Source organism: Janthinobacterium sp. UMAB-60 (assembly GCF_900095235.1).
Taxonomy (GTDB): Bacteria; Pseudomonadota; Gammaproteobacteria; order Burkholderiales; family Burkholderiaceae_D; genus Janthinobacterium.
In genome coordinates this window covers 162287-219370 of sequence record NZ_LT607494.1, presented here as the reverse complement: position 1 = coordinate 219370, position 57084 = coordinate 162287, and the positions used below count along the sequence as shown (strand labels likewise).

The following is a 57084-nucleotide window of genomic DNA, read 5'->3' as shown; positions in this document are numbered from 1 at the left end:
CGAACATGAAGCGCCCATTGCTGAAAATGGCGGCATAGCTGCGCACGATGGCGCGGCCATCCAGGCGCGGCTGTGTCGGCGCCGTGCGCGGCATGCTCTTGAACAGGCCCAGCAGGGACAGCAGCGCCAGCAGGCCGGAGAGAAAAAACACGTAGCGCCAGTCCAGCCGGCTGATGATGGCGCTGCCGAGGATGGGACCGGCCAGGGGCGCAAGGATGGTGGTGCTCGACAGAATACTGCTGAGCTTGACAGCCGCCATGTCGTCGAACAGTTCATGGATCATGGCATAGCCGACGAAGATGAAGCAGCAGCCCATGCCCTGGATGAAGCGCACGGCGAGAAATTGCTCGATGGAAGTCGCAAACGGCACGGCCAAGGTGGCCAGCAAGAACAAGGTATTACCAGTCAGCACCAGCTTGCGCTTGCCGATCGTGTCGGCCAGGGGCCCGAGGAAAATCTGCAGCGAACTGCCGCCCAGCAGATACAGGCTCAGGGACAGGGGGACGAATTTTGCCTCCGCCTTGAATTCGTCGACGATGCCCAGCATGGCCGGCATGATCATGTCGTTCGACAGATAGATATTCAACTCAAAAACGAGAAAAAATGCAAAAAACCACAACAACTGCCTGGACTGGATGGACATGGCGCGTTCCGTAACGTGGGTGGCTGCCGTCAGTGCGTATCTGCCGTCGGGGCATGGAACGGCGGATACGGATCACACTGAAACGTGTACCAATTGTATACCAGTTAGGGTTTTTATCGCTTGATTTTGTGATTTTTAAATACCGCAACAATACCAATTGCGCCAAATACACGGCGCTGCAGCAATGGCGCCGGGCTGAAAAGAGCGCCGCCATGCGGAAAAAAAGAAGAGCCATGCGTACCAGTGCCTGCCGCGCCGTTGCGGCGCGCGGCAGGCTGGCTTAGCGGCGGCGGTGGCTGGCGAAGAAATCGAGCAGCATCTTGCTGGCGTCGGGCTTGGCCTTGTCGTTGAACGGCAGGCTGGCGTCGCCGCCGCTCCACGCGTGTTCAAGGTGCTCGACCTGCGCCACGCGCAGCAGCACCTCCTGGCCCACCTGATAATCGTGCAGCGCATACGCATGGGCCGGATTGCGTCCGCCCGCCGCCCCGCCCGGCAGGCGCTGCGCCGTCACCAGCGTATCGGCTGGCATGCGGTTCACGCGCACGCTCTGGCGCACCAGCTGCGTCTGGTTGATGGGCCGCACCACCTTGTCGGCCAGCCCTTGCAGCAGGATGGTCGGCAGGCGGGGAAACGCGGGCTGGCGCGCCAGCACTTCATCGATGGCTGCGTCGGCACGGGCGGCAGCGCCATGCTGCATCACGCCCAGCGCGCCGATCAGGTTATGCCCGGCGCCAAACACGGGCCCCGAGTGCAGGCCCAGCGCGGCAAACAGATGGGGATGGTTCAGGGCCACGATATGCGCCATGCCGGCGCCGGCGGAAATGCCGCAGATATAGATGCGCGTGCGGTCGATCGCGTAGCGGGCCGCCACTTGCTCGATGGCGCCGACGATCAGGCGCACGTCGCCGCCGCCCTCCTGCGTCAGCTTGTCATACCACTTCCAGCAGCGGCGCGCATGCGAACGCAACGATTGCTGCGGATACAGCACGGCATAGCCCTTGCGTTCGGCCAGGCGGTTCATGCGCGTGCCTTCGGCAAACTGCGTGGCGCTCTGTTCGCAGCCGTGCAGCATCACCAGCAGCGGCCGGCCCCGGCTGCGCATGGCGGCGCTCGGCGCCTTCTCGGGCAGGTACAGGAAATACGGCAGGCGCCGGCCCGGTAACTGTCCCAGTTCCGGCAATGGCGCATAGTGGGCGGCCAGCCACTTGCCCGGCGGGGGCGCCGTTCGCTTGCGCACGCGCGGGGGCGACAGGGGCGTGGCAAACGGCGCCAGCGCGGGCACGGCATCGCTGGCGGGCCTGGCGCGCGGCTTGGGACTCGCCTTCGCGGTCTTGGCCACGGCCTTGCGGGCCCTGGGCTTGGCGGGCACGGGCCCGAACAGCACCTTGGCCAGCTTGGTCGCCGTGCGCTGCTGCGCCTTACCGGCGCGCAATAACCCGCGCAGCCACTTGGTGGCGGGCTTCACCATGGCGAGCGGCGCGCGTGTCGTGGTGGAGCGTACCGCAAGTTCATCCCTCTGCATCGTTGCATCGTCAGCATGTGCGGCCTCCTCCGTAGAACGCATAGAGTACCGCAATTGGCTGACAACACCGTGCGTTTGCGCACCGATAAAAGTGCCCCCGGCACCATTGAGGCAGATCAAGCGTGACCTTGGGCGTATGCTTACGCTAGGTGTTCGATCAGCATTTCACCAGAGGAGAAAACACCATGAGCTATCTGGACCGCGACATCCTGGGCATGTACCGCAACCACGACGGCCCGGGGCCGGCCCTGATGGGGGCCGACACCCTGCTCGGCGACGATGTCTACAATCACAACGACGAGGAACTGGGCGACATCAAGGAAATCATGCTCGACATGCGCACGGGGCAAATCGCCTATGCCGTGCTGTCCTTCGGCGGCATCCTGGGCATGGGCGACAAGCTATTTGCCGTGCCCTGGGAACGCCTGACCCTGGACCCCGTCAACAAGCGCTTCCTGCTGAATGTGGAAAAAAACCAGCTGAAAGACGCACCCGGCTTCGACAAGAACAACTGGCCCGACATGGGCAGCGACGCCTGGAACCAGCAGATGGAAGCGTTCTATGGCAGCGGCACGCGCTATGGCAGCATGGCGGGCAACCGCATGCCATCGGGCAGCGACCTGCGCGGCGGCGCCAGCCTGCAATCAGACAGCGAAGGCAGCATGTCCGGCACCTCCATGAGCGGCAGCCGCGCCGGCACGGGCAGCAACCAGGGCGGCTCGCGCTCATCGCTCAGCGATGATGAGTAGGTCGGATTAGCGGCGCAGCCGCGTAATCCGACACCACCAGCGACACCGCACCATCGGTCGCGCCAACGATGGCGTCGGATTACGCGTGGCTTCGCCCCGCTAATCCGACCTACCGCTGCATCGATTCCCATACCTTCTGCAAGCGCTTGGCAGAAACAGGCATCGGCGTGCGCAATTCCTGCGCAAACAACGACACGCGCAGCTCTTCCAGCATCCAGCGGAACTCGACCAGTTTCGGGTCCGTGTTCTTGCCGGCCTGGCGGTCCTTGGCTTGGCGCAGGTAGGGTGTAGCCGCCGATTGCCATTCGGCCATCAACTTGGTGTCGCGCGCGGGGTCGGCGCGCAGTTTTTCCAGGCGCACATTGATCGCCTTCAAATAACGGGGGAAGTGCGCCAGCTGCGTGTACTCGTTTTCCGTCAAGAAGCGTTTATGCACGAGACCCTGCAACTGCGACTGGATATCGGCCGCCGCCGCTGCGGGAATATTTTGTAGCCGCTTCGGCAAGCCGTGGAATTCCGTCAGTACTTGCGACAGCAGGCGGGCGATTTCATTGACCAGCAAGACCAGGCGCGACTTGCCTTCCGCCTGGCGCTTGGCGAACGAGGCGGCATCCAGCGGCAGCGGATCTTGCAGACAAGCGATGTCGAGCGCCTTGTTGATGATTTGCTCGCGCAGCTCTTCCTGCGAACCGAGGGCCATGAACTGCATACCCATCTGTTGCAGGCCAGGGATGCTTTTCTCGACGTACTTGATCTGCTCCTTCATTTGCAGCGCGAACAAGCGGCGCAAACCGACCTTGTGCGTGCGCGCGGCCACGGTCGGGTCGTCAAACACTTCCAGGTCGCAATGCGTGCCCTTGTCGACCAGCGCGGGGAAGCCGATCAGGGTCAGCTTGCCCTGCACGATTTCGAGCAATTCCGGCAATTCGCCAAAGGTCCAGGCCGTCAAGCCCATGTGCTGCGAGACGGTGGCATTGCTTGATGCCGGCGCGGCCGCAGTGGCAGTAGCTGCGCCCTTGCCTGCCGCGACTGTGGCGCTCTGTGCCTGCAGCCGCGACGCCACTTGCGCGCCCGCCACCTTCGCACCGGGCGTGCCCGTGCCCGACACGCCCGACACTTCGGCCAGCTTCTGGAAACTCTGGCGCGCCTGGCCGCCGAATTCCGCCTGCAGGGTGGCCAGGTTGCGGCCCATGTCCAGCTGGCGGCCGTGCTCGTCGATCACCTTGAAATTCATGAAGTGATGGGCAGGCAGGGTTTCCGGCTTGAAGTCCGTCGTCAGCACGTTGATCGTGATCTGCGTGCGGATATCGAGAATGATGGCGTCGATCAAATCACCGCGGCCGAACACGCCCGCTTCATGCACGCGCTCGCAGAATTTCGCCGCATAGTCGGGCAGCGGCACGCAATGGCGGCGCAGCTTTTGCGGCAAGGATTTTAATAGCAGATGCACTTTTTCCTTCAGCATGCCCGGCACCAGCCATTCGCAGCGCTCGCGCGGCAACTGGTTCAAGGCATACAGCGGCACGCTCAAGGTCACGCCATCGCGCACGCTGCCCGGCTCGAAGTGATACGTCAAGCCCATTTCCAGGCCCGTCACGGACATGGTTTTCGGGAACAAGTCGGTGGTCACGCCGGCCGCCTCGTGGCGCATCAGCTCTTCGCGGTTCAGATACAGCAGCTTCGGGTTCTCGCGCGTGGCTTCCTTGTGCCATTTTTCGAAACCGGCGCCATTGCACACGTCCGCCGGCAGCAGCTTGTCGTAGAAGGCGGCGATCAATTCATCGTCGACCAGCACGTCCAGGCGGCGCGACTTGTGTTCGAGGTTTTCAATGTCCTTGATCAGTTTGTGGTTGTGCGCAAAGAATGGCGCGCGCGTGTCGAAGTCGCCGCCGACGAGGGCATCGCGGATGAAAATCTCTCGCGCTTCCGGCAAGTTGAAATTGCCGTAATTGATGCGGCGCTGGCTGTACACCACCAGCCCATATAAAGTCGCCCGTTCGGAGGCCGTCACTTGCGCCGAACGTTTTTCCCAGCGCGGCTCGCCCCACGATTTCTTCAGCAGGTGCTCGCCGACTTTTTCCAGCCATTCAGGCTGGATCTGCGCCACGCAGCGCGCGTACAGCCGCGTGGTGTCGACCAGCTCGGCCGCCATGATCCACTTGCCCGGCTTTTTCAGCAGCGAGGAACCGGGCCAGATGTGGAACTTGATGCCACGCGCACCCAGGTAGCCCGCGCCCGGCTCGTCCTCGCCCTTGAAACCGATATTGCCCAGCAAGCCGGTCAGCAAGGCCATGTGCAGGTTGTCGTAGGTGGCCGGTGCCTCATTCAATCGCCAGCCCTGCTCCTTGACGATGGTCAGCAGCTGCGAGTGCACGTCGCGCCATTCGCGCAAGCGCATCTGCGACAGGAAATTCGTGCGGCAATTATCCTGCAACTGGCGGTTGGTTTTCTTGTGCTCGATGGCGGACTCGAACCAGCGCCAGATTTTTAAATAGCTGAGGAATTCCGACTTTTCATCGGCAAACTTCTTGTGCGCCTCGTCGGCCGCCTGCTGGTGCTCCATCGGGCGGTCGCGCGGGTCTTGCACGGACAGGGCCGCGGCGACGATCAGCACTTCCGTCAGACACGCGTTATCGAGCGCGGCGAGGATCATGCGGCCCACGCGGGGGTCCAGCGGCAGCTTGGCCAGCTTGTTGCCCAGCGGCGTGAGCTGGTTCACCTCATCGACGGCGCCCAGCTCCTGCAGCAGCTGGTAGCCATCGGCCACCGCGCGCGCCAGCGGCGGCTCGATGAAGGGGAAGGTTTCCACGTCCGTCAGGTGCAGCGACTTCATGCGCAGGATGACGGCGGCCAGCGAGGAGCGCAGGATTTCCGGCTCCGTGAACTTCGGCCGCAGCAGATAATCCTGCTCCTCGTACAAACGGATGCAGACGCCATCGGCCACGCGACCGCAACGGCCGGCGCGCTGGTTGGCGGCCGACTGGGCGATCGGCTCGACCTGCAGCTGCTCCACTTTATTGCGGTAGCTGTAGCGTTTCACGCGCGCCAGGCCCGCGTCGACCACGTAGCGGATGCCGGGCACCGTCAGCGAGGTTTCCGCCACGTTGGTGGCCAGCACGATGCGGCGCGCATTGCTGGTCTTGAAGACCCGCTCCTGCTCTTCGGCCGACAGGCGGGCGAACAGGGGCAAAATTTCCACGTGCGGCGGATGGTGCTTGCGCAGCGCTTCGGCGCAGTCGCGGATTTCGCGCTCACCGGGCAAGAACACCAGCACGTCGCCCGAGCCGATGCGGCACAACTCTTCCACGCCATCGACGACGGCATCCATCAAGTCGCGCTTTTCGCGCGCGGCGGCCGTGCGCTGGCCTGGTTTGTCAGCGTTCGCGGCACCCGGCATGGCCACCTGCTCCCGTTCCACGGGGCGGTAGCGCACTTCCACCTGGTACAGACGGCCCGACACTTCGATCACGGGCGCGGGTTTTCCTGCTGTGCCGAAATGGCGCGAAAAGCGCTCCGCATCGATGGTGGCCGAGGTGATGATGATTTTCAAATCGGGCCGGCGCGGCAGCAGCTGCTTTAAATAACCGAGCAGGAAGTCGATGTTCAGACTGCGTTCATGCGCTTCATCGATGATGATGGTGTCGTAATTTTTCAACAACGGGTCGGTCTGCGTCTCGGCCAGCAGAATACCGTCCGTCATCAGCTTGACGGAGGCGCCACGGCTCAGGGTGTCGGTAAAGCGCACCTTGAAACCCACGGTTTCGCCCAAGGGCGTGCCCAGCTCCTGCGCGATGCGCTTGGCCGTCGAGGAAGCGGCGATACGTCGCGGCTGCGTGTGGCCGATCATGCCCTTCTGGCCACGCCCCAGTTCCAGGCAAATCTTCGGCAACTGCGTCGTCTTGCCGGACCCCGTCTCGCCCGAGACGATGATCACCTGATTTTCCATCAGGGCCTTGGCGATTTCCGCGCGCCGGCCCGAGACGGGCAAGTCTTCCGGATAGGTAATCGGTGGCAGCGGATTGCGGAAGGCCTTTTCCGCCTCGCGCGCGGCGCGGGCGGCATCACGGCTTTCGCGGCTTTCCTGCCCCTCGCGCGGGGCGCGCTGCTGCTGTTGCTGCCGCTGTTGTACTTTCGGCTGCTCCGCGCCCGGCGGCTGCTGCCTTTGCTGGCTCACGGGCGGACGCTGGCGGCCCTGCGCAGGCGCGGCGGCAGGCGTGGCAATATCCGCGCTGGCGGGCACATTTGCAACGGTGGAAGGAGGGGAAGACTTATTGCTGGCTGAAGACATTGTTTTTTTACAGGTATTTTAAGCGCGCACATCGCGCAGCGAATTATAATGCGCTTAATGGAAAACCCTACCCAATTCGTCCAATGGCTGCGCTCAGTCGCACCCTACATCCACGCCTTTCGCGGCAAGACCTTCGTGGTCGCCTTCCCCGGTGAACTCGTCAGCGCCGGGGCGCTGCAGGTGCTGGCCCATGATTTGTCCCTGCTGCATGCGCTGGACATCAATGTCACCGTTGTCTACGGCTCGCGGCCGCAAGTGGCGGAACAACTGGCCTTGCGCAACGTCGAAGGCCGCTTCCACAACGGCGTGCGCATCACCGATATCGCCGCGCTGGAATGCGCCAAGGAAGCCGCCGGCGAGCTGCGCCTCGATATCGAGGCCGCGTTCAGCCAGGGCTTGCCGAACACGCCGATGTCGCATGCGGCCATCCGTATCATTTCAGGCAACTTCATCACGGCGCGCCCGCTGGGCGTGATCGATGGCGTGGACCTGGAATTGACGGGCATCACGCGCAAGGTCGACGCCGAAACCATCCATTCCATCCTCGGTTCGGACGGCCTGGTGCTGCTCTCGCCGCTGGGCTTCTCGCCCACGGGCGAAGCGTTCAACCTGACCATGGAAGACGTGGCTTGCAGCGCCGCCATCGCCCTGCACGCGGACAAACTGATCTTTATTACCGAAACGCCGATGATGGAAGACGCCACCGGCGTGGAAATCCGCGAACTGTCGTCGCACCAGGCCGAAGCCGTGCTGATGGCCGGTTTCTTGCCCGACGCCACGGCGTTCTACCTGAAACATTGCGTCAAGGCATGCCACAACGGCGTCGAGCGCTCGCACATCGTGCCGTTCTCGATGGACGGTTCCGCCTTGCTGGAATTGTTTACCCATGATGGCGTGGGCACCATGATCAGCCATGAAAACCTGGAAAGCCTGCGCCAGGCCACCATCGAAGACGTGGGCGGCATCATCAAACTGATCGAACCGCTGGAAGCGGACGGCACTTTGGTGAAGCGGGGCCGCGAGCTGATCGAACGCGAAATCGATTATTTCTCGGTCATCGAGCATGATGGCGTGATCTTCGGCTGCGCCGCCCTGTACCCGTTCCCCGCACAGAAGATGGCGGAAATGGCCTGCTTGACGGTCAACCCGGAAGTGCAAGCCCAGGGCGACGGCGAACGCATCCTGAAACACATGGAAAACCGCGCGCGTGCGGCCGGCCTGAACAAGCTGTTCGTGCTGACCACGCGCACCTCGCACTGGTTCAAGAAACGCGGTTTCGTGCCCGCCACCGTCGACGATTTGCCGAAGGACCGCCAGCATATGTATAACTGGCAGCGCAAATCCCAAGTATTAATTAAAACCCTGTAACACGTGAAAAAGCCCGGCATGCCGGGCTTTTTCTTTACTGAAATATCATTACCTGATATTCAGCGGGGCGAACGATTTCACCAGGTCGTCGAGCGCCTTCAATTGCGCCAGGAATGGTTCCAGCTGGTCCAGCGGCAAGGCGCTGGGGCCGTCGCAGCGGGCGTTGTCCGGGTCAGGATGGGCTTCCAGGAACAGGCCGGCGATGCCGACGGCCAGGCCGGCGCGGGCCAGGTCCGCCACTTGCTGGCGGCGCCCGCCCGAAGCGGCGCCGCCGGGGTCGCGTTGCTGCAGCGCGTGCGTGACGTCGAAGATGATGGGCAGATCGTCGCAGGTCTTTTTCATGACGCCAAAGCCCAGCATGTCGACCACCAGGTTATCGTAGCCCAGGCACGTGCCGCGGTCGCACAGGATCAACTGGTCGTTGCCCGCTTCCTTGAATTTTTCGACGATATTGGCCATCTGGCCAGGGCTCAAAAATTGCGGCTTCTTGATATTGATGACTTTACCCGTTTTCGCCAGGGCCACGACGAGGTCCGTCTGGCGCGCCAGGAAGGCGGGCAATTGCAGCACGTCGACCACTTCGGCCACCTGCTGCGCCTGCCATGGCTCATGCACGTCGGTAATCACGGGCACGCCGAACGCCGCCTTCACATCCTGGAAGATGCGCATGCCTTCTTCCAGGCCCGGGCCACGGTAGGAGTGGATCGATGAACGGTTGGCCTTGTCGAAACTGGCCTTGAACACATAGGGAATGCCCAGTTTTTGCGTCACGCGCACATATTCTTCGCAGGCGCGCATGGCAAGATCGCGCGATTCGAGTACGTTGATGCCGCCAAACAGCACGAAGCTGCCTGTATTGCTGACGTCGATGCCATGGACTTTCACTGAGGTCATAGGGATTCCATATTGGTTAATTGCTACTACTTGCTTGGACGAGGCGCAGCCAGCGGCTGGCGCGATAAGGCATCTTACTAGCTAGGGCGGCGCAGATCAAATTTGATCCAGCGCAAGGGCGCGGCAAACGGCGCGTGGCCAGGCCGCGACGGCCCCGCGAGGGCAGGCGCAAAGTACCTTATAATCACGCTTTATCTCTACACTGATTCAGGAGCACAGATGGCCCGCACGATCCACTGCATCAAACTCAACAAGGAAGCCGAAGGACTGGATTTCCCACCGTACCCGGGCGAACTGGGCAAGAAGATTTACGAATCGGTATCGAAAGAAGCGTGGGCCGCCTGGCTCAAGCACCAGACCATGCTGGTCAATGAAAACCGTTTGAACCTGGCCGACGCGCGCGCCCGCAAATACCTGGCCACGCAAATGGAAAAGCATTTCTTCGGCGATGGCGCCGATGCGGCCATGGGTTACGTGCCCCCTACCGAGTAAGTGTCAAGCATTCCCGCCCGTGGCCGCCGCGCCACGGGCAGTTTCACCTGCGTTTCACGCCCTGCCCCGCCGTTTCACGGCACCGCCTCCCCGTTTCGTCGCACTCCGCTCGCCGCCCATGCCGCCGGCTGGCACAGTACGTCCATCGACAACCTCACACCAAGGCGGACACCATGTTGCAGCACATCTTCAGCCACACTCCCCTCTACGTCTGGGCCATCCTGGGCTTCCTCGTCTACCGGGGCGTGCTGGCCAGCCGCGCGCGCGAAGTGACCTTGCGCAAGCTGTGCATCATCCCCCTGGTCATGCTGGCCCTGTCGCTGAGCGGCGTGTACGGCAGCTTCGGCCTGGCCGGCAGCGCGCCATTCGCCTGGGTGGCGGGCGCCGTGGCCGGCGCGGCGCTGGCCTGGACGCTGGTCGATGCGCGCAAGATCGTCGCCATACCCGAGCGGGCCAGCGTGCAGCGCCCCGGCAGCTGGGTGCCGTTGATCCTGATGATGAGCATTTTTTGCATGAAATATGCGGTCGCCGTGACCCTGGCCATCGTGCCGGCCTATGCCCATGCGACCGGCTTCAGCGTGCCCGTCTGCCTCGCCTACGGTGGCTTCAGCGGCATCTTCCTCGGGGGCTTGCTGCGCACCGTGAGCGTGTACCGCCAGGCGCATATGACAAGCGGCCCGCAAGGGGCCGCCGTGTAAGACAGGTGCCAACGCCGGCGAACGCCGGCTATCACCTTAGTAGGCCAGCGTACGCACGCCTTCCGGCATGCCCAGCAGGCAAACATTCGCGCCGCGCACGGCGAACAGGCCGACGGCGATGACGCCGACGATCTGGTTGATCTGCTGTTCCAGCGCCACGGGGTCGGCGATCTGCAAGCCCAGCACGTCGATGATTTCGCCGCCGTTGTCGGTGATGAATGCTTCGGTGCTGCCCGCTTTCAGGCGCAAGCGGGGCGTGCCGCCCAGCGCGGCCAGCTGGCGCGAGACGGCGGCGCGCGCCATCGGCACCACTTCCACCGGCAGCGGGAAGGCGCCCAGGGTCTCGACCAGCTTGGAGCCGTCCGCGATACAGACAAATTGTTTCGCTACGGAAGCAACAATCTTTTCACGCGTCAATGCCGCGCCGCCGCCCTTGATCATGGCGCCGCTGGCCGTGATTTCATCGGCGCCGTCGATGTAGACGGCGATCGACTCGACGTCGTTGAGGTCGAAGACGGCAATGCCATGGCCTGCCAGGCGCGCGGCCGTCGCTTCGGACGACGCGACCGTGCCCTTGATGCGGTGCTTGATCTTGGCCAGTTCATCGATGAAAAAGTTAGCTGTGGAGCCGGTACCGACACCGATGATTTCACCATCGACTACATAGTTAATGGCGGCGCGGGCTACGGCTTGCTTCAATTCGTCTTGGGTCATGACATTCAGGCTAAAGTGGGGAATGACGCTATTTTAACGGATTGCCAGCCCGGCCAGCCGGCCATGGTGACCGACCATGCCATGAGATACAACAGCTAAGCGGGAAAACCTTGCCATAGGGCAATTCCCCGTTCAATTACTCTCTATGGCCTTTAAAATATGCGAAAATGAAATGATCGACCGATATGACGTTTCAGGAATAGCACATGAATCACAGTAAACAGGTACTTGTTGTCGATGACAGCCGGGTTTCACGTTTGATGTCGCATCAGTTCATCCTCAGCAAACATGCCGACTGGCAAGTGATTGAGGCGGCGACGGGTGAAGAAGCCCTGGAAAAAGTCAAGACAGTCAACCCTGTCCTGATATTACTGGATGTCAACATGCCCGGCATGGGCGGCGTGGCGGCAGCGGAACAATTGCGCGTGCTGTGTCCGCAAACGCACATCATTCTCGTCACGGCGAATGTGCAAAACGCCATCCGCAACCGCGCCAGCGAGCTCGGCGTCGGCTTCATGGAAAAACCGATCACGGAAACGCGCATCCATCAGCTGATCGAATCACTGGGACTGTGAGCATGATCAATCTCTCCGAACTCGAAAACGATGCCCTGGTAGAGATATTCAACATCGGGGTGGGCCATGCCGCCGCCGCGATGAGCGAGATCGTCAATGAAGAAGTCACCATGTCGGTGCCGTCGATCACGTTCCTGAACCGTGCCGACGCGGCCGCCCTGCTGGGTAGCAAGAGGGATGGCGAACGCATCTGCGGCGTCAGCCAGCATTACGATGGCGCCTTCGCCACCGAAGCCATCCTGATGTTCCCGGAAGACAAGAGCCTGGAAATCGTGCGCCTGATGGTGGGCGATGCCATGCCGCTGCAGGAACTGACGGAGATGGAACAGGAGGCGATGAGCGAAATCGGCAACATCATCCTCAACTCCTGCGTGGGCACCCTGGCCAATCTGTTCGACAGCGAACTGCATGGTTCGCTGCCCCTGTACCACGTGGGCACCAGCGCGGAAATCCTGTCCTCGTTCGGCGGCCGCGATGACGAAGCCGTCGTGCTGATGCTGCATATCGACTTCGTGCTGTCCAAGCACCAGATCCACGGCTATGTCGCCTTCGTGCTCGACCTGTCCGCCTTGCACGACCTGAAACAGCAGGTCAGCCACTATCTGGCCAAGGTCTTGGGACAGGCGTGACGATCATGCCGGATGCCTTACACCGACTCGCCTTGCTCGAAAGCATACTCGGTGCCGTCAACCTGGGCGCCATCGTGCTCGACGAGCAGCACCGCATCGTGCTGTGGAACCACTGGATGGCGCGCCACTCGGCATGCCGGGCCGACGCCGTGCTGGGGCAGGACTTCTTCGCCGTCTATCCGGAACTGCGGCACAAGCGCATCGATTCAGCCATCACCCAGGCCCTGCGCGACAATTTCCAGTCGCTGTTGTCGCAAACCCTGCACAAGGCGCCATTTGCCCTGTACACACATGGCGTGGCCGCTGGCACGGCGGAAGGCCAGGAACGCATGCAGCAGGCGATCGCCGTCACGCCGATCAATCTACCCGGTTCGCCGCGCCACTGCCTGATCCAGATCAATGATGTCACCATCGCCGTGGGTCGCGAAAAGCTGCTGCGCGAACAGACCATGGTCTTGCGCTCGCAAACGTTTTCCGACGGCTTGACGGGCATTGCCAACCGCCGCCACTTCGACGTGGCGATCGAGAAGGAAATGCGGCGCGCCATGCGCACGGGCAGCCCCCTGTCGCTGCTGATGATCGATATTGACCATTTCAAGGATTACAACGACCATTACGGGCACCAGCAGGGCGACGACTGCCTGATCCGCGTAGCAGCCGAACTGGCCGCCATGCTGCAGCGCCCCACCGACCTGCTGGCACGCTATGGCGGCGAGGAATTTGCCGCCATCTTGCCCGACACGGACGCCGCGCAGGCGCTGCGCATGGCCGAGGCGCTGCGCGAACGGGCGGCCGGGCTGCGCATTGCGCATGCCAAGACGGGCAATGAGGTCAAGCACATCACGGTCAGCATCGGCATCGCCACGCAGCACCCGCAGCAGCAACTGGCCATCTCCGCCCTGATCGGCGCCGCCGACCGCGCCCTGTACCTGGCCAAGGGCGCCGGGCGCAACCGTGTGATGCTACAACCATTGTAGAAAATGCAACGCCGGTAAAGGATTCCAGTAGACATCTTTACGGCGTGTGCGTAGACTCGTAACTAATTGCAGCAACAACAAGAATTTATCTTTGGTATCTATCCATGCGCCTGGCCTGCCCATGCGGGATACGGCCAGGAGCGCTTGTGAATCTCGATCCTCCCTTCAAATCCGGCTTGCCGGGTGCTGGCATGGATACGACCATGGTGAATGGCATGCGCCTGCTGCTGTCGAGCGCTACCTTGCTGACCCTGTTCATCGACCCCGAAAGCGCCGGCAAGCTGAGCAAGATCACCTGGCTGATCTTTTCCGCGTATACCCTGCACAGCCTGCTGCTGTATGTGCTGGCCGTGCTGGGCCTGAGTTTGCCGGAAGATATACTGCTGTACTGGCTGGACGTGGCCTGGTATGCACTGATCGTATTCTCCAGCAGCAACCACAACAACCTGTTTTTCCTGTTTTTTTTCTTTGCCATCCTGACCTCGTCGTTCCAGCGGGGCTTCGAGGAAGGCGCGCGCATCACCCTGGCCTCGGCCGGCCTGTTCGCCGCCACCGCCCTGTTCGGCGAAACGGATGCGGAACTGTCGCGCCTGCTGCTGCGCGCCACCTTCCTGCTGGCGCTCGGCTACATGATCGCCTACTGGGGCGGCTCGGCCATCACGCAGCGCAGCCACCTGGCGCTGCTGCGCGATGTCAGCCAGCTGTCCAATCCGCGCTTCGGCGTCGACCAGACCATTAGCTCGGTGCTGGAAAAAACCCGCAGTTATTTTAACGGCAGCAGTTGCCTGCTGGTCATGCAGGACAAGGGCACACGCGTCTGGTCGCTGCGCAGCGTACTGCATACGGCAACGGGCGTCGTGCACACCAGCTCGCTCCTCAGCGACGACGCGGCCAGTCCCCTGCTCGCTTTCGCGCACGATAAAATCGCGCTGTACAACCAGCCCGTCAGCTCCTGGCTGCCGTGGACCGGCGGCGCGCGCATGCTCGATTCCCACAGCGGGCGCTGGCTGCGGCATGACGACGCGGCAGGCGCCCGCCTGGCCGAACTGCTCGAAGCGCACGCCTTCATCAGCGCGCCACTGCCCTTGCGCAATGGCAAGGGCCACATCTTGATCGTCTCCGCCACCAGCATGAGCAAGACCGACGCCCTTTTCCTCAGCCATATCGGCGCGCAGGCGTTTCCCGTCATTGAAAACATCGATCTGCTCGACCGCCTTGCATCGCAGGCGGCCTCGCGCGAGCGCGAAAAGATCGCGCGCGATCTGCATGACACGGCCGTGCAGCCGTATATCGGCTTGCGCCACGGCCTGGCCGCCCTGCGCAATGAAGCCACGCCGGGCAATCCGCTGCTGCCCGAACTGGAAAAACTGATCCTCATGTCGGGTCAGGTGATCGCCGACCTGCGCAGCTACGCGCGCACCTTCAAGAACGGCCAGGTGCAAAGCGAGCCGGAATTGCTGGTGGCGCTACGGCGTCAGGCGGCACAAATTCACGAATTCTATGGCATCGACATCACCCTGCATATCGAGGGCGACCTGCATATCAACGACCGCCTGGCGGCCGAGGTGTTCCAGATCGTCAATGAGGGCATGAGCAATATCCGCAAGCATACCTCGGCGCGCCACGGCGCCGTCAAGCTGACCTGCGTGCAGGGCGCGCTGCACATCAGCATCGACAATGAATGCGCCGCCGCGCACGTGCCCGATTTCCTGCCCGACTCGCTGGCCGAGCGCGCCGCCGCCCTCGGTGGCAGCGCCCGCGTCACCCACAGCCGCCTGGGCCATACTTCCGTGCAGATCGAGATCCCGATATGACCGACATGAATGAACGCCAGCACCTGCCCAACGTCCACACCCACACCAGCATCCGCGTCATGCTGGTCGACGACCACAAGACCATGCTGTGGGGCCTGGAGCGGCTGATCGGCGGCGAACACTCGGGCATGCGCGTGGTCGCCACGGCGTCCGACAGCGCAGCAGCGCTGGCACAGGCGCTGGCGCTGCAACCCGATGTCATCGTGCTGGACCTGGACCTGGGCGGCGTCAGCTCGCTGGCCATCCTGCCCGCGCTGGCGCAGTGCGTCAGCACGCGCGTGCTGGTGCTGACGGCCAGCCACGACCAGGCCACGCTGGACCAGGCCATCCTCAAAGGCGCGCGCGGGGTCATCAGCAAGGATGCGCCGGCCGAGATGGTGCTCAAGGCCATCGAAAAGGTCTACCACGGCGAACTGTGGCTGGAGCAAGCCATGCTGGGGCGCATGATGACCCAGCTGACGCAGCCGGGCGGCGCATCGGCGCACGCCATCGCCGTGGCCAGCCTGACCCTCAAGGAACGCAAGATTATCGCCGCGCTGGTGCACGGCAGCGGCACGCCAGCCAAGCTGCTGGCGGACCAGCTGTGCATCTCGGAACACACCTTGCGCAACCACCTGACGTCGATCTACCGCAAGCTGGGCGTGTACAACCGCCTGGAACTGTACGCCTACGCCAGCAAGCACCAGCTGGGCGAATTGCCGCCCGCCAGCTGATTCCCGTTTCCGCAGCCGCACCTCCTCACAGGGCGCCCGCTTTGCCGGCGTAGCGCCAGGCATGCGTTCGGCCTGCGCCTGCGCGTGCCAAGCCCAGCCATGACAATTGTCCCGAAAAAATCGAGCATATCCTCCCGGCCGGAAAGGGAGGTTCTTCTGATGTAGATCAAGCTGCCCACTTCTATATTGGTGTTACCGGGGTGCACATCACACGCCACGGTCCACCACGATACGGAGCACGGCATGCGCCTAGCCAAGTTTCTTCCTGCATCACTATCCGCCTACTTGCAGGGCAAGGAAAAGGCCGCCTTCTACCGCTATGCCCTGGTCGCCGCACTGCTGGCCGTGATCTGCATCATCGGGCTGCTGGCACTGGGAGTAAGCCCGTAAGGCAGCGTTTCGCGGAAATACCCCTGCAAGACAGCAATGCCGTTTCATCCACCGTAGTTCTTCAACCACCAGGAGTTGTCATGAACCTCATCAAAAACTTTATCCGCGAAGAAGATGGCGTGACCGCCATTGAATATGGCCTGATCGCCGCCTTGATCGCCGTCGTGATCATTGTTGCCGTCAAGCTCATCGGCACGAACCTGAACATCATCTTCAACAAGGTCGCTACTGCCCTGGTTCCCGCCGCGTAACAGACCACAAGCCGGGCTGGCCCTGTGCGGCCCGGTTATTGGCCATTATCCAGTTTCCGAGGTACGCCATGAAACGCCTGTTCTCCTGCCTGCATGAAGATTCAGCCGTCACCGCGATCGAATACGCGCTGCTGGCCAGTCTGCTGGCAGTGGCAGTGGTGGCCAGCATCAGCCTGGTCGGCGACCAGGTGCTGCTCATGTACGGCCATATCAAGGACCAGATCATCCTGGCGCTATCATGAACGCCCTGCACAGCCATCGCCCCCTGTACCTGATCGTGCTTGGCTATGCCGCCGCGGTCACATTACTCCTTGGCAGCCTCTCCACGCTGCGCGACAGCGTGCCGATACTTTCCGGCTTTCTCCTCATTTCGCTGCTGTGCGCCGTGTTTGCGCTATGTGGCTACAGCCTGTATGTGATGCTCGCGCTGCGCCCAGATCGCCTGTGCCATTATCTCTACCACGTGCTGCGCCGCTACCTGAGCAGGGAACGCCTGCTGCACACCCTGCCCGTGTTGCTGCTCATTCCCATCTTTGCCGCCAGTTTCACCGCCTTCAAAGCGGCCATTCCCCGCTTGCACCCCTACACCTGGGACAGCCGCCTGTCCGCCTGGGATATCGCCCTGCATGGCGGCACCGCGCCATGGGCATGGCTGCAACCGCTGCTGGGCTATCCATGGATAACGGGCCTGCTGAACGTCAGCTACCACCTGTGGTTCTTCCTGTTCTATGCCACGATCTACTGGCTGGCGCAAGACATGCGCCGCCCGCTGCTGCGCATGCAATTCCTGCTCAGTTTTGTGCTTTCCTGGATCATCCTGGGCAGCGTCGCGGCCTTGCTGTTTTCCTCCGTCGGCCCCTGCTACTACGGTCATTTGCACGGCAGCGACCCTTACGCCCCGTTGATGGCCTATCTGCACGAAGCCAACCAGCACTTCCCCATCTGGGCCTTGTCGGTGCAAGACATGCTGTGGCAAGACTACCAGAGCAGGGGTGCTTCCAGCGAACTGGGCATCTCGGCCATGCCCAGCATGCATGTCGCCACCGCCGTGCTGATGGCCCTGCTGGGCTGGCGTGTCAGTCGCGCCGCCGGCATCGCCCTCAGCGTTTTCGCCATGTTCATCATGCTCGGCTCCGTGCACCTGGGCTGGCACTATGCGCTCGACGGTTATGTCGGTGCGGCCGGCGCGGCGCTGGTCTGGCATGTGGTGGGCCGCATGCTGCGTGCCGGCGGCGTCTGCGTCAGCACGGTGGGCGCCGCGGCACCATGCATGAGCAAGGGAGGGCTGCTGTCATGAATGCCGCCCTGACCTCGCTGCTGTGCCTGGCCTTGCTGGCCGGCCTGCTGGGGGCTGCCCTGTGGCATGACCTGCGCACGCGGCGCATCCCGAATCGCCTGGTGCTGTGGGGCACGGTAGGCGGCGTGCTCCTGAACAGCATGCTGCCGGCCGGCGCCGGCCTGTTCCAGCAGCCGTTTGGCGGCCTGGGCCTGCCGCAGTCGCTGGCCGGCGCCGCTGCCGGACTGGCCCTGCTGCTGCCCATGTATCTGCTGCGCGCCCTGGGCGCCGGCGACGTCAAGCTGATGGCCATGTGCGGCGCCTTCCTGGGGCCGCTTGCCGTGCTCGAAGCGGTGCTGCTGACCTTGCTCGCTGGCGGCGTGCTGGCCATCGCCGCCGCCCTGCTGGGACGCCGTTTGCGCCAGGTGCTGAAAAACGCCTATCACATGCTGCTCGGCACGCTGCTGCAAAGCCTCGCGGGCGGCCCCGCTACCGTGGCCGAGCCGCCTGCCGTCACCGGCAAGCTAGCCTACGCGTTTGCCATCGCCAGCGGCACGGCCCTGCAAATTTTCCTGACGTACAACCACCTGTGGAGCTTGCGCTGAACAGCGCAACTCCATGACCGCAACCAGAACGGGACGCCATCATGAACGCCATCAGCACCCTGCGCCACTCGCGGCACGCCAGCCTGCTCGGCAACGCCTTCATGGCGGGCATCTGGGCCGTGTTTGCCTATGCCCACGTGCTCGCTTACATTCACATCGGTGACTGGAGCTATCTGCTGTTCTGCATGACGGAAACCGTCTCCGCGCTGTTTTTCCTGATCCGCACGGCACCGGACAATGTCTCGACCGACATGCGCGACTGGCTGCTGGCCATCGGCGCCACCTTCGCACCTTTCTTCTTCAGTCCTTCCGACATGGCGCTCTGGGCCGATGCACGCTACCTGCTGCTGCCGGGCAGCGCCTTGCTGCTCACGGGCCTGCTGTCACTGAACCGCAGCTTCGGCCTGGTGGCTGCCCAGCGCACCATCAAGACCCGCGGCGTCTACCGCGTGGTACGCCACCCGCTGTATGCCAGCTACCTGATTTCCACGACCGGCTACGTGCTGGCCAATACCTCGACAGCGAATCTTCTCATCTACGTCGCGACGATGTCGCTGCTACTGGCGCGCCTGCTGCGCGAAGAGCGCTTCCTGGCTGCCGACGTGCGCTACCGCGCCTATATGCGCCAGGTGAAATACCGCTTGCTGCCTTTCATTTTCTGATCGCCAGCCCAGATCGACCCGCAACAAGGAGCCATCATGCCCGACACCTATCCAGAAGACCCCGCCGACGGCAGCATCACGCCGGCGGCGATGCGCGCGCCGCGCAATGTGGCCGAGACCGGTCTGCCCTTTTTGTTCCTGGTGGAACTGCTGGTGAAAGTCATGTTCCTGCGCGGCCAGATCGGCTTGCCGGCCCTGTCGGCGCACGTGAAGCTGGGCGCCGGCGTGCTCGAACCGCTGCTGACCTTCATGCGCGCCGAAAAACTGTGCGAGGTGCAGCGCACCGGCTACAGCGGCACCGACGCCGACCAGCAGTATCACCTGGGCGACCAGGGACGCCTGCGCGCCGCCGACTATTTGCGGCGCAATGCCTACAGCGGCCCCGCACCGGTCACGCTGGCCGACTACAGCGCACAGGTGCTGGCGCAAAGCGTGGCCCGCATGCACGTCACGCGCGAAACCGTGCTGCAGCAGTTTCACACCGTGGTGGCCAGCACCGCCGTACTCGACCAACTGGGCGCAGCCATGAACTCGGGCCGGGCGCTGCTGCTGCACGGTCCCGCCGGCAGCGGCAAGACCTATCTGGCCGAGCGCCTGCATGGCTTGCTCAGCGGGACCATCGCCCTGCCGCATGCGGTCATGGTCGATGGTGAAGTGCTGCCCTTCCTCGACCCCATGCTGCACACACTGGCCAGCGACGCCGCGCCGCCGGCCGACCCGCGCTGGGTGCGTGCCCTGCGCCCCACCGTGCTGACCGGCGGCGAACTGACGCTCGACATGCTGGACCTGCAATTCGACCAGGGCGCCCGCCTGTACCAGGCGCCGCTGCACCTGAAAGCCAACAATGGCATCTTCATCATCGACGACCTGGGCCGCCAGCGCTGCTCGCCCGTGGAACTGATGAACCGCTGGATCGTGCCGATGTCGCGCCGCGTCGATTACCTGTCGCTGCACACGGGCTACAAGTTTCCCGTGCCCTTCGACGTCATCGTGGTGTTTTCCTCGAACCTGGCGCCGCAGCAGCTGGCCGACGACTCCTTCCTGCGCCGCATCGGCTACAAGATCCATATCGGCGAACTGAGCGGCTACCACTACGAAACCGTGTTCCGCCACACCTGCGAACAATTCGGCATGGTCTTCAACCACGCCAGCTACCACTACCTGCTGCAACTGCATGGCCAGCATGCGCGGCCGCTGCTGGCCTGCTATCCACGCGACATCCTGTCCCAGCTGTGCGACGTGGCGTGCTACGAAGGCCGTCCGGCACGCCTGGAAGCCGATGCGCTGCACTGGGCCTGGAACAACTATTTCGGCGCCGCCGACGGCTCCGCCGGCATACAGAACGGATCGGCTTCGGTCCTGCATAAAGGAGTATCAAAATGAGAAACGCACGCGCTCTGACGATGATGGCCTTCGCGGTCATCCTGGCGTTCGTGGCGGTCATCGTGGCCGCGCGCTGGATCAATGCCCAGGCTTCGGGCAATACCAACAAGGTGGCCGTTGCGCTACTCGACATCAGCCTGGGCGCGCGCATCTCGCCTGAAATGGTGCGCATGGTCGACTGGCCCGCCAACGCGCTGCCGCCGGGCGCCTTCAACGATCCGAAACTGCTCGACGCGCGCGTCACGCGCACCAGCATCCAGCACGGCGAACCGATCATGGAGAGCAAGCTGGCGCCCCCCGGCACCCAGGGTGGCCTGTCGGCCGTGGTCGGCGAAGGCAAGCGCGCCATGACCGTGCGCGTCAATGACGTGGTAGGCGTGGCCGGCTTTGCCCTGCCAGGGAATTATGTCGACATTCTCGTCAACACCCAGGACGAGATGACCAAGAATGCCAGCGGACGCGACCCCAGCATTTCGAAGATCGTCCTCGAACGCATCCTCGTGCTGGCGATCGCACAGGAATCGAACCGCGATGACACCAAGCCCAAGGTGGTCAATGCCGTGACCCTGGAACTGACGCCGGACCAGGCGGAAAAGCTCGACCTGGCGCGCAGCGTCGGCACGCTCTCGCTGGTGCTGCGCAACCAGATCGAAGACAAGCCCGTCAACACTGAAGGCGCCACCAAGACCAGCCTGCTCGACACCAAGGTCGCCGCCCAGGTACCGGCGCCAGCACCACGCCCTGTCGCGCGCCACCGCGTGGTGCAAGGGCCGGCCGGGCCGCAAGTCGATGTCATCAAGGGACTGGAACGCAGTTCCCAACAATTCTGAACAACGCGGATTCCTGCCCGATCCGCACCACGAGGAGCATGCCATGAGCACCATGAGCAAACTGAGCACAGCAAACGGGAGCCGCATCCTGCGCATGGCCCTCGCCATCGCCGCCATCGGCGCCCTGATTCCGGCCGCATATGGCGAAGTGGCCGCCCCGACGCCACCAGCGGCCTCGCCCGGCCTGTCGCCGACGCCGCCGGGCGCCAAACCGCCGATGGCTGGCGCCTCTGTGACGGCCTCTGCGACGGCCTCAGCGACAGCCACTGCGGCGGCCATGTCGCCGCCGCCGAAAGTGGTGCACCGCGCACCACGCGCCAGGGCCATCGCGCCGCAAGCCATGCCGGACACGGCCGGCGGCCACGCCGACGTCAGCCGGAACATGGCCCTGGCCGAAGGCAAGTCGACCCTGATGCACCTGCCGTTTCCCGTCGCCCGCGTTTCGGTGGGAGATCCGCGCATCGCCGATGTGATCCTGCTCAATACCACCGATGTCTATCTGCTGGGAAAATCCGTCGGCACCACCAACCTGATCATCTGGAACCGCAGCAACGAGGCCAGCATCATCGACCTGTCCGTCAGCATCGACAGCAGCCTGCTGCAGGCGCGCCTGAGCGCATTGCTGCCGAACGAGAAAGACCTGCATGTGACGGTCGCTGGCGATACGCTGATCCTGTCAGGCATGGTCAGCGATACCGTCAAGGCCGACCAGGCGATGTCGCTGGCGAATGCCTATGCCCAGCGCGGTTCGCGTCCTGCCACCGGCACGGCCGCGGCGGCGGGCGCCGGCGCAGCGCCAGCGCCCGCCGCTGGAGGCCCCGCCGACCCCTCGGGCGGACCAGCTCCCTCGCCGCGCGTGATCAACCTGATGTCCATCGCCGCGCCGCAGCAAGTGATGCTGGAAGTCAAAGTGGCGGAGGTATCGAAAACCCTGGTCGACCAGCTGGGCGCCAGCCTGGGCATCAACAAGACCATCGGCAGCTGGTCGTATTCGCTGCTGTCCAGCCTGCTCAGCAACAATCCCAGCGGCTTGAGCGGCGCCAGCAAGAACAACTTCTTCAATCTCGACGCACAGAAACGCGATGGCCTGATCAAGGTACTGGCCGAGCCGAACATCATGGCCATCAGCGGCCAGGAAGCCAGTTTCCTGGCCGGCGGCAAGATTTTCATTCCCGTCAGCCAGACCAATAACGGCGGCACGCCCACGATCACGCTGGAAGAAAAAGAGTTTGGCGTGGCCGTCAAATTTACCCCCACCGTGCTCGAAGGGGGGCGCATCAACCTGAAAGTGTCGCCGGAAGTATCCGACCTGAACAAGGAAGGCATCGGCATCACCGCCACGGGCATCTCGACGACCGCCATTCTGCCATCGTTTACCACGCGGCGCGCCACCACCACGGTGCAACTGTTCGACGGCCAGAGCTTCGCCATCGGCGGCTTGATCAAGAACAATGTCACCAGCAATATCAAGGCCTTGCCGGGCCTGGGCGAAGTGCCCGTGCTGGGCGCGCTGTTCCGCAGCACGGATTTCCAGACCGACCGCTCGGAATTGGTCTTCATCATCACGCCGCACCTGGTCAAGCCATTGCCGGCCGACTACAAACTGCCCACAGACGAGTACATACAGCCGACGCGCGGCGACGTCTTCCTGCAGGGAAAAATGGAAGGCCGGGCGCCAGCACCGCAGCCGCAGCCGATGCCAGTGCCAGCGCCGCTGCCAGCACCCGCTTCCATGCCGCCCCAGGCAGCCATGCCGACGCCGCCCAGCGACGACCTGCCGCAATCCCGCGCCGTGCCCAAGGCCGCTGCGGCCACGCCGTCGGCCAGCATCATCGATGATCTCAAATAGGAGCGCCTCCATGAAAACCTTTACCTTCACACGCACCCTGCCCCGCTGCCTGTTGTGCGCAGCGGCATCGCTGGCTGGCTGTGCCGCCACGACCACGCCCGTGCTCGACAGCCATTTCGGCGAGGCGGTGACCCTGCTCAAGCAACAGCAGATCCTGTATCCCGCTGCGGCCAGCAATACCAATCCCGTGCTGGGCCTCGATGGCAGGAGCGCCATCAGCGGCTACAAGCTGTATCAGAAGTCGTTCAGCGCGCCCGAACCGCTGCCCGACGTGCTGACGATCGGCGTCAGCAAACGCTGACACTGGCGCCCCGCCCTTTCATCCCATCCACAGCCGGAGCACGCCGTGAAAATCTTCATTATCTCCAGTAACGAACAACAACTGGCCGGGATGGCGGCGCTGCTGCGCGAGCGCCATGCCGGCGACGATATCGACAGCGCCGTCGGCAGCCTGGAGCGGCTTGCCGGCACGGCCGAAATGGCGGCGCCCGACGTGCTGCTGCTGGCACAACCCGTCATCGACGATGCCGACCTGGCGCGCATCGAGCGCCTGGCCAGCCGCCAGCAGGGCATGGCCATCATCCTGCAATGCCAGCACCAGGGCAGCGACTTCCTGCTGAAAGCCATGCGCGCCGGCGTGCGCGAAGTGCTGCCGCAAGCCGACAGCGGTGCGGCCCTGAATGCGGCGCTGCAGCGCCTCGAGGACAAGAGCGCGCGGCACGTGCAGCGCAATGGCAAAGTGATCGCCTTTGCCTCGTGCAAGGGCGGCAGCGGCGCCACTTTCATCGCCGCCAACCTGGCCTATGCCCTGTCGCGTGACAATCAGCGCGTGGCACTGTTCGACCTGAACCTGCAGTTCGGCGATGCGGCGCTGTTTGTCTCTGACCAGAGGCCGACAGCGACCCTGTCGCACGTGGCGCAGCAAATCCACCGCCTCGACGCGTCCTTCCTGGCCGCCAGCATGGTGCAGGTGACGCCGAATTTCAGCATCCTGGCCGCGCCCGAAAATCCGGCCCATTCCAGCGACGTGAAGCCGGAACACATCGACCAGCTGCTGCACCTGGCGCGCAGCGAGTACGATTTCATCGTGCTGGACCTGGGCCGCGGCCTCGATGCCATCAGCGTGCGCGCGCTGGACCATGCCGACATGATCTGTCCCGTCATGCAGGCAACGCTGCCCTATATCCGCGACGGCAAGCGCCTGCTGCAGGCGTTCCAGTCACTGGAGTATCCGGCAAGCAAGATTCACCTGATCCTGAACCGCTACGCAGGCGGCGATGAAATCCGCCTGCGCGACCTGGAGGCGGCGTATGGCCAGCGCATCTTCCATACCATCGCGAATCACTACGCGGCCGCGGCCGCTTCTGTCAACCAGGGCGTGCCGGTGTTGAAGCTGGCGCCGGGCAGCCCGCTGTCCAAGTCGCTGCAGGAGTGTGCCAGCAAGCTGTCGGGCGGGCGCGCGCCCGTCCCGGCGGGCCTGTTTTCGCGCCTGTTCCAGCGTAGCCGGCCCATTCACCTTCGAGGGGAAACAGCATGAGTACCGATATCCATGGCGGCCATCCCAGCCTGCGTGAACGCCTCGGCAGCGCCGCCGCGCCGAATGGCTACGCGCCGTTCGGCGCAGCCCGCGCTGGCAGCGCAGACAATCCCGCCTACCACGAACTCAAGCAGCATGTGCACCAGGCCCTGCTCGACAGGATCGACCTGGAGGGCATGCAGCGCCTGTCGCAGGAGCAGATACGCGAGGACCTGAAAACCCTCGTCGGACGCCTGCTCGATGAAGACAATGTCGTCATCAACGACATCGAGCGGCGCACGCTGGTGCGCGACATCCAGGATGAAGTGCTGGGCTTCGGCCCGCTCGAACCGCTGCTGGCCGATCCGGAAATTTCCGACATACTCGTCAATACCTACCGCCAGGTGTATGTCGAGCGGCATGGCCAGTTAGAACTTAGCAATATTCGCTTCACCGACGATGCCCACCTGCTGAAAATCATCGACAAGATCGTCTCGCGCGTGGGCCGCCGCATCGACGAATCGAGCCCCATGGTCGATGCGCGCCTGCCCGATGGCTCGCGCGTCAACGCCATCATCCCGCCGCTGGCCATCGATGGCCCGGTGATGTCGATACGGCGCTTCTCGGCCCAGCCGCTGCGCCTGGCCGACCTGGTGGAACGGCACAGCCTGACGACGGAAATGGCGCAGATACTGCAAGGCCTGGGCAAGGCCAAGGTCAATATTCTGATCTCGGGCGGCACGGGCAGCGGCAAGACCACCATGCTCAACGCGATTTCCGGCTTCATCAGCACGAGCGAGCGCATCGTCACCATCGAAGATGCGGCCGAACTGCAGATGCAGCAACCGCACGTGGTACGCCTGGAAACGCGGCCGGCCAATATCGAGGGCAAGGGCGAGGTGACGCAGCGCGCGCTGGTGCGCAACGCGCTGCGCATGCGGCCCGACCGCATCATCCTGGGCGAGGTGCGCGGCGCCGAAGCGCTCGACATGCTGCAGGCGATGAACACGGGCCACGAAGGATCGATGGCCACCATTCACGCCAATACCCCGCGCGACGCGCTGACGCGGCTGGAAAACATGATCAGCATGGCGGCCTCGATGTTGCCGGGCAAGGCCATGCGCCAGCAGATCAGCGCCGCCATCGGCGTGGTGGTGCAGGTGGCGCGCCTGACCGATGGCAAGCGCAAGGTGGTGGCGATCCAGGAGATCACCGGCATGGAAGGCGAGATCATCACCATGCAGGAAATTTTCACCTTTCGCCAGACCGGCATTGCCCAGGACGGCACCGTCAGCGGACACTTCCAGGCCAGCGGCGTGCGGCCGCAGTTCCTCGACCGCCTGCGCGCCTTCGGCGTCGTCGTGCCGGAAAGCCTGTTCGATCCCAGCCGCCAATACCACTAAGGAGAAGGGTCATGGACTATGGCTATTACGTCTTCGGCGCGCTGATCTTCCTCGCCGTGGTGCTGTTCATTACGGGCCTGTATCACAGCTGGAACAATGCGCGCGGCCCCGAATCGGAGCGGGTGGCGCATCGGCTGCGGGTACTGTCGGCCGGCGCCCACGCGGGCGAGCAAAACACCACCATGATCAAGCAGCGCCTGCTCAGTGAAACGCCGGCGCTGCAGAAATTGCTGCTGGAGGTGCCGCGCGTGCACGCGCTCGACCGCCTGCTGGAGCAGTCGGGCCTGAAATGGAGCGTGGCGCAGTGGGCCATGCTTGTGCTGCTGACCTTCCTCGTCGCCCTGGTGGCCATCAGCTTCATCAACCTGCCCTGGCTGCTGCGCCTGCTGGTGGCGGCCGCCTGCGCCCTGCTGCCCCTGTACTACATCGAACGGGCCAAGGCGCGCCGCTTGCTGCGCATCGGCATGCAGCTGCCCGACGCGCTCGACCTGATGAGCCGCGCACTGCGCGCCGGCCATGCCTTTCCCACGGCACTGAAAATGGTCGGCGATGAAATGAACGCGCCGCTGGCCGAGGAATTTCGCATCGCCTTCGACGAAGTCAATTTCGGCATCGCCATGCCGGATGCCCTGATGAACCTGGCCACCCGCGTGCCCAGCACCGACATGCGTTATTTTGTCATTGCCGTACTGATACAGCGCGAGACGGGCGGCAACCTGGCCGAACTGCTGGAGAGCATCAGCCACATTATCCGCGACCGCATGAAACTGCTGGGCCAGGTGCGCGTGCTGTCGGCCGAGGCGCGCCTGTCGGCCTGGATACTGTCGTTGCTGCCATTCGCCGCGGCGGCCGTGATCCACCTGAGCAATCCGACTTTCCTGGCCGTGCTGTACGACGATCCCGGTGGACAAAAAATGCTGGCCTGTGCTGCGATGCTGATGCTGATCGGCATCCTCATCATGCGCAAGATCATCCACATCCGGGTGTAGTGTCGAGGGAGAAAACATCATGACTACCGTGCAAATAGGATTTCTGGGCTTGCTCTTCATCGCCGTCTTCGGCGGCGCCATGTTCGTGCTGCTATTGGCCATGCCCGACCCGCTACGCCAGCGCCTCGACAGTGTGGGTACCAGCGAACCAGGCGGTGCGCGCCAATGGCTGGCGCACTTCCTCAAGTTCAGCGGACCGCTGGCCCGCCTGTCCTTGCCGGAAGACGGCTGGGAAACGTCCAGGATACGCCTGCGCTTCATGCATGCGGGCCTGCGCCATCCGTCGGCGCCCCTGCTGTACTTCGGCGCCAAGACGGGCCTGGCCATCGCCCTGCCCGTGCTGCTGTTCCTCGGGCTGAGCCTGGCCGGGGTACATAACGACGGCATCGATTTGCTGCTGTGGCTGCTGTTGGCGGCTGGCCTCGGCTACTACCTGCCCAATCTCTGGCTGAACCGGCGCATCCGCCTGCGCCAGCGCGAGATCTTTGAAACGTTTCCCGACGCACTCGACCTGATGACCGTCTGCGTGGAGGCGGGCCTGGCCATGGATGCGGCACTGGCGCGGGTAGCGGCCGAGATCAGCCTGAAATGCGTGGTGCTGGCCGAGGAACTGCATTTGCTGACACTGGAACTGCGCGCCGGCAACTCCAAGGAGCGCGCCTTGCGCAACCTGGGCCTGCGCACGGGCGTCGAGGATGTCGAAGCCCTGGTGTCCATGCTGATCCAGGCCGAACGCTTCGGCACCAGCATCGCCTCCTCGCTGCGCGTGCAGTCCGATCAGCTGCGCACCAAACGGCGCCAACTGGCCGAAGAGCAAGCCGCGAAAATCGCCCTGAAGCTGCTGTTTCCCCTGATCTTCTTCATTTTCCCCTCGCTGCTGGTGGTACTGATGGGGCCAGCGTTCCTGCAAATCTACCGCATCCTGCTGCCAGGCATGGCTGGCGGCAATTAAGACGAGCGTTCCCTACGACTCCCGGCAGCAGCCACTGCCGGGAGCAATGCCTTCCCCGCCAGCATCGCGTCCCTCCCTGCCCTTTCTCACAACCTGCCCCTGCCGCAGTACCGCATGCCTGGCCAGTGCCGCGCTGGCGAGCCCGAACAACCTGTCCGGCTTGGCAGTATGGCGCCAACTACGCGCGCTTGCGTCGCAGGCGCATGCTTGATGCGGTGAAGGCGCCTGCCTGCCCCGGCAATCACCAGCGCCATGCACCGGCACAAAAAAAAGGCCGGACTGCGTGTCCGGCCCTGTTGCCTGCCTGGCGAGCAACTACATGCTGATGCGCAAGATGGCCGAGGCGAGCTTCTCGAAGCACGGTTTGAGCTCGGTGGCATTGGCCGCGTGGCAATAGATGCCCACCGGCTGCGTCGGCGTGGCGCAACGCGATGGCGCATCGGTCGTGTTGGCCATGCACTTGAGGATACTCTCGCCCGTGTCGCCAGCGACGGGGCCATTGACGGTGGTCAACTGCGCTCCCAGGCCCAGAGTAAATACATACATGCCTTCCGAGCGTGCCTTGGCGGCCATGGCTTCGAGCAGGTTGCGCGAGGCATTGTTGACATTGACCCAGGTCTTGGCATTGGTACTGGTATCGTTGGTCACGGGCCGCAGCGTGGTGCCAGGATAAATGGCGAACTCCTGGTCGGCCAGATTGTGCGCGTTGTACCATTTTGGCAAGGCGGCAGCATTCAGGTTTTGGACGATATTGCTTCCCTGGTAGCACTTCCCCGCAGCCGTCGAACTCTGCATGTTGATCAGCCACAGGCCAGCCGGCGTGCCGGTGGCGGCATCATTCGTGATCAGCGAGCCGGGCGTGGTGCAATCAGCAGGGTTTTTGAAGGTAAAAACGGAAGAAAGGGTATTCGGCGTGCCGTCGGAAAAAAACACGATGACGCGCAGGCTGGAACGCTGTGCCAGGGGAATGCTGTTGAGCTGATTGCGCCCATTCCACATGCCTTCGGCGGAATTGGTCAAGCCGTCAAAAACGTAATTGCCGATGTGGGTATTCATGCCCTTGCCGTCCACCGAGCCAGTCGGCGCATCCGTATCGTTCAGGGCGAAGCCGCGTGAGCTGGTACGTATTGTATTGTCGAGTACCGCACCATACGAAAAATGAATCAGGGCCATTCGATCGAGGTCCTTGTTAAACTTGGTCAGGAACAATTTCGCACTGCTGATCACGGTCGGCCCCACGGACGCCATCGACCCCGAGGTATCCATCACAAACGCCAGGTCCAGGTCCTTGCGGATGGTTTGCGCCGCTGCGCTGACATTGAGAAAATTGAAGCCCAACACCCGCATCAGGGTCACCGGCACCGATGCCGTGGCCGACGCGTCGACTGTGACCTTGCCCGCGTCAAACGTGATGGTCGGATCGGGAAAGCTGGGCGTGGCACCCAGATAGCCAGTGGGGAAATTTGCGGCAAAGAATTTCCGCGCGGCAGCCTGCGCGCTGGCCCGTTGCGCGGCCTCGCCCACGCCCTGTGTGACGGAACGGGCAGCGGCGATGCTGGCCGCATCGACGGCAGAGTTGAGCTTGGAGCGGACAATGAAACCCAGGCCCGAATCGATGGCCAGACCCACGGTGCCTATCAGCACGACAAGCGACAATGCCACGACAATCAGAACCTGTCCCTTGGCCTGTTTTCCAGGCGTGTTACGTTTTTTCATGATGCCCTCCAGGTACCGGATGATGGCGTCCGGATGTCAGAAGATGGTTTTGGCGTACAGGTTGCCGCTCAGCTGCGGCGTTTTGGCGCCGAAGCCCAGGTTCATGCCTGCAAACAGAATGGTCGAGCGGTACAGCGTTTCCACGACATAAATCACTTCGCCATCAGCGAGCTGGTTGCTCATGGCGTCATTGATGGCCGAGCCGGCGCTGGGGATGTTGCTGCACTTGCCGCTGCCATCGGTGGCCCAGCTGTTGCAAGTCCATACCCGGCTCGGCTGCTGCGCCCCCTTCGTCCAGCGGTAGTGTTCCAGTATGACGTTCGACTTGCCAGGGCCATTGCCCATGATCTTGCTGATGTACATGCTGCCATTGGTGGCCATGTCCAGCGGCGGCGTCGTCATGGCCAGCGCCGTCATGATGGTCTGGGGGTCTTGCGAGGAGCGCGATGCCAGGTTGGCGCCTTCGCGGCTCAGATTGGTCAGGATCATGTCGCCTTGCACGATACGCGCCAGGTCGAACACGGGGACGGCCAGCATCAGCAAGAATGGCAGCACGAGAGCGAATTCCACGGCCGCCACACCCTTCTGGCGCCGGATTGACAGTTTGCGCGCTTTCATCAGAAGGCCTCGTTGCGCATGGTGGCAGCCACGCTGAAAGTGTATTGGCTGCGCGAGCCGGCACTGGTCTGGTGGCTGGGGTTGAGCAGCGCCATCAAGCGCCAGGCGGGCGTGATGACAGGCCAGGTGCAGTTCACCTGCAAGACGACGATGTCGCCGGCGGCGCCAAACATATTGTTGTTGTACGCCGATGGCGTTTGCGACACGCCATTGACGACGATGACGGGACTGAGCATGCCATACAGCCCCAGCGAACTATCCTTGATTCGTTGCAATACCGCTTCGTAACGCTGCTTGTTCGCCGTGGCGGGGTCGAGGTTGTTTTGTCCCGTGATGGAATAGCGCGCCCCTTCGCGCACCGCGTATTGCATTGTCAGGTTGACCCAGAACATGACCCCCAGTTCCATGATCATGGCGATGAGGAAAAAGAGGATGGGCGCGATCAAGGCAAATTCCACCAAGGCCGCGCCGCGCGGCATTTTTTTCAGACACAACTTTCCCCTACAGCTGTTTCTAGTCTGCATGATTTACTCGCTTGGACAGGTTGCTCTCGGTCTCGCGCCGAAGTTGCAATAAAATTAAATAAATTGTTCTTTGTATAATTTAATTTAGGTAATGCTGAGACGAAAGTCAAGGTCTGAATGCGGGCAAATCAGGTGCGCTCGAAAATGAGCAGGGAAATAAAATTAGCGCGGCAGCAGGCGGCGGTCGGCGGGGTCGAGCAGGAAGCCTTGCAGGATATCCTGCAGCTGCGGCAGCTTCGCCACGTAGGCGGGAATGCCCAGCTGGCGCGCGCCGAAATAGTGGGCGATGATGTCGCCCTGCTGCTCCATGTTGAAGTCGGACAGGACGCCGCCGGCCTGCGCGTCGTAGCGGTAGGCGCGCTGGCCGATGTAGCCGCCGCGCAGCGCCAGCAGCACGCCATGCAGCAGCACGCTGTAGCCGAGCTGGTACTGCCACACATGCACCATTTCGTGGATGAAGAACAGCTTGCCGCTATTGCCTTCGCGGGAAAAATCGTCGCGGTACTGGGCCGGCATGAAGTGCAGGCTGCCGCGCGGCGTCATCGCCGTGTTCTGGTCCTGCAAGCCGAATGGTAAAAAGGAGCCGCGCACGACGCGCACGCGCGCGTAGTCGATGGCGCCCTGGAAGACGCTGCGGGCCATGGCGGTTTCGCCAATGGTCAGAGGGCGGCGCAAGACTCGCATAAGAAGAAGAGAAGAAAGCGCGGCAGGCATAAAAGCCTGCCGAATACTATAACTGCAAGTACCTGACAGAAGCGTAGCGAGCGGCAGCGATTTGTGGCTAAGAAGCGCAACCGTGCTGAAGCACGGTGAGCATCGCAGGCCGCAAAGCGCGACGCGCAGTAGCTTATGTCAGGTACGACTAAACCGAACGCAAGCCGCTGGCTGCCTTGGCGATTTCCGTGATGCGGTCCCAGTTGCCGGCCGCGATCGCGTCTTTCGGCGTCAGCCACGAGCCGCCCACGCAGGCGACGTTCTTGCATGCCAGGAACTGCGACGCCGTCTCTTGCGAGATGCCGCCCGTCGGGCAGAACGTGATGTCCGGCAGTGGGCCGTAAATCGCGTTGAGCATGCCGATGCCGCCGGCCGGCACGGCCGGGAACAGTTTCAGCTGCTGGAAGCCGTTTTCACGCGCCGCCATCACTTCGCCTGGCGTCATCACGCCTGGCAGCAAGGGCAGGCCGCTGCTTTTCGCCGCCGCCACCAGGGCGGAAGTCAGACCTGGCGAGACGCCGAAGACGGCGCCCGCATCGCGCGCCAGGGCAAATTCCTCTGGGCGGGTGAGCGTGCCGACGCCGACGATGGCGCCTGGCACTTCCGACATGGCGCGGATCGCTTCGAGGCCGTGCTTGGTGCGCAGGGTCACTTCCAGCACGCGGATGCCGCCCGCCACCAGCGCACGCGCCAGCGGTACGGCGTGTTCAGGATCGTCGATCGCAATCACGGGGATCACGCTCGAAGTGCGCATAATTTCCAGTAGTGTCATGGTCATCTCTTATTTCCTAGCCAAAAAGTCTTCATCGGAACCCGGTACGGTATCGCCGACATTGTCGGCGTCGTGCAAGGCGACGGTGGTGGGAATCGGCGACGGCAGGCCGAAGGTGGTGGCACCCTCTTCCGCCGCGCTGACGGTGGAACGGAACATGGAAAACAGCTCGCGGCCCATGCCGACGTGGTTCGGCGACAGGTCGGCCGTGACCAGCGCACGCGCGTGCCAGACGTCGGCCGGCACCAGCGCTTCCAATACGCCGGTAAACGCGTCGAGGCGGATGATGTCGCCGTCGCGCACCAGGCCCAGCGGGCCGCCGGCGAGGATTTCAGGCGAGACGTGGATGGCGGCCGGCACCTTGCCCGACGCGCCCGACATGCGGCCATCGGTGACCAGCGCCACGTGGCGGCCCGCATCCTGCAGGTTGGCCAGCGCGGGCGTCAGCGCATGCAATTCCGGCATGCCGTTGGCGCGCGGGCCCTGGAAGCGCAGCACGGCGACGAAGTCGCGGTCCAGGATGCCCGCCTTGTAGGCGTTCATGAACTCTTCCTGCGAATTGAACACCAGCGCAGGCGCTTCGACCGTGCGGTGCTGCGGCTTGACGGCCGACACCTTCATCACGGCGCGGCCCAGGTTGCCCGCGACGAGGACCATGCCGCCGTCCGGCGCGAACGGGTTCGAGGCAGGGCGCAGCACGTTTTCGTCGGCGCTGGCGGCCGGTGCGTCTTTCCAGAACACCTTGCCGTCTTCACCGAGGAACGGCTCCATGCAGTGCGCGCGCAAGCCGTGGCCCAGGATGGTGTTGACGTCCTCGTGCAGCAAGCCCGCATCGAGCAATTCGCGGATCAGATAACCGGTGCCGCCGGCCGCGTGGAAATGGTTCACGTCGGCGTCGCCGTTCGGGTAGATGCGCGTGAGCATCGGCACGATGGCCGACAGTTCATTGAAATCGTTCCAGTCGATGACGATGCCGGCCGCCTTGGCGATCGCCACCAGGTGCAAGGTATGGTTGGTCGAACCGCCCGTGGCCAGCAAGCCCACGACGGCGTTGACGATACATTTCTCGTCAACGATATGGCCGACTGGCAAGTAATTGGCGCTTTGCGCCGTGATGCCGGCGGCGCGCTGGGCGGCGGCCTTGGTCAGCGCATCGCGCAGCGGCGTGTTCGGCGTGATGAAGGCGGCGCCCGGCAAGTGCAGGCCCATCACTTCCATCAGCATCTGGTTGCTGTTTGCCGTACCATAAAAAGTACAGGTGCCGGCGCCGTGGTAAGCCTTCGATTCGCCTTCGAGCAAGTCTTCGCGCGTGGCCTTGCCTTGCGCATACAGCTGGCGCACCTTGGCTTTTTCCTGATTCGACAGACCCGACGTCATCGGACCGGCCGGCACGAAGACGGCCGGCAAGTGGCCGAAGTGCAGCGCGCCGATCAACAGGCCCGGCACGATCTTGTCGCACACGCCCAGGTACAGGGCGGCGTCGAACATATTGTGCGACAGCGCCACGGCGGTCGACATGGCGATGGTGTCGCGCGAAAACAGCGACAATTCCATGCCTGGCTGGCCTTGCGTCACGCCATCGCACATGGCGGGCACGCCGCCGGCGAATTGGGCCACGGCGCCCACTTCGCGCACGGCTTGCTTGATGATCTGCGGGAAGCCTTCGAACGGCTGGTGCGCCGACAGCATGTCGTTGTACGAGGAAACGATGGCCACGGACGGCTTCTTGTATTCTTTCAGCGACAGCTTGTCGTTGACGGGAAAGGCGGCAAAGCCGTGCGCCAGGTTGGTGCACGACAAGGCGCCGCGCTGCACGCCCTGGATGCGGGCCGCATCCAGATGCGCCAGATAGGCGCCGCGCGATGGCCGGCTGCGCGCGATGATGCGCGCTGTTACGGATTCGACTACTGGATGCAGCGCCATATGGATTTCCTTAAAAATGAGTATTTCGTGAAATTTTACTACAAAACGGTGAAGAAGAAGCACTCTTGCATGGGCCAACAACAGAAATAAGCCACAAATTGCGGTGGCTCAAAGCCAAGCCAGGCAATATCGCGTATCCGCAGCCGCCAACATATCTCTTATATGCGACTGCCGCAATCGCTAAAAAAAGCACGACAAAATCGGCTTCACGTCATAAACTGTAGTGAAATTACGTTTTTGTGATGTATTATTCTCATACTAACGCCGGCACCCACGTTCGCCATGATGAACGCGCCGCGCTCCTTTCAACCGAGACAAGCACCCAAGCCGACCGCCATGCGCCAGCCAGCACCTACTCCTGCCATCACCGCCACCGCCAGTTTCCAGTCCCTGCAAGCGCACAGCGCCAGCCTGCGCGAAGTGCATCTGCGCCAGCTGTTCGCTCTTGACCCCGCGCGTTTCTCGACGATGACGGTCGATGCGGCCGGCCTGCTGCTCGATTACTCGAAGAACCGCGTCGACGCCACCGCCATGGCGCTGCTGATGGACCTGGCCCGCGAACGCGGCGTGGAAGCGCAGCGCGAAGCCATGTTCACTGGCGAGAAAATCAATCTTACCGAACATCGGGCCGTTCTGCATACCGCTTTGCGCGCGCCACGCGGCACCGCGCTGGTGGTCGATGGCCAGGATATCGATGCCGACGTGCAAGATGTGCTGCAGCGCGTCAAGGCATTTACGGACAAGGTCCGCAATGGCAGCTGGCTCGGCCACACGGGCAAGCCGATTTGCGACATCGTCAACATCGGCATCGGCGGCTCGGACCTGGGTCCGAAAATGGCTTGCCTGGCGCTGCGCTCGTATGCCAACCCGGGCCTGGAAATGCACTTTGTGTCCAACGTCGACGGGCACGACATGGAAGCGACCCTGTCGAAAGTCGATCCGGAAACGACCTTGTTCATCGTGGCCTCGAAAACCTTTGTGACCGCTGAAACCATGCTCAACGCCAATACGGCGCGCGCCTGGTTTTTACTGGAAGGCGAAGAGAAGGATCTGGCGCAACATTTTGTGGCCGTCTCGACCAACACGCAAGCCATCGTCGACTTCGGCATTTCGCCGGAAAACATGTTCCCGTTCTGGGACTGGGTCGGCGGTCGCTATTCCGTCTGGTCGTCGATCGGCCTGGCCGTGGCGCTGTCCGTGGGCTTTGAATACTTCAGCGATTTCCTCGCCGGCGCGCATGCGATGGACCAGCACTTCCGCCAGGCGCCGCTGGAGCAGAACATGCCCGTCGTGCTGGCCATGGTGGGCTTCTGGAACCGCCAGTTCCTCGATTGCGGCTCCGTCTCCATCGCGCCGTATCACCAGGACTTGAGCCGCTTCGCCGCCTATCTGCAACAGCTGGACATGGAAAGCAACGGCAAGCGCGTCACCAAGGATGGCGTGCCCGTCGACGTGCCCACCGGCCCCGTCATCTGGGGCGATTGCGGCACGAACGCGCAGCACGCGTATTTCCAGCTGCTGCACCAGGGCACCGATATCACCCCCATCGACTTCATCGCCGCCCTGCGCGCCACGCACGACTTGCCGGGCCACCACGACGCCCTGCTGGCGAACTGCTTCGCCCAGTCGGAAGCCTTCATGACGGGCAAGACGGGCGAGGAAGTGCGCATGGACCTGCAGGCGCAAGGCTTGCCGGAAAACGAGATCGAGGCGCTGGTGCCGCACAAGACCTTCCCCGGCAACCGCCCCAGCAACACCATTTTGATGGACCAGCTGACGCCGACCACCCTGGGCGCCCTGATCGCGCTGTACGAGCACAAGACCTTCGTGCAGGGCGTCTTGTGGAACGTCAACAGTTTCGACCAGTGGGGCGTGGAACTGGGCAAGGTGCTGGCCAAGAAAATCCAGGCCGAACTGACGGGCGAAGCCCGTCCCGACCACCACGACAGCTCGACCAATGGCTTGATTGCCCTGGCGAAAGCAGCAAAAGCCGCATATTAACAACACCGAACAAAACCGTAGCGAGCGGAAGGGAGTTGCGGTCGAGAAGCGCAACTGTACGAAGGTACAGTGAGCATCGCAGACCGTAAATCACGACGCGCAGTAGGTTTTGATCGGTGTACTAAAAAGAGATAGATGAATATTTACGAGATCAAGGTAGTCAGCGACAAGCCCATGCAAGTGGGCGAATGCCCGCTATGGCATGGCAAGGAAGCGGCCCTGTACTGGGTCGACATCGATGGCCGCGCCGTGCACCGCTTGCACCCGGCCAGCGGCAAGCATGAACAGTGGAGCATGCCGACGGAACCGTCGGCGCTGGCCATCAATGCGGGCGGCGGCCTGATCGTGGCCTTGCGCAGCGGCTTTGCCCACCTCGACACAAAGACGGGCAGCCTGGCGGAAATCGCCCCGGCACCATTCGACATGGCCACCACGCGCTTCAACGATGGCAAGGTCGACCCGGCGGGCCGCTTCTGGGTCGGCACGATTTTCGAGCCGCGCAGCGCCGATGCGGCTGAAATGTTCGTGCTGGAAAAGGGACAAGTACGCAAGGTCTGGTCGGGCGGCATGACCGTGTCGAACGGCCTGGGCTTCAGCCCGGACAAACGCACCATGTATCACGCCGATACCACCACGCACCGCATCGACCGCTTTGACTTCGACGCGGCCACGGGAGCCATTTCCGCGCCGCAACCATTCCAGCGCTTTTCCACGGACAAGAAAGCAGCTGACTACGGCGGGCGCCCCGATGGCGCGGCCGTCGACAGCGAAGGCAATTACTGGTCGGCCATGTTTGAAGGCGGCAAGATCTTGCGCTTCGCCCCCGATGGCCATTTGCTCGGTGAAATTACCGTGCCCGTGCGCTGCCCCACCATGCTGACGTTCGGCGGCCCCGACCTGCGCACGCTGTACATCACCAGCGCCAGCCACAACCGTTCCGACGCCGAACTCGCCGACTACCCGTTGACGGGCCACGTGCTGTCCGTGCGCGTGGACGTGGCGGGCCAGCCGGAACACCTGTATCAGGCGTAATCGTTTGCCAGCATGACAAAGCGCCGGACCCTCGCGGGTACCAGCGCTTTTTTTACGCTCACGCAGGTCGGATTAGCGGGGCAAGGCCCCGCGTAATCCGACAACAGTGTTGGCCATGGTGGTGTCGGATTACCGCGCCAGCACTTTGCGGATGGTTTCCGCCAATTCCGCCGCCACAAACTTGGCCACATAACCATCGGCGCCCACGCCCTTGACGTGGTCTTCGTTGGTCGAGCCCGTCAGCGACGAGTGGATCACCACGGGGATGTTGGAGAAGCGGCCATCGTTCTTGATGTTGCGCGTCAGGGTAAAACCATCCATTTCCGGCATTTCCAGGTCGGTCAGCACCAGCGCGACCTTGTCTTTCGCCGTCTTGCCTTCGGTGGCCGCCTGGGCCGAGATCGCCTGCAGGCGTTCCCACGCTTCCTTGCCCGTCTTGGTCATGATGAAGGGCACGCCCATCGCTTCGAGGCCCTTCTCGATCAGCGAGCGGGCCAGCGAGGAATCGTCGGCCGCGAGGATCACGGCGCCGGCCGGCAAGCGCACTTGCGGGCCGATGCTGTTTTCGTCCACGTCCGGGTCGCCCGACGGCAGCACGTTGCGCAGGATTTGCTCCACGTCCAGCACTTGCGCCAGGCGCGTCTTGTCCGTATCGCCATCGAGGCGGGCGATGCTGGTGACGAGGCCGCCACCGACGCTCGATTCGGCCGACAGCACCTGGTTCCATTCGAGGCGCACGATTTCATCGACCTCTTCCACGGCAAACGCCTGCGTCGAACGGGCGAATTCCGTCACCATCAGGATCTTCAAACCGCTGCTCTTGCAACCGACCGCCATCGGCAAGTCGATCACGGGCACGATCTGGCCACGGATATTGACCACGCCCAGCATGTGCGGGTGCGACCCGGCCACCGCCGTAATGGCCGGCATTTCCATGATTTCACGGACTTTGAACACATTGATGCCGAACAGTTCGCGGCTGGTCGAGTGATCACTGGTGCCCAGCTTGAACAGGAACAGTTCGAATTTGTTATTGCCTGTCAGGCTGGTGCGTTCATCGACATCTTGCTGCATTGAATTCATTGTGTCCCCTTAAGCCGTCTTGTAAAGTTAAGTCTGCCTACCCATGATGCTGCGGACAGTGCGGACTGCACGTCGCACAGACGTCGGATGGCGGGTTCGGGGCATGGCCGGCGCTAACAGTGCAGTGTAGTACAACCAATAGTTGCTATCGATTTCAGCTTGAATTATACGTTTTTTTACTTTCTTCAAAGCTACTTTACGCTGCTAACAGCGATCCTGACAGCATTTCTTGATTTGCTTGTTGCTACAGCGCAAATGATGACGGAGGGAACCGAAAATTTCCCTGGCAACCATGGTTGCTTTGAAAAGCCCTGCGCCATCCATGACGACGTACCTGCGCCAGCGAACGGCATATAATGGCCCTGCCAGCGCCGCCTGCAAGCATACGGGGCAAAATGGCGACGCCAGTGCATGGAATGTAGTAAAATTTCTTGCAATTGCCGGTTCTACGTAGTAAATTTACACCACAGAATGATAGTAGCGACAGACTGGCACTTCCGGTCGGCCTCCTCCCCGCTCCGGCTCTTTTACTTTTGCGACGACACTCACTTATGGCACTTACCGATTTTGACCTGGTCCTGTTTGGCGGCAGCGGCGATTTAGCAATGCGCAAGTTGCTGCCTGCAATGTATGCGCGCGACGTCGCGAACGATTTGCCGCCGACGGCGCGCATCATCTGTGTGGGCCGCCAGGACAGCGGCCAGGATGCCTTCCTGAAGATGGTAGAGACCAATTCGCGTCCCCACATCAAGGCCAGCACCCTGAATGCCGCCACCTGGAGCAAATTCTGCGCGCGCATCGTGTATGTGTCGCTCAACGCCAGCGATGCGACAACGTACGCGCCGCTGGTCGAAGCGCTGCGCGGCGATGCCGAGCTGACGCGCGTGTACTACCTGGCCACGCCGCCGCACTTGTTTGCCTTGATCTGCGACAACCTGCAAGACAACGGTCTGGTCACGCCGAATTCGCGCGTGGTGCTGGAAAAGCCGCTGGGCCGCGACCTGGCCAGCGCCAAGCAGATCAACGCCGAAGTGGGCAAGGTCTTCCAGGAATCGCAGATCTACCGTATCGACCATTACCTGGGCAAGGAAACCGTGCAGAACTTGCTGGCCCTGCGCTTCGGCAATATCCTGTTCGAGCCGCTGTGGCGCCGCGAATGGATTTCCGACGTGCAGATCACCATCGCCGAGAAACTGGGCGTGGGCAACCGCATGGGTTACTACGACACCTCGGGCGCGCTGCGCGACATGCTGCAGAACCACTTGCTGCAACTGCTGTGCATCGTCGCCATGGAACCGCCGACCTCGATCGCGCCGGACGCCGTGCGCGATGAAAAGCTGCAAGTGTTGCGCTCGCTGAAAAAATTCACGCCCACCACCCTGGCGCAAAACATCGTGCGCGGCCAGTATCGCGCCGGCCACGTCGATGGCGCCACCGTGCCGAGCTACCGCGACGAGCCGGACGCGCCGGAACATTCGCGCACCGAGACCTTCGTCGCGCTGAAGGCGGAAATCGACACCTGGCGCTGGGCCGGCGTGCCGTTCTACCTGCGCACGGGCAAGCGCATGGCCGACAGCCTGGCCGAAATCGTCGTGCGCTTCAAGCAGATTCCGCACTCGATCTTCAACCAGCCCACGTCGAGCTTCCAGCCGAACTGCCTGGTGATCCGTTTGCAGCCGGACGAAGGCTTGCGCATGAACCTGATGGCAAAAACCCCGGGCGACGGCATGCGATTGAAACCGGCGGAACTGGAACTCGATTTCCGCGAATCGTTCAAGACCCCGCGCATGGACGCCTACGAGCGATTGCTGCTTGACGTGCTGCGCGGCCAGCTGACCCTGTTCATGCGCGGCGACGAACTGGAAGCGGCCTGGGAATGGGTCGAGCCGATACTCGACAACTGGGAACAGAACGACAGCGCGCCGATTCCGTACACGGCCGGCACCTGGGGCCCGGCCGCGGCCAGCGCCCTGATCGGCCGCGACGGCTTGCAGTGGCGTGAAGAGGCCTTGCCAGAGGACTGAAGCCGTTAAGATTTGGCTTAACCCTGAACGGTGAAATACTGGGGTCGGACCCTGATGGTCCGACCCCGGAACTTTGCTTTTGGGGTGAAAAGGACGCAAACTTACGGCATTACGCCAGAAGATTAATCAATGCTACTCGACTCCATCCGCACCCAGCTCGATTCGCTCTCCAAGTCGGAGAAGAAGGTCGCGCTGGCCGTGCTTGACCAGCCGAACCAGACGGTCAGCCAGAACATCACGGCGCTGGCGAAAAGCGCGCAGGTGTCGGAACCGACCGTGGTGCGCTTTTGCCGCACCCTGGGCTATGACGGCTGGCATGAATTCAAGCTGAAACTGGCGCAGGGCCTGGCCCTGGCCATGCCGGGCGCGAACGAGCAGCCGGCGCAGGACGACCTGGCGGCCGACCTGGTCAACAAGATTTGCAGCCGCTCGATCAATACCCTGCTCGACCTGCGCAACAACCTGAACCCGGAAGCGATCCAGCGCGCGCTCGACATCCTGTCGCGCGCCAGCAAGATCGAATTCTATGGCCAGGGCACGTCCGGCATCGTCGCGGCCGACGCGCAACACAAGTTCTTCCGCTCGGGCGTGCCGACGGTGGCCTACAGCGATCCGAACATCCACAGCATCGCGGCGGCCCTGCTGCGCGGCGGCGACTGCCTGGTGGCCATCTCGCAGCGCGGCAACAGTCCCGCCCTGGTACGCTCAGTAAAACTGGCGCGCCGCGGCGGCGCCGACGTCGTCGTGCTGGCCCCATCGGGCACGCCGCTGGCCGACCTGGCGACGGTGCTGATCCCGATCGACCTGGTCTTCAACACCGATCCCTACACCCCGATTTCCGCGCGCCTGGCCTATCTGGTGGTGATCGACGTGCTGGCCGTGGGCCTGGCCCTGCAGCGCGGGCCTGAATTCCGCAAGAAGATGCAGAATGCACAGAAGGCCTTGCAGGAATTCGACATGCAGTTCGACTCCTTCATCGGTTGATCTCCGATCGGCGCCAGCCGCGCTGAGCGGCGCAGTCGCTTTGCCCATCCGTCATTCCAGATGCGGCTTGCGGGGGATGGCATAGAAAGGATTCTCAATTTCTTGCCTGCAGAACTGCCCCTGGGGAAGGCGCGTGGCATGCAATTTCACCTCTGCGGCAGCAAGCGGCGCATCGGTCTTGAATGTTCCCAGCCGTGCCTGCACCGTGCCATCGGCAAGAAAGTGCAACTGCACGGTGTCCGGGCGATCTGGACCTGTCGCGGGAAGAATGTCGACCATGGCCTGGCACCAGCGGCTGCCAGGAGAACCTTGTCTGGAAGTGCGTTCATCATAAGACATGCTCGATTTACCATCGTGGTAGCTCGTGTCGAACACCACGCTCCACACCACCCGCACCCTCAGCGGCTTGTCGACCGGCCGGTCCCAGCTTAAACAGCAATTGCCAATGCTGACGGCAACTTTTTCACCATTCTCCAGTGTCCTCTCGCTGGCGTCGCGAAAAAAAATGGAGCCGCCGCTGGGCGCGTCATCGATATTGAAGGGCAGCGAGATTTCCTTGTACGCAATGGAATACAGGTCGTACGGCGTGTAGTTATAGGAAGTGGTCGTAAAAGTTTGCTCACTTAACTCTGTTTGCAATCGATCATCGTTCTCCCTGACATTGCAGGCGGCCAGCATGGACAGGGACAACAGGATGAGGATAATTTTTTTCATGATCGGAAAAATGTATAAAACAGACAAGTCCGGGCAATTATGCGTGCATTCCCAAAAAAGCAAGATTCAATTAGGCAAGTAGCGCCAGGGGAAGACAATAGTGGATCCCACATGCAATGGATTCGGTACAATAGTCCGGCAAGCCCATTCACTCTTTCCCGTGCAGCCATGAACCAACTCGAACAACTGAAGCAATTTACTACCGTGGTGGCCGACACCGGCGACTTCCAATCGATTCAGGCCTACACGCCGCGCGACGCGACGACGAATCCGTCGCTGATCCTGAAGGCCGTGCAGAAGGATGAATACAAGCCGCTGCTGGAAAAGGCCGTGCGCGACCATCCGAACGCCTCCACCGCCGAAATCATCGACCGCCTGCTGATCGCATTTGGCGTGGAAATCCTGCAAACCATCCCCGGCCGCGTCTCCACCGAAGTCGATGCGCGCCTGTCATTCGACACGGATGGCACGGTGGCCAAGGGCCGCGACCTGATCGCCCTGTATTCGAACGCGGGCATTCCACGCGAGCGCGTGCTGATCAAGATCGCCTCCACCTGGGAAGGCATCCGCGCCGCCGCCATCCTGGAAAAGGAAGGCATCCGCTGCAACATGACCCTGCTGTTCTCGCTGGCACAGGCCATCGCCTGCGCCGAAGCGGGCGCGCAGCTCATTTCGCCGTTCGTCGGCCGCATCTACGACTGGTACAAGAAATCGACGGGCATCGATTACATGGGCGCGGAAGACCCGGGCGTGCAGTCGGTCCGGCGCATCTACAACTACTACCGCAAGTTCGGCTACAAGACCGAGGTGATGGGCGCGAGCTTCCGCAACACGTCGCAAATCCTCGAACTGGCCGGCTGCGACCTGCTCACCATCAGCCCCGACCTGCTGCAAAAGCTGGCCGACAGCGATGCACCCGTGGAGCGCAAGCTGAGCGCCGAAGCGGCGCCATCGACCAACGTCGTGCACATGTCGCTCAACGAAGAAGCCTTCCGTTTCATGATGAATGAAGACGCGATGGCGACGGAGAAGCTGGCCGAAGGCATCCGCGCCTTCTGCGTCGATTCCGGCAAGCTGAAACAGATGATCGCGGCGCTGCGTTAATCGCCAATGTCCTCCGCAAAAAGCGGCGTCCGTGCACTGCACGGCGCCGCTTTTTTTCGTCTCGCCCTGGCGCCCATGCGCGACTGGCGCCAGGCGGGCGATCTGTAGCACGGGCGTGGCTGCAACAGTCACCAAAACAGGCACTTTTTTCGCTCACCTCTTGGTCACTTATCGGTGCATACTATGTCGCACAGGCAATTAAATCCCCTCTGCGACAGGAGTTATGACCATGCACGCCCTCTCCCACCTTCGTATCGGCACCCGCCTGGCGGCAGGCTTCGCGCTGGTACTGCTGCTGTCCGTGATCTCCACCTCGTACGCGCTGTACAGTGCCCGCGTGAATGCCGAAGCGACGCGGGAAATGATGGAAAAACCACTGGCCAAGGAGCGCCTGGTATCGGACTGGTATGTGCTGATTTACTCGGCCATCGCGCGCACCTCGATGATTGCCCGGAGCACGGATGAAACCCTGTCCAGCGTGTTTGCCGACACCATCGCCGACAGCACGAAACAGGGCAGCGAACTGCTGAAGCAAATCGAAACCCTGCTCGTCAGTGAGGAAGAAAAGGCCATCTTCAAGGCCTCCATCGCGGAACGCGTCAAATACCAGGATGCCAAGACCCAGGTGATGAACGCGCGCAAGGGCGGCAATGCGGCCCTGGCGGAAAGTGCGTACCGCGACAGCTTCGCGCCCGCCGCCACCCGGTACCAGAACAACGTCAAGGCGCTGCTGGCGCAGCAGCGCCAGGCCATCGACGCGACGGCGCACGCCATCGAGACCGCCAATGAGCGCAGCATCACCCTGTTGTTGTTGCTGTGCGCGCTGGTGGTGGCCCTGGGCAGCGTCTGTGCCTGGCTGATCACGCGTTCGATCACCGCGCCCCTGCAGGCGGCCGTGAAGGTGGCGGAAACGGTCGCCGCGGGCGACTTGCGCACGCATTTCGGCACGGCGGCCAGCGATGAAATCGGCGACCTGATGCGCGCGCTGCACGGCATGAACGAGGCACTGCGCAAGGTGGTGTCGGAAGTGCAGACGGGCACCAATGCGATTGCCACGGCATCGGGCGAAATCGCCGCCGGCAACCAGGATCTGTCGGCGCGCACGGAGCAGCAAGCCAGTTCGCTGGAAGAGACGGCGTCGTCGATGGAAGAATTGACCAGCACAGTGAAACAGAATGCGGACAATGCGCGCCAGGCCAACCAGATGGCGGTCGCCGCGTCCAGCGTGGCCGAACGGGGCGGCAGCATCGTCAGCCAGGTGGTCGATACCATGGGCGCCATCGACACGGCGTCGACGAAAATCGTCGACATCATCGGCGTCATCGACGGCATCGCCTTCCAGACGAATATCCTGGCATTGAACGCGGCCGTCGAAGCGGCGCGCGCCGGCGAGCAGGGGCGCGGCTTTGCCGTCGTGGCCACGGAAGTGCGCAGCCTGGCGCAGCGCTCGGCCGCGGCGGCGCACGAAATCAAGACCCTGATCGGCGACTCGGTGGAACAGGTCAACAACGGCACCCGGCTGGTGCAGCAGGCCGGCAACACCATGGACGAAGTGGTCGACAGCGTGCGACGCGTCACCGACATCATGGCCGAGATCACCGCCGCCAGCGCCGAGCAAAGCATGGGGATCGACCAGGTCAATCAGGCCATCGCGCAGATGGACCAGGTAACGCAGCAAAATGCGGCCCTGGTGGAGGAAGCGGCGGCGGCGGCCGAAAGCATGCAGGATCAGGCGGCGCGCCTGGCGCAGGTGGCGGCCGGCTTCCAGCTCGAACACGTGACGCCGGCAGTGGCGCCGGTACGCGCCGCGCGGCCGGCCAGGACCGCCACCGCCGCGCCGCCGCGGCTGGCGACGCGGCGCCAGTCCCAGGCGACGGGCAGCAAGCCGGCCGCACCCAGGGCTGCCGATGCCGCGGCGCACAAAACGCCATCGCACATCGCCGGCGAGCAGGACTGGGAAGAGTTTTAAGCCCGCGGTGTCAAGCCCTGCCTCAGGCACCGTGCAGGCGGCGGCAAGGCGCTTGAAACTATTTGACAGCGGCGCCAGGCGCGCCGATACTGGTTTCAGGTGGGACTGGCGCGCCACCGCGACATGAGACAGTCGGCGCCTCCAGGGAGAGACCGTGCGCCCCTATCTTGTTTCCGCCGCTTGCTTCATGCGCCTGCTTGCCGCCCTGCTCTGCGCCGCGCTGGCCGCCTGCGCCGCCGCGCCGCCCGTCAGCTTGCCCCCCATCTTCAACGACAGCGATTTTGCGCCGGCCACCGCCATCGATGCCGGCCAGATCTTCGCCCTCAGCGACGCCATGCGCCAGTATGTGCAGACGCAAGTGCGGCAAGCGACGCACAACGGCAATCCCCGCACGGCGCTGTACGAAGCGCTGTACGACAAATCCAGGCTGAAACTCGAGTACGATGCGGCCATGACCCGCAATGCGCGCGAAACGTTCGCCGCGCGCCAGGGCAACTGCCTGTCGCTGGTGATCATGACGGCGGCGCTGGCGCATGAATTGGGCTTGCAGGTGCGCTACCAGGAGGTGCTGGGCGAAGAAAGCTGGAGCCGCAGCGGCGACATGTATTTTGTCGCCGGCCACGTCAATCTGGTACTGGGCCAGCGCCTGGGCGACAACCCGAATAACTACGACGCCAAGGGCATGATGGTGATCGACTTCCTGCCGTCCGGCGACGTGGCGGGCTACCGCACGCGCGAAATCAGCGAAGCGACCGTGCTGGCCATGTACATGAACAACCGCGCCGCCGAAACCATGAGCGAGGGCCAGCTGGACCAGGCGTACTGGTGGGCCAGGGCGGCCCTCCTGCAGGATCCCTCGTTCAACGGCGCCTACAACACCCTGGGCGTGATCCAGCTGCGCCATGGCGACCTGGCGCAAGCGCGGCGCACGCTGGCCCATGCGCTGATACGCACGCCGGACAACACGCTGCTGCTGTCGAACCTGGCGCAGGCGCTGGAAGCGTCCGGCCTGCCCGATGAAGCGCTGCCGCTGCGCCGGCGCCTGCTGGCGCTGCAGCCGCAGCCGCCCTTCCACTACTTCAACCTGGGCAAGGCGGCCATGCAGCAAAACGATTACGTCCAGGCGATCCGCCTGTTTTCACGCGAAATCGCGCGCGACCCGTACTACCACGAATTCCACTTCTGGCTGGCGCAGGCGTATGCGCGCATGGGCCAGCTGGCGCAGGCGGACCGGCAGCTGGAACTGGCGATGGACAACAGCACCACGCGCAACGAGCACGGGCTGTATGCGGCCAAGCTGCAACGGCTGCGCGCCGCCACCGCGCATTAATCCTCCAGGAACATCTGCTGCAGGTCATTCAGGAAGCACAATCCCCGTTCCGTCGGGCGGATGACCTGGTGGTCGCGGTACAGCAAGCCTTTGGCTTCGGCCGCATTCAGCGGCTGCTCGATGGCGTTGATGGCCAGGCCCGTGCGCTCGGCGAACAGGTTCGGCGAGAAACCCTGCGTCAGGCGCAGGGTATTGAGCATGAATTCGAAACCCATCTCCTCGCGCGCCAGCTCGCGCTCTTCCTGCACCGGATTACCGGCCAGTACCGCATCCATGTAGGCGCGCGGCTGCTTGTAGCGGGCCTGGCGCAGCACGCGGTGCGGGAACGATATCTTCGAATGCGCGCCCGCGCCGATGCCCAGGTAGTCGCCGAATTCCCAGTAATTGCGGTTGTGCCTGGCCTGGCGGCCCGGCTGCGCATACGCCGACACTTCGTAGCGGCCATAGCCGGCTTGCGCCGCGCGCTCAGCCACCATGTCGGCGATGTCGGCGCTGGCGTCGTCGTCCGGCAGCACGGGCGGATACTTGGCGAACAGCGTGTTCGGTTCCAAGGTCAGGTGGTACAGCGACAGGTGCGGCGGCGCGAACGACAGCGCCGTTTCCAGGTCCTGCCGCGCCTCGTCCAAGGTTTGCGTGGGCAACGCGTACATCAGGTCGAGATTGAAATTGTCGAAATTGGCGTGCGCGATGTCCACCGCGCGGCGCGCCTCGTTGTCGTCATGGATGCGCCCCAGCGCCTGCAAATGGCGCCCATTGAAGCTCTGGATGCCGATCGACAGGCGGTTGATGCCGCTGGCCCGGTAAGACTTGAATTTTTCCGCTTCGAAGGTGCCCGGATTGGCTTCCATGGTGATTTCGCAATCGGGCTCCAGGGGCAGCAGGGTGCGCACGTCCGACATCAGCCGGTCCAGCCCCGCCGCCGACATCAGGCTGGGCGTGCCGCCGCCGATGAAAATCGTGTGGATCTTGCGGCCCCAGATCAGCGGCAGCGCCATTTCCAGGTCCAGCCGCAGGGCCGCCAGGTATTCGGCTTCCGGCAAGTCGCCGCGCACCTCGTGCGAATTGAAATCGCAATACGGGCATTTTTTCACGCACCACGGAAAGTGAATGTACAGCGACAGCGGCGGCAAGGCCGTCAGGTTCAGCGCGCCCGGCTGCAGGTATTTCAGGGCCGCCCCGGCCGCGCCGGAAATGCCTTCCTGCGGCGCCGGCGAGGCTCCGGGCCTGGCTGCCGACTTGGCAACGGCGCCCACCAGTTTGATCGGGATCATCGCAGTTTTTCCACCAGCGCGCGCAGGGCCTGGCCACGGTGCGACAGCGCGTTCTTTTCATCGGACGTCAGTTCGGCCGCGCACTTGCCCAGCGCGGGAATGAAGAAATGCGGATCGTAGCCGAAGCCGCCGGTGCCGCGCGCCATGGCGATCATTTCGCCATTCCAGCGGCCGTCGGCGATCACCGGTTGCGGGTCGTCCGCATGGCGCACGTACACCAGCACGCAGTAGTAATACGCGGACTTGTCGGCATGCGCTTCCAGGTCGGCGATCAGTTTGGCGCTGTTGGCGGCATCCGATTTCGGCTCGCCCGCATAGCGGGCCGAATACACGCCCGGCGCGCCGCCGAGCGCATTCACGCACACGCCGGAATCGTCGGCCAGCGCCGGCAAGCCCGTCAGGCGCGATGCGTGGCGCGCCTTTTGCAGGGCGTTTTCAACGAAGGTGTGGAATGGTTCGTCGCTTTCCGGCACGGCGTACTCGCCCTGGGCGTGGACGGAAAAACCGATGGTCGAGAGCAGCTCGTTGAATTCCTTGAGCTTGCCGGCGTTGTTGGAGGCGAGGATGAGGCGTTGGGTCATGTCAGTAGTCCGGTTGAAGTGCCGACATTGTAAACCTTTTGCGCCCCCCTCACCGCGCCCCGCCGCCGCGCTCAACGGCGGCAGGTGTGGGCTTTTTGCCCGGCGCGGCGGGCAATGACATGTAAATCTATGTAAAGATTACATGCCGAGCGATTGCTTTTGCAGGGCGATCAGGTCGGCGATGCCGCCCTGCGCCAGGTCCAGCAAGCGGTTCATGCCGGCGCGGTCGAACGCGGCGCCTTCGGCCGTGCCCTGCACTTCGATGAAGTGGCCCGCTTCCGTCATCACCACGTTCATGTCCGTGTCGCAGCCCGAGTCTTCCACATAGTCGAGGTCCAGCACCGGCATGCCCTGGTAGACGCCCACCGAGATGGCGGCGACGAAGCTTTTCACGGGGATGGCGGCGATCGCGCCGCGCGCCTGCAGCTGCGAAAACGCATCATACGCGGCCACCATGGCGCCCGTGATCGAGGCCGTGCGCGTGCCGCCATCGGCCTGGATGACGTCGCAATCGAGGTGCAGCGTGCGTTCGCCGAAGGCCTGCAGATCGAAGGCGGCGCGCAGCGAGCGGCCGATCAGGCGCTGGATTTCCTGCGTGCGGCCGGACTGCTTGCCGCGCGCCGCTTCGCGGTCCATGCGCGTATGCGTCGAGCGCGGCAGCATGCCGTACTCGGCCGTCAACCAGCCCTGGCCCTTGCCCTTCAGGAAACCCGGCACCTTGTCTTCGATGCTGGCGGTGCAGATGACCTTGGTGTCGCCGCACTCGATCAGCACCGACCCTTCGGCATGCTTGGTGTACTGGCGGGTGATGCGGATGGCGCGCAGCGCATCGACGGCGCGGCCGCTCGGGCGGGATTCGAATGTCATGAGGGTGTCCTGTGTGATTGGGGTTGCGGCCGCGATTTTACCACCGCGGCGCCATGCCACGGCGCAGGGCGGCCCGCGCACAAGATCCCTACAATCCTGCCCCGCCAAACACAATTTTCTTTACAATGCCGTAAAACGCACACTATTCAGCAATTTTCAGGCCATCGCGCAGTTCGGTCCTGTTTCGCGGCGCGGGCGGTATTGCCTGCGCTGGCTGATTAAGTGTATAAGTGACTGTATACAAGACCAAATCGGGGAATCCTTTGAGCATTTCAAGCATGACAGGCTACGCGGTTGCCACCAGCGAAGGTGCTGCAGGCACACTGACAATTGAAATCAAGAGCGTCAACTCGCGCTTTCTCGACCTGCAATTCCGCATCAACGACGATCTGCGGGCGCTGGAGCCTGACTTGCGCGCCGCCGTCATGTCCGCCATCACGCGCGGCAAAGTCGAGGTACGCCTGAGCTTTGGCCGCAAGGCCGCGACCGCCGGCACGCAGGCGCTGAACCTGCCCTTGCTGGCCGAACTGGCGCGCCTGCAAAACGAAGTGGGCCAGCATTTTGTCTCCGCCCCCGTCATGACGGTGGCCGAACTGCTGCGCTGGCCTGGCGTCATCGAAGAAGCGCAAGTGGGGCAAGAGTCCCTGCAGGCGGACGTGGGCGCGCTGACCAAACGCACCGTGGCGGCCTTCGTCGACAGCCGCAAGCGCGAAGGCGCGGCGCTCGAGGCGGTGCTGGTGTCGCGCATCGAAGCGATGGAAGCCATCGTCAAGCGCATCACGCCCTTGATTCCGCAAGTGGTGGCGGCCTTCCAGCAAAAAGCCATCGAGCGCATGCAGGATGCGCTGGGCCTGGCCAGCCAGGGCTCGAATTCGGCCCTGTCGCGCCAGGACGCCATGGAGCGCATCCGCCAGGAAGTCATTTTGTACGGCATCCGCATCGATGTCTCGGAAGAACTGGCGCGCCTGTCGGCCCACCTGGGCGAAACGCGCCACATCCTCACCAAGGGCGGGCAAGTGGGCAAGCGCCTCGACTTCATGATGCAGGAACTGAATCGCGAAGCCAACACGCTGGGCGCCAAGGCATCCGTCAAGGAACTGGCCGACGCCTCGATGGACTTGAAGCTGCTGATCGAGCAGATGCGCGAACAGGTGCAGAACCTGGAGTAAGACGCCGGCCATGCCGGCCTCTTTGGGACTGGCTCACAGCCTTGCCTCTTGGTAAAATACCGGATTGGGCGCCGCCTGCGCGAGCATCGGCGCCAACAACACGATTATTGAAAGATCCGCATGAGCCACCCTACCGCCTTCTCCGGCAGCCTGTTCGTGGTCGCCGCGCCATCGGGCGCCGGCAAATCGACACTGGTCAATGCATTGCTGGCGCAAGAGCCCGGCATCAAATTGTCGATTTCGACCACCACGCGCGCGCCCCGTCCGGGCGAGCAGCACGGCCGCGAGTACTACTTCACGACGGCGGAAGACTTTGTCGCGCGCGCCGACCAGGGCGAGTTCCTGGAATGGGCGGAAGTGCATGGCAATTACTATGGCACCTCGCGCATCATGGTGGAACAGCAAATGGCCGCTGGCACCGACATCCTGCTGGAAATCGACTGGCAGGGCGCGCGCCAGGTGCGCAAGCAATTCCCCCGCGCGGCCGGTATTTTCATCCTGCCGCCATCGATCGATGCGCTGGAAGAGCGCCTGAACAAGCGCGGCCAGGACGAGCCGCACGTGATCACGCGCCGCCTGCTGGCGGCCGGCGGCGAAATCGCACACGCTCCCGAGTTCGAGTATGTTATTATCAATGAAGAGTTTACGGTCGCTTTGTCCGAACTGAGCGCGATCGTGAGAGCGGCCCGTTGCCGGTTTGCGCAACAAGCGGCCCGCAACGCATCGCTATTCGCCCAGCTGGGCCTGCACGCAGAGTAATCAGCCTGCACGCCAATTCACACAGCACCACGCAAAAATTTTAGGAGTTACCATGGCCCGTATCACAATCGAAGATTGCCTGAAGCAGATCCCTAACCGTTTCCAGCTGACCCTGGCTGCGACCTATCGCGCACGTCAGTTGTTGCAAGGCCACACCCCAAAAGTGGAAGCCAAGGACAAGCCTACCGTTGTCGCACTGCGCGAAATCGCTGCCGGTAAAGTTGGCATCGAAATGCTGAAAAAGGTCCCGATGTAATTGGGAAGCCGCGTGCCGGAACAGTGCTGACCCCTGGTTCTACCGTATCGTTTATTCACACTGTAAAGCAACGCGACGTTTTATGAGTCTGACTCCAGCCGACACGACTTCCGCATCACTGCCGCCGCTGGCCTCGCGCCAGGCGGCAAAAGCACAGGGCGCTTCCGCGTCCGGTGCTGGCACGTCCGCCGGGACCACCTCCGCGACACCGCCAGCACCCGCCTTGGGCGTGGCCTCCGTCAGCCACCTGGCCGACAAGCTGGCCGAATACCTGTCCCCCGCCGACCTGAAAAAAGTCAAGGAAGCCTACCGCTTCTCCGACGAAATGCACCTGGGCCAGATGCGCCGCTCGGGCGAACCGTATATCTCGCATCCGATCGCCGTCGCCGAAATCTGCGCCGACTGGAAACTCGACGCGCAAGCCATCATGGCCGCCCTGCTGCACGACGTCATGGAAGACCAGGACGTCAAGAAGGAAGAATTGATCGAACGCTTCGGCGCACCGGTGGCGCACCTGGTCGACGGCCTGTCGAAGCTGGAAAAGATCGAATTCCAGAGCCAGATCGAAGCGCAGGCGGAAAACTTCCGCAAGATGCTGCTGGCCATGGCGTCCGACGTGCGCGTAATCCTGATCAAACTGGCCGACCGCCTGCACAATATGCGCACGCTCGATTTCATGACGGCGGCCAAAAAACGCCGCATCGCCAGCGAGACCATGGAAGTGTACGTGCCGATCGCGCACCGCCTCGGCCTGAACAATATTTACCACGAGCTGCAGGATCTGTCGTTCTCGCACCTGTATCCGATGCGCTACCGCACGCTGGCGAAAGCCGTCAAGGCGGCGCGCGGCAACCGGCGCGAAGTGGTCAACAAGATCATGGAAGCGGTGAAAAGCACCTTGTCCATGGCCGAGCTCGAGGCCGACGTCACGGGCCGCGAAAAGACCCTGTACGACATCTATAAAAAGATGCGCAGCAAGCATTTGTCGTTTTCGCAAGTGCTGGACGTGTACGGCTTCCGCGTGGTGGTGGGCAGCTTTGCCGACTGTTACGTGACCCTGGGCACCCTGCACAGCCTGTACAAGCCCATGCCGGGCAAGTTCAAGGATTACATCGCGATTCGCAAGCTGAACGGCTACCAGTCGCTGCACACGACCGTCATCGGCCCATACGGCACCCCCGTCGAATTCCAGATCCGCACGCAGGAAATGCACCGCACGGCCGAATCGGGCGTGGCGGCGCACTGGCTGTACAAGAGCGGCGAATCGAACCCGTCCGACTTGCAGCAGCGCACCCATGCGTGGCTGCAATCGCTGCTCGACATCCAGCAGCAGACGGGCGACTCGGCCGAATTCCTCGAACACGTCAAGGTCGACCTGTTCCCCGATTCCGTCTACGTGTTTACGCCGAAGTCGAAGATCATCGCCCTGCCGCGCGGCGCCACGGCCATCGACTTCGCCTACTCGATCCACACGGGCATCGGCGACCAGACCGTGGCGGTGAAAATCAACAACGAAACCTCGCCGCTGCGCACCGAGCTGCACAATGGCGACATCATCGAGATCATCACCGATTCCTCGTCGCGCCCCAGCCCGACGTGGCTGTCGTTCGTGCGCACCGGCAAGGCCCGTTCGGCCATCCGCCACCATCTGCGCACGATCAACCTGCCCGAATCGATCGCCCTGGGCCAGCAGCTGCTGTCGCAGGCGCTGCAAACCCTGAACATCGACGCCGATCTGCCGGCGCCGCTGGTGGAACGCCTGCTCAACGAATCGAGCGCCAATTCCATGGACGAGCTGTACGCGGACATCGGCATCGGCAAGCGCATGGCCACCCTGGTGGCGCGCCACATCTTCGGCCTGATCGGCGGCGAAGCGGCCAGCATGCCCGTGGAACACAATAGCGGCAGCGAACTCGACCCCGTTACCATCTGCGGCACCGAAGGCGTCTCGGTGCAGCTGGCGCCGTGCTGCTTGCCGATTCCCGGCGACCAGATCATCGGCCAGCTGCGCCGCGACCAGGGACTATTGGTGCACACGAGCGACTGCTCGCAAGCGAAACGCCAGCGCGCCAAGGAGCCGGACCGCTGGATCGCCGTGCGCTGGGGAACCGAACTGAACCGCCGCTTCGACTGCCGCATCAAGGTGCTGATCAACAGCGAACGGGGCATTTTGGCGAGAGTCGCCGCCGAAATCGGCGAGTCCGACGCCAACATCATCTATGTGGGCATGGACGAAGACAAGGACAACGTGCTCGACCAGCTGCGCTTCACCGTGCAGGTCAAGGACAGGGTCCACCTGGCCGCCCTGCTGCGCAACGTGCGCCGCGTGGCCGGCGTCAACCGCATCCTGCGCGAGCGTAATTAGACCCCAAGGCAAATACTGGGGTCGGACCCTGAGGGGGAATACGTCCCGGTGGGACGTATTCCGATCGCGGAGCGACCGACCCCGGCCTTTACGCTTTACGGGTTTGCAGTTCCCTCACGAATTCGTCGCTCCCCACCGCCGCATTGCCGCGGCTGGCGACACGCAAGGCCTGACGCTGCACTTCCTCATCACCATAAAATAAGGCAGCGTAGGCTTGCTGCCGCTCTCCCTGGTTTTTACCCATGCTCAGATAAAGTGGATGTGGCTGTACCAGGACATCCTCGCGCCCCTCCGCATTGCAACGATAGCTGGACCATCGGTAGTGCCCCGGATAGCGCACCATGCCGGCTCGCACGGGATTGAGTTCGATATAGCGCTGGCATACCAGCAGATAGGTGGCATCCTGCACGACGCAGGACTTGTAGCGCCCGTCCCACAGCGGTCCGCTGCGATGCCGACGCCAGTTAATGTAATGTGCATACTCCTGCCCCAAGGCCTTCATCATACGCGAGACGGCCAGAACACTACCTGAGGACAGCAGCAAATGCACATGATTCGTTATCAGGACATAGGCATGCAGGAAACAGCTTTGCGCATGTGAGTGCCGCTGCAGTTGCTGCAAATACCAAAGAAAATCAGCCGGTTCAAAAAAACAGATTTGCCTGTCCGCCCCACGCTGCACCACATGCAAGGGCATGCCAGGCATAAACAAACGCCGGACGCGGGCCATGGTCGCTCTCCCGTAAAGGAAAGTCCCAGCGTGACAGGCTTACCAGGACTAACCCTGCGTCACCGCAAGCTTACCCCTCCCCCGGCGCCGGATACGTCACTTCCAGCAACTCCAGCTCCTGCTCGCCCTGCGGCGTGTTGAGGGTGATGAGGTCGCCCTCGCGCGCCTTGGTGATGGTGCGGGCCATCGGCGAGACCCAGCTGATCTTGCCGTTCAGGGGGTCGAATTCATCGATGCCGACGATGGTGATGGTGTGCGTTGCGCCGTCGCTGGTGCGGTAGGTTACCGTGGCGCCGAAAAACACCTGGTCATTGCCATGGTGCACGCTGGGGTCGACGATGGCGGCCAGGTCCATGCGTTTCGTCAGGAAGCGGATGCGGCGGTCGATTTCGCGCAGCCGGCGCTTGCCATAGATATAGTCGCCATTTTCCGAGCGGTCGCCATTCGACGCCGCCCAATGCACGATGCGCACCACTTCCGGACGGTCGACGTCGATCAGCTGCAGCAGCTCTTCCTTGATGCGCTGGTAGCCGGCCGGCGTAATGTAATTCTTGGCACCGGCGGGAATGGCCAGCGCCAGCGCGGCCGCTTCTTCATCGTCGTCGTTGTCGGATTCTTTTACAAAGGCTTTATTCATCCGCCTATTGTAGCCCCGCCAGGGAGCCACGGGCACACCGGATGCGGGGGCAGCCGGGCTTTTTTAACGTATCATCGAGGCAATGGCAGCCATACCGGAGCGCCACACGGAGACGGATGAAAAAATTCTACAGAGTCAGGCGCTGGCTGTTCGCGCCGCTGGTCTACCTGGCCGCCATCTGCCTGCTGATCGAGGAATGGCTGTGGGCGACCGGTGCGCGCATCATGCAGGTGGTGGCGCAATTTCCACCGCTGCATGCGCTGGAAGCGTGGATCAAGCGCCTGCCGCCGTACTGGGCGCTGGCCATCTTCGTGCTGCCGGCCGTGCTGCTGTTTCCCGTCAAGCTGCTGGCCCTGCTGGCGATCGCGCGCGGCCATGCGTTTTCCGGCATCGGCGTGATCGTCCTCGCCAAGCTGGGCGGCGCGGCCGCCGTCGCGCGCCTGTACAACCTGACGCGCCCTACCCTGCTCAGTTTGCCGTGGTTTGCCCGCTGGCATGGCCGGTTCATGGAAACCAAGGACCGCTGGATCGCCCGCCTGCGCGCCACGCGCCCGTGGCGCAGGGTCAGCCGCCTGTCGGCCGCGCTGGGCCGCGCCCGCCGCGCCTGGTGGCAGCGCTTGCGCAAGGGCCCGCCAGGCCGTCATAATTCCCGCCCGGCCAGAGTGCTGCGCCGCTTCGCCGCCTTCTGGCGCGCCCGCCGCTGATGAAGAAAGGCCATCCCATGCACGATACTCCCCGGCTCGCCCCCGCCCTGCGCGCGGCGGCGCCGGAAATCTACCTGTACGACGCGGCCAGCTTGCAATTGCTGGACGCTAACAATGCCGCCTGCGATAACTTGCAATATGCACGCAAGCAGTTGCTGGCGATGACGCCCTTCACGCTGGCGCCGCAGCTCGACGCGCAGCAGCTGGCCGCCGTGCTGGCCACCCTGGACGACAGCATCGGCGCGCAAGCCCGGCTGCACGTGCAGCAACGGCGCCGCGATGGCAGCCTGTATTCGCTCAGCCTGCATTTGTCGCGCGCCCAGCGCCAGGGGCGCGCCCTGCTGCTGGCCGAGGGCGAAGACTTGCGCACGCCGCAGGCGACGGCCGCCGCCCTGGCGCAGGTGCAGTCGCGCTTCAACGCCATCGTCTCGAATACGCCGGGCCTGGTGTACCAGTTCTGCCTGCACGCGGATGGACGGGCATCGTTTGCCTACCTGAGCGACGGCTGCCAGGCGCTGCTGGGCCTGGAGCCGGCACAGCTGCACGCGCGCCCGGAACTGTTCTACCAGCTGATCCTGGCCGATGACCGCGCCTCGTATCTGGAGTCGATGCAGGCGTCAAAAAACGCCTTGTGGAGCTGGAACTGGGAAGGCCGCATCTGGATCGATGCCTGGAAGGATGTCAAATGGATCAACCTGCGCTCCACGCCGCGCGCGCTGGCCGACGGCACGGTGCAGTGGGAAGGCATCATGACGAATATCACGGAAAGCCGGCTGGAACAGATCGAAGTGCGCCAGTCGCGCGCGCGCCTGGCCGAGCTGACGGCGCATATCGACAAGGTCAAGGAACACGAACGCACGCGCCTGGCGCGCGAACTGCACGATGACCTGGGCGGCAATTTGACGGCGATCAAGATGGCGCTGGCCATGCTGGCGCGCCGCCTGCCGCCGGACGACCCGCTGCTGCAGGAAAAAGCCGACTATGTCGATGCCCTGGTCGACCGCAGCATCGACGCCGTGCACCGCATTTCGCTGGACTTGCGCCCCTCCATGCTG

The 57084-nt window shown here is 63.0% G+C and carries 55 protein-coding genes (1 of these 55 running past the window's edge); 37 read left to right on the top strand and 18 right to left on the bottom strand.

From position 1 onward, the window contains the following. Positions 1-643 carry the 5' portion of an MFS transporter gene (locus K0F86_RS20510; RefSeq protein WP_219136064.1) on the bottom strand. 572 nt of this gene lie to the left of the window's left edge, so only the first 643 of its 1215 coding nucleotides appear in the window; its start codon is at positions 641-643; the stop codon falls past the left edge of the window. A gap of 53 nt (positions 644-696) precedes the next feature. On the opposite strand from K0F86_RS20510, the gene K0F86_RS20505 reads away from it, so the two are divergent. Further along, on the top strand, positions 697-927 hold the full coding sequence (locus K0F86_RS20505) for a hypothetical protein (protein ID WP_219136063.1): 231 nt from the start codon (positions 697-699) through the stop codon (positions 925-927). Here K0F86_RS20505 and K0F86_RS20500 read toward each other — a convergent pair. Next, positions 924-2165, bottom strand: a complete 1242-nt coding sequence (locus K0F86_RS20500) for a PHB depolymerase family esterase (RefSeq protein ID WP_306823215.1) — start codon at positions 2163-2165, stop codon at positions 924-926. The genes K0F86_RS20505 and K0F86_RS20500 overlap by 4 nt on opposite strands. Positions 2166-2350: 185 nt before the next feature. Here K0F86_RS20500 and K0F86_RS20495 point away from each other — a divergent pair, with 185 nt between their 5' ends. After that, positions 2351-2914 (top strand): PRC-barrel domain-containing protein, encoded by a 564-nt coding sequence (locus K0F86_RS20495; RefSeq protein ID WP_219136062.1) that lies wholly within the window; start codon positions 2351-2353, stop codon positions 2912-2914. Between the two features lie 109 nt (positions 2915-3023). Here K0F86_RS20495 and hrpA read toward each other — a convergent pair whose 3' ends face one another. Continuing rightward, on the bottom strand, positions 3024-7202 hold the full coding sequence (hrpA, locus tag K0F86_RS20490; RefSeq protein ID WP_219136061.1) for an ATP-dependent RNA helicase HrpA: 4179 nt from the start codon (positions 7200-7202) through the stop codon (positions 3024-3026). 57 nt (positions 7203-7259) lie between these two features. Here hrpA and argA point away from each other — a divergent pair, with 57 nt between their 5' ends. Beyond that, the gene (argA, locus tag K0F86_RS20485) at positions 7260-8570 is read left to right on the top strand and encodes an amino-acid N-acetyltransferase (RefSeq protein ID WP_046685875.1); all 1311 of its coding nucleotides are present in this window, start codon (positions 7260-7262) and stop codon (positions 8568-8570) included. A gap of 48 nt (positions 8571-8618) precedes the next feature. On the opposite strand, the gene kdsA is transcribed toward argA, so the two are convergent. Continuing rightward, entirely contained in the window at positions 8619-9464 is an 846-nt protein-coding gene (kdsA, locus tag K0F86_RS20480) for a 3-deoxy-8-phosphooctulonate synthase (protein ID WP_219136060.1), read from the bottom strand. 219 nt (positions 9465-9683) lie between these two features. On the opposite strand from kdsA, the gene K0F86_RS20475 reads away from it, so the two are divergent. Beyond that, a complete protein-coding gene (locus tag K0F86_RS20475) occupies positions 9684-9956 on the top strand; it encodes an oxidative damage protection protein (RefSeq protein ID WP_034750797.1) in 273 nt (90 codons plus the stop codon). Beyond that, the gene (locus K0F86_RS20470) at positions 9875-10654 is read left to right on the top strand and encodes a DUF6622 family protein (RefSeq protein ID WP_306823216.1); all 780 of its coding nucleotides are present in this window, start codon (positions 9875-9877) and stop codon (positions 10652-10654) included. Before K0F86_RS20475 ends, K0F86_RS20470 begins: the two co-directional genes overlap by 82 nt. A gap of 36 nt (positions 10655-10690) precedes the next feature. On the opposite strand, the gene rpiA is transcribed toward K0F86_RS20470, so the two are convergent. Further along, positions 10691-11368: a ribose-5-phosphate isomerase RpiA gene (gene rpiA / locus K0F86_RS20465; RefSeq protein ID WP_219136058.1), complete on the bottom strand. Its 678-nt coding sequence runs from the start codon at positions 11366-11368 to the stop codon at positions 10691-10693. A 206-nt stretch (positions 11369-11574) separates the two neighbouring features. Between rpiA and K0F86_RS20460 the strand changes: the two genes are divergently transcribed. The 19 genes from K0F86_RS20460 (at position 11575) to K0F86_RS20370 (ending at position 28182) form a co-directional block, all read left to right on the top strand. After that, positions 11575-11943 (top strand): response regulator, encoded by a 369-nt coding sequence (locus tag K0F86_RS20460; protein WP_219136057.1) that lies wholly within the window; start codon positions 11575-11577, stop codon positions 11941-11943. Positions 11944-11945: 2 nt separating this feature from the next. After that, entirely contained in the window at positions 11946-12572 is a 627-nt protein-coding gene (locus K0F86_RS20455; protein ID WP_219136056.1) for a chemotaxis protein CheC, read from the top strand. A 5-nt stretch (positions 12573-12577) separates the two neighbouring features. Further along, positions 12578-13549: a sensor domain-containing diguanylate cyclase gene (locus K0F86_RS20450; RefSeq protein WP_219136055.1), complete on the top strand. Its 972-nt coding sequence runs from the start codon at positions 12578-12580 to the stop codon at positions 13547-13549. A gap of 146 nt (positions 13550-13695) precedes the next feature. Continuing rightward, positions 13696-15363: a sensor histidine kinase gene (locus K0F86_RS20445; protein ID WP_219136054.1), complete on the top strand. Its 1668-nt coding sequence runs from the start codon at positions 13696-13698 to the stop codon at positions 15361-15363. After that, positions 15360-16076 carry a response regulator transcription factor gene (locus K0F86_RS20440; protein WP_306823214.1) on the top strand — a complete coding sequence of 239 codons (717 nt, stop codon included), beginning with the start codon at positions 15360-15362 and terminating at the stop codon, positions 16074-16076. Before K0F86_RS20445 ends, K0F86_RS20440 begins: the two co-directional genes overlap by 4 nt. A gap of 243 nt (positions 16077-16319) precedes the next feature. Further along, on the top strand, positions 16320-16466 hold the full coding sequence (locus K0F86_RS20435) for a hypothetical protein (RefSeq protein ID WP_157751248.1): 147 nt from the start codon (positions 16320-16322) through the stop codon (positions 16464-16466). 80 nt (positions 16467-16546) lie between these two features. Then, on the top strand, positions 16547-16717 hold the full coding sequence (locus K0F86_RS20430) for a Flp family type IVb pilin (RefSeq protein WP_096237373.1): 171 nt from the start codon (positions 16547-16549) through the stop codon (positions 16715-16717). Positions 16718-16785: 68 nt separating this feature from the next. Next, positions 16786-16959, top strand: a complete 174-nt coding sequence (locus K0F86_RS20425; protein WP_219136053.1) for a Flp family type IVb pilin — start codon at positions 16786-16788, stop codon at positions 16957-16959. Continuing rightward, a complete protein-coding gene (locus K0F86_RS20420; RefSeq protein WP_219136052.1) occupies positions 16956-18014 on the top strand; it encodes a phosphatase PAP2 family protein in 1059 nt (352 codons plus the stop codon). Before K0F86_RS20425 ends, K0F86_RS20420 begins: the two co-directional genes overlap by 4 nt. Further along, complete coding sequence (locus tag K0F86_RS20415) at positions 18011-18598, top strand: prepilin peptidase (RefSeq protein WP_219136051.1); 588 nt, start codon at positions 18011-18013, stop codon at positions 18596-18598. Before K0F86_RS20420 ends, K0F86_RS20415 begins: the two co-directional genes overlap by 4 nt. 41 nt (positions 18599-18639) lie before the next feature. Continuing rightward, complete coding sequence (locus K0F86_RS20410) at positions 18640-19260, top strand: methyltransferase (protein WP_219136050.1); 621 nt, start codon at positions 18640-18642, stop codon at positions 19258-19260. A gap of 36 nt (positions 19261-19296) precedes the next feature. After that, entirely contained in the window at positions 19297-20643 is a 1347-nt protein-coding gene (locus K0F86_RS20405; protein ID WP_257572264.1) for an ATP-binding protein, read from the top strand. Continuing rightward, positions 20640-21473: a Flp pilus assembly protein CpaB gene (gene cpaB / locus K0F86_RS20400; protein WP_219136049.1), complete on the top strand. Its 834-nt coding sequence runs from the start codon at positions 20640-20642 to the stop codon at positions 21471-21473. The genes K0F86_RS20405 and cpaB overlap by 4 nt, the downstream gene beginning before the upstream one ends. 43 nt (positions 21474-21516) lie before the next feature. Further along, positions 21517-23322: a type II and III secretion system protein family protein gene (locus K0F86_RS20395; RefSeq protein ID WP_257572263.1), complete on the top strand. Its 1806-nt coding sequence runs from the start codon at positions 21517-21519 to the stop codon at positions 23320-23322. Between the two features lie 10 nt (positions 23323-23332). Continuing rightward, positions 23333-23623, top strand: coding sequence for a hypothetical protein (locus K0F86_RS20390; RefSeq protein WP_219136048.1), 291 nt, complete (start codon positions 23333-23335; stop codon positions 23621-23623). A 45-nt stretch (positions 23624-23668) separates the two neighbouring features. Continuing rightward, positions 23669-24859 carry an AAA family ATPase gene (locus K0F86_RS20385; RefSeq protein WP_219136047.1) on the top strand — a complete coding sequence of 397 codons (1191 nt, stop codon included), beginning with the start codon at positions 23669-23671 and terminating at the stop codon, positions 24857-24859. Further along, complete coding sequence (locus K0F86_RS20380) at positions 24856-26241, top strand: CpaF family protein (protein WP_219136046.1); 1386 nt, start codon at positions 24856-24858, stop codon at positions 26239-26241. The genes K0F86_RS20385 and K0F86_RS20380 overlap by 4 nt, the downstream gene beginning before the upstream one ends. An 11-nt stretch (positions 26242-26252) precedes the next feature. After that, positions 26253-27230 (top strand): type II secretion system F family protein, encoded by a 978-nt coding sequence (locus tag K0F86_RS20375; RefSeq protein WP_219136045.1) that lies wholly within the window; start codon positions 26253-26255, stop codon positions 27228-27230. A gap of 19 nt (positions 27231-27249) precedes the next feature. Next, positions 27250-28182, top strand: coding sequence for a type II secretion system F family protein (locus tag K0F86_RS20370; protein ID WP_219136044.1), 933 nt, complete (start codon positions 27250-27252; stop codon positions 28180-28182). A gap of 315 nt (positions 28183-28497) precedes the next feature. Here K0F86_RS20370 and K0F86_RS20365 read toward each other — a convergent pair whose 3' ends face one another. The 6 genes from K0F86_RS20365 to edd form a co-directional block, all read right to left on the bottom strand. After that, positions 28498-29898 (bottom strand): vWA domain-containing protein, encoded by a 1401-nt coding sequence (locus K0F86_RS20365; RefSeq protein WP_219136043.1) that lies wholly within the window; start codon positions 29896-29898, stop codon positions 28498-28500. Between the two features lie 36 nt (positions 29899-29934). After that, positions 29935-30516 (bottom strand): TadE/TadG family type IV pilus assembly protein, encoded by a 582-nt coding sequence (locus tag K0F86_RS20360; RefSeq protein WP_219136042.1) that lies wholly within the window; start codon positions 30514-30516, stop codon positions 29935-29937. Continuing rightward, positions 30516-30995 (bottom strand): TadE/TadG family type IV pilus assembly protein, encoded by a 480-nt coding sequence (locus K0F86_RS20355; RefSeq protein ID WP_257572262.1) that lies wholly within the window; start codon positions 30993-30995, stop codon positions 30516-30518. Before K0F86_RS20355 ends, K0F86_RS20360 begins: the two co-directional genes overlap by 1 nt. A gap of 207 nt (positions 30996-31202) precedes the next feature. Next, positions 31203-31682, bottom strand: coding sequence for a Rhs element Vgr protein (locus tag K0F86_RS20350; RefSeq protein WP_219136040.1), 480 nt, complete (start codon positions 31680-31682; stop codon positions 31203-31205). A gap of 220 nt (positions 31683-31902) precedes the next feature. After that, entirely contained in the window at positions 31903-32532 is a 630-nt protein-coding gene (gene eda, locus K0F86_RS20345; RefSeq protein ID WP_219136039.1) for a bifunctional 4-hydroxy-2-oxoglutarate aldolase/2-dehydro-3-deoxy-phosphogluconate aldolase, read from the bottom strand. Between the two features lie 3 nt (positions 32533-32535). Continuing rightward, a complete protein-coding gene (gene edd, locus K0F86_RS20340; protein ID WP_219136038.1) occupies positions 32536-34449 on the bottom strand; it encodes a phosphogluconate dehydratase in 1914 nt (637 codons plus the stop codon). Between the two features lie 336 nt (positions 34450-34785). On the opposite strand from edd, the gene pgi reads away from it, so the two are divergent. After that, a complete protein-coding gene (gene pgi, locus K0F86_RS20335) occupies positions 34786-36450 on the top strand; it encodes a glucose-6-phosphate isomerase (protein WP_219136037.1) in 1665 nt (554 codons plus the stop codon). 135 nt (positions 36451-36585) lie between these two features. Beyond that, complete coding sequence (locus K0F86_RS20330; protein WP_219136036.1) at positions 36586-37482, top strand: SMP-30/gluconolactonase/LRE family protein; 897 nt, start codon at positions 36586-36588, stop codon at positions 37480-37482. A 129-nt stretch (positions 37483-37611) separates the two neighbouring features. Here K0F86_RS20330 and K0F86_RS20325 read toward each other — a convergent pair whose 3' ends face one another. Continuing rightward, complete coding sequence (locus K0F86_RS20325; protein WP_219136035.1) at positions 37612-38565, bottom strand: chemotaxis protein; 954 nt, start codon at positions 38563-38565, stop codon at positions 37612-37614. Positions 38566-39116: 551 nt separating this feature from the next. On the opposite strand from K0F86_RS20325, the gene zwf reads away from it, so the two are divergent. Both zwf and K0F86_RS20315 read left to right on the top strand, forming a co-directional pair. Then, positions 39117-40589, top strand: coding sequence for a glucose-6-phosphate dehydrogenase (zwf, locus tag K0F86_RS20320; RefSeq protein WP_219136034.1), 1473 nt, complete (start codon positions 39117-39119; stop codon positions 40587-40589). A 129-nt stretch (positions 40590-40718) separates the two neighbouring features. After that, positions 40719-41573 (top strand): SIS domain-containing protein, encoded by an 855-nt coding sequence (locus tag K0F86_RS20315; RefSeq protein ID WP_034750862.1) that lies wholly within the window; start codon positions 40719-40721, stop codon positions 41571-41573. A gap of 51 nt (positions 41574-41624) precedes the next feature. Here the strand turns inward: K0F86_RS20315 and K0F86_RS20310 are convergent, their stop codons facing one another. Continuing rightward, positions 41625-42287 (bottom strand): hypothetical protein, encoded by a 663-nt coding sequence (locus K0F86_RS20310; RefSeq protein ID WP_219136033.1) that lies wholly within the window; start codon positions 42285-42287, stop codon positions 41625-41627. Positions 42288-42455: 168 nt separating this feature from the next. Between K0F86_RS20310 and tal the strand changes: the two genes are divergently transcribed. The 3 genes from tal to K0F86_RS20295 all read left to right on the top strand — a co-directional run bounded on the left by tal (position 42456) and on the right by K0F86_RS20295 (position 46690). After that, positions 42456-43391 carry a transaldolase gene (gene tal / locus K0F86_RS20305; protein WP_219136032.1) on the top strand — a complete coding sequence of 312 codons (936 nt, stop codon included), beginning with the start codon at positions 42456-42458 and terminating at the stop codon, positions 43389-43391. 229 nt (positions 43392-43620) lie between these two features. After that, positions 43621-45360, top strand: coding sequence for a methyl-accepting chemotaxis protein (locus K0F86_RS20300; RefSeq protein ID WP_219136031.1), 1740 nt, complete (start codon positions 43621-43623; stop codon positions 45358-45360). A gap of 154 nt (positions 45361-45514) precedes the next feature. Further along, positions 45515-46690 carry a tetratricopeptide repeat protein gene (locus tag K0F86_RS20295; protein WP_257572261.1) on the top strand — a complete coding sequence of 392 codons (1176 nt, stop codon included), beginning with the start codon at positions 45515-45517 and terminating at the stop codon, positions 46688-46690. Here the strand turns inward: K0F86_RS20295 and hemW are convergent. From hemW to rph, 3 genes are all read right to left on the bottom strand, one after another. Continuing rightward, entirely contained in the window at positions 46687-47961 is a 1275-nt protein-coding gene (gene hemW, locus K0F86_RS20290; protein WP_219136030.1) for a radical SAM family heme chaperone HemW, read from the bottom strand. The genes K0F86_RS20295 and hemW overlap by 4 nt on opposite strands. Next, positions 47958-48542 (bottom strand): RdgB/HAM1 family non-canonical purine NTP pyrophosphatase, encoded by a 585-nt coding sequence (gene rdgB, locus K0F86_RS20285; protein WP_219136029.1) that lies wholly within the window; start codon positions 48540-48542, stop codon positions 47958-47960. The genes hemW and rdgB overlap by 4 nt, the downstream gene beginning before the upstream one ends. Positions 48543-48680: 138 nt before the next feature. Continuing rightward, entirely contained in the window at positions 48681-49409 is a 729-nt protein-coding gene (rph, locus tag K0F86_RS20280; protein ID WP_219136028.1) for a ribonuclease PH, read from the bottom strand. Between the two features lie 278 nt (positions 49410-49687). Here rph and K0F86_RS20275 point away from each other — a divergent pair, with 278 nt between their 5' ends. The 4 genes from K0F86_RS20275 (at position 49688) to K0F86_RS20260 (ending at position 53958) form a co-directional block, all read left to right on the top strand. Beyond that, a complete protein-coding gene (locus K0F86_RS20275) occupies positions 49688-50578 on the top strand; it encodes a YicC/YloC family endoribonuclease (protein WP_035821322.1) in 891 nt (296 codons plus the stop codon). 120 nt (positions 50579-50698) lie between these two features. Next, positions 50699-51337: a guanylate kinase gene (gmk, locus tag K0F86_RS20270; protein WP_080753685.1), complete on the top strand. Its 639-nt coding sequence runs from the start codon at positions 50699-50701 to the stop codon at positions 51335-51337. Between the two features lie 52 nt (positions 51338-51389). After that, positions 51390-51593, top strand: a complete 204-nt coding sequence (gene rpoZ / locus K0F86_RS20265; RefSeq protein WP_010400723.1) for a DNA-directed RNA polymerase subunit omega — start codon at positions 51390-51392, stop codon at positions 51591-51593. An 82-nt stretch (positions 51594-51675) separates the two neighbouring features. Continuing rightward, positions 51676-53958, top strand: a complete 2283-nt coding sequence (locus K0F86_RS20260) for a bifunctional (p)ppGpp synthetase/guanosine-3',5'-bis(diphosphate) 3'-pyrophosphohydrolase (protein WP_219136027.1) — start codon at positions 51676-51678, stop codon at positions 53956-53958. 88 nt (positions 53959-54046) lie between these two features. On the opposite strand, the gene K0F86_RS20255 is transcribed toward K0F86_RS20260, so the two are convergent. Further along, positions 54047-54688 (bottom strand): transposase, encoded by a 642-nt coding sequence (locus tag K0F86_RS20255; protein WP_219136026.1) that lies wholly within the window; start codon positions 54686-54688, stop codon positions 54047-54049. A gap of 70 nt (positions 54689-54758) precedes the next feature. Continuing rightward, positions 54759-55325, bottom strand: coding sequence for a transcription elongation factor GreB (greB, locus tag K0F86_RS20250; protein WP_096237449.1), 567 nt, complete (start codon positions 55323-55325; stop codon positions 54759-54761). Positions 55326-55441: 116 nt separating this feature from the next. On the opposite strand from greB, the gene K0F86_RS20245 reads away from it, so the two are divergent. Together K0F86_RS20245 and K0F86_RS27670 are read left to right on the top strand one after the other, a co-directional pair. Then, positions 55442-56029, top strand: coding sequence for a hypothetical protein (locus K0F86_RS20245; protein WP_219136025.1), 588 nt, complete (start codon positions 55442-55444; stop codon positions 56027-56029). A 17-nt stretch (positions 56030-56046) separates the two neighbouring features. Then, positions 56047-57084 (top strand): sensor histidine kinase (locus K0F86_RS27670; RefSeq protein WP_257572260.1); only part of this gene is annotated, 1038 nt, incomplete at its 3' end.

Bases quoted from the DNA above. Each gene is read 5' to 3' on its own strand.
- K0F86_RS20425 (WP_219136053.1), top strand. From the start codon at position 16,786: ATGAAACGCCTGTTCTCCTGCCTGCATGAAGATTCAGCCGTCACCGCG.
- rpiA (WP_219136058.1), bottom strand. From the start codon at position 11,368: ATGACCCAAGACGAATTGAAGCAAGCCGTAGCCCGCGCCGCCATTAAC.
- K0F86_RS20495 (WP_219136062.1), top strand. From the start codon at position 2,351: ATGAGCTATCTGGACCGCGACATCCTGGGCATGTACCGCAACCACGAC.
- rph (WP_219136028.1), bottom strand. From the start codon at position 49,409: ATGACATTCGAATCCCGCCCGAGCGGCCGCGCCGTCGATGCGCTGCGC.
- hemW (WP_219136030.1), bottom strand. From the start codon at position 47,961: ATGATCCCGATCAAACTGGTGGGCGCCGTTGCCAAGTCGGCAGCCAGG.
- pgi (WP_219136037.1), top strand. From the start codon at position 34,786: ATGCGCCAGCCAGCACCTACTCCTGCCATCACCGCCACCGCCAGTTTC.
- K0F86_RS20360 (WP_219136042.1), bottom strand. From the start codon at position 30,516: ATGAAAGCGCGCAAACTGTCAATCCGGCGCCAGAAGGGTGTGGCGGCC.
- K0F86_RS20370 (WP_219136044.1), top strand. From the start codon at position 27,250: ATGACTACCGTGCAAATAGGATTTCTGGGCTTGCTCTTCATCGCCGTC.
- kdsA (WP_219136060.1), bottom strand. From the start codon at position 9,464: ATGACCTCAGTGAAAGTCCATGGCATCGACGTCAGCAATACAGGCAGC.
- K0F86_RS20315 (WP_034750862.1), top strand. From the start codon at position 40,719: ATGCTACTCGACTCCATCCGCACCCAGCTCGATTCGCTCTCCAAGTCG.
- K0F86_RS20395 (WP_257572263.1), top strand. From the start codon at position 21,517: ATGAGCACCATGAGCAAACTGAGCACAGCAAACGGGAGCCGCATCCTG.
- rdgB (WP_219136029.1), bottom strand. From the start codon at position 48,542: ATGACCCAACGCCTCATCCTCGCCTCCAACAACGCCGGCAAGCTCAAG.
- tal (WP_219136032.1), top strand. From the start codon at position 42,456: ATGAACCAACTCGAACAACTGAAGCAATTTACTACCGTGGTGGCCGAC.
- K0F86_RS20455 (WP_219136056.1), top strand. From the start codon at position 11,946: ATGATCAATCTCTCCGAACTCGAAAACGATGCCCTGGTAGAGATATTC.
- K0F86_RS20375 (WP_219136045.1), top strand. From the start codon at position 26,253: ATGGACTATGGCTATTACGTCTTCGGCGCGCTGATCTTCCTCGCCGTG.
- K0F86_RS20365 (WP_219136043.1), bottom strand. From the start codon at position 29,898: ATGAAAAAACGTAACACGCCTGGAAAACAGGCCAAGGGACAGGTTCTG.
- K0F86_RS20500 (WP_306823215.1), bottom strand. From the start codon at position 2,165: ATGCAGAGGGATGAACTTGCGGTACGCTCCACCACGACACGCGCGCCG.
- K0F86_RS20435 (WP_157751248.1), top strand. From the start codon at position 16,320: ATGCGCCTAGCCAAGTTTCTTCCTGCATCACTATCCGCCTACTTGCAG.
- K0F86_RS20475 (WP_034750797.1), top strand. From the start codon at position 9,684: ATGGCCCGCACGATCCACTGCATCAAACTCAACAAGGAAGCCGAAGGA.
- K0F86_RS20415 (WP_219136051.1), top strand. From the start codon at position 18,011: ATGAATGCCGCCCTGACCTCGCTGCTGTGCCTGGCCTTGCTGGCCGGC.
- K0F86_RS20420 (WP_219136052.1), top strand. From the start codon at position 16,956: ATGAACGCCCTGCACAGCCATCGCCCCCTGTACCTGATCGTGCTTGGC.
- K0F86_RS20410 (WP_219136050.1), top strand. From the start codon at position 18,640: ATGAACGCCATCAGCACCCTGCGCCACTCGCGGCACGCCAGCCTGCTC.
- K0F86_RS20255 (WP_219136026.1), bottom strand. From the start codon at position 54,688: ATGGCCCGCGTCCGGCGTTTGTTTATGCCTGGCATGCCCTTGCATGTG.
- K0F86_RS20380 (WP_219136046.1), top strand. From the start codon at position 24,856: ATGAGTACCGATATCCATGGCGGCCATCCCAGCCTGCGTGAACGCCTC.
- K0F86_RS20325 (WP_219136035.1), bottom strand. From the start codon at position 38,565: ATGAATTCAATGCAGCAAGATGTCGATGAACGCACCAGCCTGACAGGC.
- K0F86_RS20460 (WP_219136057.1), top strand. From the start codon at position 11,575: ATGAATCACAGTAAACAGGTACTTGTTGTCGATGACAGCCGGGTTTCA.
- K0F86_RS20310 (WP_219136033.1), bottom strand. From the start codon at position 42,287: ATGAAAAAAATTATCCTCATCCTGTTGTCCCTGTCCATGCTGGCCGCC.
- greB (WP_096237449.1), bottom strand. From the start codon at position 55,325: ATGAATAAAGCCTTTGTAAAAGAATCCGACAACGACGACGATGAAGAA.
- eda (WP_219136039.1), bottom strand. From the start codon at position 32,532: ATGACCATGACACTACTGGAAATTATGCGCACTTCGAGCGTGATCCCC.
- K0F86_RS20275 (WP_035821322.1), top strand. From the start codon at position 49,688: ATGACAGGCTACGCGGTTGCCACCAGCGAAGGTGCTGCAGGCACACTG.
- argA (WP_046685875.1), top strand. From the start codon at position 7,260: ATGGAAAACCCTACCCAATTCGTCCAATGGCTGCGCTCAGTCGCACCC.
- K0F86_RS20245 (WP_219136025.1), top strand. From the start codon at position 55,442: ATGAAAAAATTCTACAGAGTCAGGCGCTGGCTGTTCGCGCCGCTGGTC.
- K0F86_RS20505 (WP_219136063.1), top strand. From the start codon at position 697: ATGGAACGGCGGATACGGATCACACTGAAACGTGTACCAATTGTATAC.
- rpoZ (WP_010400723.1), top strand. From the start codon at position 51,390: ATGGCCCGTATCACAATCGAAGATTGCCTGAAGCAGATCCCTAACCGT.
- K0F86_RS20405 (WP_257572264.1), top strand. From the start codon at position 19,297: ATGCCCGACACCTATCCAGAAGACCCCGCCGACGGCAGCATCACGCCG.
- zwf (WP_219136034.1), top strand. From the start codon at position 39,117: ATGGCACTTACCGATTTTGACCTGGTCCTGTTTGGCGGCAGCGGCGAT.
- K0F86_RS20450 (WP_219136055.1), top strand. From the start codon at position 12,578: ATGCCGGATGCCTTACACCGACTCGCCTTGCTCGAAAGCATACTCGGT.
- cpaB (WP_219136049.1), top strand. From the start codon at position 20,640: ATGAGAAACGCACGCGCTCTGACGATGATGGCCTTCGCGGTCATCCTG.
- K0F86_RS20440 (WP_306823214.1), top strand. From the start codon at position 15,360: ATGACCGACATGAATGAACGCCAGCACCTGCCCAACGTCCACACCCAC.
- K0F86_RS20330 (WP_219136036.1), top strand. From the start codon at position 36,586: ATGAATATTTACGAGATCAAGGTAGTCAGCGACAAGCCCATGCAAGTG.
- K0F86_RS20430 (WP_096237373.1), top strand. From the start codon at position 16,547: ATGAACCTCATCAAAAACTTTATCCGCGAAGAAGATGGCGTGACCGCC.
- K0F86_RS20260 (WP_219136027.1), top strand. From the start codon at position 51,676: ATGAGTCTGACTCCAGCCGACACGACTTCCGCATCACTGCCGCCGCTG.
- hrpA (WP_219136061.1), bottom strand. From the start codon at position 7,202: ATGTCTTCAGCCAGCAATAAGTCTTCCCCTCCTTCCACCGTTGCAAAT.
- K0F86_RS20390 (WP_219136048.1), top strand. From the start codon at position 23,333: ATGAAAACCTTTACCTTCACACGCACCCTGCCCCGCTGCCTGTTGTGC.
- K0F86_RS20300 (WP_219136031.1), top strand. From the start codon at position 43,621: ATGCACGCCCTCTCCCACCTTCGTATCGGCACCCGCCTGGCGGCAGGC.
- K0F86_RS20350 (WP_219136040.1), bottom strand. From the start codon at position 31,682: ATGGCCCGCAGCGTCTTCCAGGGCGCCATCGACTACGCGCGCGTGCGC.
- edd (WP_219136038.1), bottom strand. From the start codon at position 34,449: ATGGCGCTGCATCCAGTAGTCGAATCCGTAACAGCGCGCATCATCGCG.
- K0F86_RS20355 (WP_257572262.1), bottom strand. From the start codon at position 30,995: ATGCCGCGCGGCGCGGCCTTGGTGGAATTTGCCTTGATCGCGCCCATC.
- gmk (WP_080753685.1), top strand. From the start codon at position 50,699: ATGAGCCACCCTACCGCCTTCTCCGGCAGCCTGTTCGTGGTCGCCGCG.